The 56,172-nt window shown below is 58.2% G+C and carries 58 protein-coding genes and 1 other annotated feature (1 of these 59 only partly in view); of the genes, 33 read left to right on the top strand and 25 right to left on the bottom strand.

The window, feature by feature from the left end:
- Positions 1–23: the end of a DUF2325 domain-containing protein gene (locus tag KDN35_RS14920; RefSeq protein ID WP_171567340.1), read on the top strand. 259 nt of this gene lie to the left of the window's left edge; the window shows 23 of its 282 coding nt (coding positions 260–282); the start codon falls outside the window, past its left edge; the stop codon is at positions 21–23.
- A 63-nt stretch (positions 24–86) separates the two neighbouring features.
- A complete protein-coding gene (locus KDN35_RS14915) occupies positions 87–233 on the top strand; it encodes a hypothetical protein (protein ID WP_171567339.1) in 147 nt (48 codons plus the stop codon).
- Between the two features lie 72 nt (positions 234–305).
- Here KDN35_RS14915 and KDN35_RS20130 read toward each other — a convergent pair whose 3' ends face one another.
- The 4 genes from KDN35_RS20130 to KDN35_RS14895 all read right to left on the bottom strand — a co-directional run bounded on the left by KDN35_RS20130 (position 306) and on the right by KDN35_RS14895 (position 3,098).
- Complete coding sequence (locus tag KDN35_RS20130) at positions 306–659, bottom strand: S1C family serine protease (protein ID WP_304415196.1); 354 nt, start codon at positions 657–659, stop codon at positions 306–308.
- The gene (locus tag KDN35_RS14905) at positions 599–2,053 is read right to left on the bottom strand and encodes a recombinase family protein (protein ID WP_212133102.1); all 1,455 of its coding nucleotides are present in this window, start codon (positions 2,051–2,053) and stop codon (positions 599–601) included. Before KDN35_RS14905 ends, KDN35_RS20130 begins: the two co-directional genes overlap by 61 nt.
- 132 nt (positions 2,054–2,185) lie before the next feature.
- Positions 2,186–2,506, bottom strand: a complete 321-nt coding sequence (locus KDN35_RS14900; RefSeq protein WP_304415198.1) for a winged helix-turn-helix transcriptional regulator — start codon at positions 2,504–2,506, stop codon at positions 2,186–2,188.
- Positions 2,507–2,531: 25 nt separating this feature from the next.
- Positions 2,532–3,098, bottom strand: a complete 567-nt coding sequence (locus KDN35_RS14895; RefSeq protein ID WP_212133101.1) for a S1C family serine protease — start codon at positions 3,096–3,098, stop codon at positions 2,532–2,534.
- A gap of 224 nt (positions 3,099–3,322) precedes the next feature.
- On the opposite strand from KDN35_RS14895, the gene KDN35_RS14890 reads away from it, so the two are divergent.
- Positions 3,323–3,859, top strand: a complete 537-nt coding sequence (locus KDN35_RS14890) for a PadR family transcriptional regulator (RefSeq protein WP_171567336.1) — start codon at positions 3,323–3,325, stop codon at positions 3,857–3,859.
- 100 nt (positions 3,860–3,959) lie between these two features.
- Here the strand turns inward: KDN35_RS14890 and KDN35_RS14885 are convergent, their stop codons facing one another.
- Together KDN35_RS14885 and KDN35_RS14880 are read right to left on the bottom strand one after the other, a co-directional pair.
- Complete coding sequence (locus KDN35_RS14885; protein WP_171567335.1) at positions 3,960–5,072, bottom strand: aminopeptidase; 1,113 nt, start codon at positions 5,070–5,072, stop codon at positions 3,960–3,962.
- A 169-nt stretch (positions 5,073–5,241) separates the two neighbouring features.
- Positions 5,242–5,337: a YjcZ family sporulation protein gene (locus KDN35_RS14880; RefSeq protein WP_029098693.1), complete on the bottom strand. Its 96-nt coding sequence runs from the start codon at positions 5,335–5,337 to the stop codon at positions 5,242–5,244.
- Positions 5,338–5,510: 173 nt separating this feature from the next.
- Between KDN35_RS14880 and KDN35_RS14875 the strand changes: the two genes are divergently transcribed.
- The 3 genes from KDN35_RS14875 (at position 5,511) to ytxJ (ending at position 6,869) form a co-directional block, all read left to right on the top strand.
- A complete protein-coding gene (locus tag KDN35_RS14875) occupies positions 5,511–5,735 on the top strand; it encodes a hypothetical protein (RefSeq protein ID WP_171567334.1) in 225 nt (74 codons plus the stop codon).
- Between the two features lie 223 nt (positions 5,736–5,958).
- Positions 5,959–6,357: a hypothetical protein gene (locus tag KDN35_RS14870; RefSeq protein ID WP_171567333.1), complete on the top strand. Its 399-nt coding sequence runs from the start codon at positions 5,959–5,961 to the stop codon at positions 6,355–6,357.
- Positions 6,358–6,542: 185 nt separating this feature from the next.
- The gene (gene ytxJ, locus KDN35_RS14865) at positions 6,543–6,869 is read left to right on the top strand and encodes a bacillithiol system redox-active protein YtxJ (RefSeq protein WP_212133100.1); all 327 of its coding nucleotides are present in this window, start codon (positions 6,543–6,545) and stop codon (positions 6,867–6,869) included.
- A 155-nt stretch (positions 6,870–7,024) separates the two neighbouring features.
- On the opposite strand, the gene KDN35_RS14860 is transcribed toward ytxJ, so the two are convergent.
- Entirely contained in the window at positions 7,025–9,202 is a 2,178-nt protein-coding gene (locus tag KDN35_RS14860) for a cell division protein FtsA (protein WP_212133099.1), read from the bottom strand.
- A 254-nt stretch (positions 9,203–9,456) separates the two neighbouring features.
- Here KDN35_RS14860 and KDN35_RS14855 point away from each other — a divergent pair, with 254 nt between their 5' ends.
- The 4 genes from KDN35_RS14855 to KDN35_RS14840 all read left to right on the top strand — a co-directional run bounded on the left by KDN35_RS14855 (position 9,457) and on the right by KDN35_RS14840 (position 13,099).
- Positions 9,457–10,554, top strand: coding sequence for a bifunctional 3-deoxy-7-phosphoheptulonate synthase/chorismate mutase (locus tag KDN35_RS14855; RefSeq protein WP_171567330.1), 1,098 nt, complete (start codon positions 9,457–9,459; stop codon positions 10,552–10,554).
- 130 nt (positions 10,555–10,684) lie between these two features.
- Positions 10,685–10,993, top strand: a complete 309-nt coding sequence (locus KDN35_RS14850; protein ID WP_171567329.1) for a metal-sensitive transcriptional regulator — start codon at positions 10,685–10,687, stop codon at positions 10,991–10,993.
- Positions 10,994–11,107: 114 nt separating this feature from the next.
- Entirely contained in the window at positions 11,108–12,118 is a 1,011-nt protein-coding gene (ccpA, locus tag KDN35_RS14845) for a catabolite control protein A (RefSeq protein WP_171567328.1), read from the top strand.
- Between the two features lie 54 nt (positions 12,119–12,172).
- On the top strand, positions 12,173–13,099 hold the full coding sequence (locus KDN35_RS14840) for a 5'-methylthioadenosine/adenosylhomocysteine nucleosidase (protein WP_212133098.1): 927 nt from the start codon (positions 12,173–12,175) through the stop codon (positions 13,097–13,099).
- A gap of 97 nt (positions 13,100–13,196) precedes the next feature.
- On the opposite strand, the gene KDN35_RS14835 is transcribed toward KDN35_RS14840, so the two are convergent.
- The 4 genes from KDN35_RS14835 to KDN35_RS14820 all read right to left on the bottom strand — a co-directional run bounded on the left by KDN35_RS14835 (position 13,197) and on the right by KDN35_RS14820 (position 18,820).
- Entirely contained in the window at positions 13,197–14,354 is a 1,158-nt protein-coding gene (locus tag KDN35_RS14835; protein ID WP_212133097.1) for an acetoin utilization protein AcuC, read from the bottom strand.
- Positions 14,351–14,995 carry a CBS and ACT domain-containing protein gene (locus tag KDN35_RS14830; RefSeq protein ID WP_171567325.1) on the bottom strand — a complete coding sequence of 215 codons (645 nt, stop codon included), beginning with the start codon at positions 14,993–14,995 and terminating at the stop codon, positions 14,351–14,353. Before KDN35_RS14830 ends, KDN35_RS14835 begins: the two co-directional genes overlap by 4 nt.
- 39 nt (positions 14,996–15,034) lie before the next feature.
- Entirely contained in the window at positions 15,035–15,667 is a 633-nt protein-coding gene (locus KDN35_RS14825) for an N-acetyltransferase (RefSeq protein WP_171567324.1), read from the bottom strand.
- An 81-nt stretch (positions 15,668–15,748) separates the two neighbouring features.
- Positions 15,749–18,820 (bottom strand): transglycosylase domain-containing protein, encoded by a 3,072-nt coding sequence (locus KDN35_RS14820; RefSeq protein WP_212133096.1) that lies wholly within the window; start codon positions 18,818–18,820, stop codon positions 15,749–15,751.
- A 120-nt stretch (positions 18,821–18,940) separates the two neighbouring features.
- Positions 18,941–19,158: a binding site (T-box leader), on the top strand.
- 60 nt (positions 19,159–19,218) lie between these two features.
- Here KDN35_RS14820 and tyrS point away from each other — a divergent pair.
- Together tyrS and KDN35_RS14810 are read left to right on the top strand one after the other, a co-directional pair.
- A complete protein-coding gene (gene tyrS / locus KDN35_RS14815; RefSeq protein WP_212133095.1) occupies positions 19,219–20,490 on the top strand; it encodes a tyrosine--tRNA ligase in 1,272 nt (423 codons plus the stop codon).
- A 201-nt stretch (positions 20,491–20,691) separates the two neighbouring features.
- On the top strand, positions 20,692–21,150 hold the full coding sequence (locus KDN35_RS14810; protein ID WP_212133094.1) for a DinB family protein: 459 nt from the start codon (positions 20,692–20,694) through the stop codon (positions 21,148–21,150).
- Between the two features lie 93 nt (positions 21,151–21,243).
- Here KDN35_RS14810 and rpsD read toward each other — a convergent pair whose 3' ends face one another.
- Positions 21,244–21,840: a 30S ribosomal protein S4 gene (rpsD, locus tag KDN35_RS14805; protein WP_171567320.1), complete on the bottom strand. Its 597-nt coding sequence runs from the start codon at positions 21,838–21,840 to the stop codon at positions 21,244–21,246.
- Between the two features lie 317 nt (positions 21,841–22,157).
- A complete protein-coding gene (locus tag KDN35_RS14800; protein WP_212133093.1) occupies positions 22,158–24,428 on the bottom strand; it encodes an S-layer homology domain-containing protein in 2,271 nt (756 codons plus the stop codon).
- A gap of 208 nt (positions 24,429–24,636) precedes the next feature.
- On the opposite strand from KDN35_RS14800, the gene KDN35_RS14795 reads away from it, so the two are divergent.
- The 7 genes from KDN35_RS14795 (at position 24,637) to KDN35_RS14765 (ending at position 33,255) form a co-directional block, all read left to right on the top strand.
- Complete coding sequence (locus KDN35_RS14795) at positions 24,637–25,218, top strand: histidine phosphatase family protein (RefSeq protein WP_171567318.1); 582 nt, start codon at positions 24,637–24,639, stop codon at positions 25,216–25,218.
- Between the two features lie 26 nt (positions 25,219–25,244).
- Complete coding sequence (locus tag KDN35_RS14790) at positions 25,245–27,500, top strand: GGDEF domain-containing protein (protein WP_230077265.1); 2,256 nt, start codon at positions 25,245–25,247, stop codon at positions 27,498–27,500.
- 109 nt (positions 27,501–27,609) lie between these two features.
- Positions 27,610–28,605, top strand: coding sequence for an MBL fold metallo-hydrolase (locus KDN35_RS14785; protein WP_212133092.1), 996 nt, complete (start codon positions 27,610–27,612; stop codon positions 28,603–28,605).
- A 65-nt stretch (positions 28,606–28,670) separates the two neighbouring features.
- On the top strand, positions 28,671–29,546 hold the full coding sequence (locus KDN35_RS14780) for a hypothetical protein (RefSeq protein WP_171567316.1): 876 nt from the start codon (positions 28,671–28,673) through the stop codon (positions 29,544–29,546).
- Between the two features lie 266 nt (positions 29,547–29,812).
- The gene (gene refZ / locus KDN35_RS14775; RefSeq protein ID WP_171567315.1) at positions 29,813–30,421 is read left to right on the top strand and encodes a forespore capture DNA-binding protein RefZ; all 609 of its coding nucleotides are present in this window, start codon (positions 29,813–29,815) and stop codon (positions 30,419–30,421) included.
- 49 nt (positions 30,422–30,470) lie between these two features.
- Positions 30,471–33,050, top strand: a complete 2,580-nt coding sequence (locus tag KDN35_RS14770; protein ID WP_349290987.1) for a septation ring formation regulator EzrA — start codon at positions 30,471–30,473, stop codon at positions 33,048–33,050.
- 7 nt (positions 33,051–33,057) lie between these two features.
- Positions 33,058–33,255, top strand: coding sequence for a hypothetical protein (locus KDN35_RS14765; protein WP_171567313.1), 198 nt, complete (start codon positions 33,058–33,060; stop codon positions 33,253–33,255).
- Positions 33,256–33,501: 246 nt separating this feature from the next.
- On the opposite strand, the gene KDN35_RS14760 is transcribed toward KDN35_RS14765, so the two are convergent.
- Positions 33,502–34,782, bottom strand: a complete 1,281-nt coding sequence (locus tag KDN35_RS14760) for a BaiN/RdsA family NAD(P)/FAD-dependent oxidoreductase (protein ID WP_212133091.1) — start codon at positions 34,780–34,782, stop codon at positions 33,502–33,504.
- A 76-nt stretch (positions 34,783–34,858) separates the two neighbouring features.
- The gene (locus tag KDN35_RS14755; RefSeq protein ID WP_171567520.1) at positions 34,859–35,683 is read right to left on the bottom strand and encodes a GNAT family N-acetyltransferase; all 825 of its coding nucleotides are present in this window, start codon (positions 35,681–35,683) and stop codon (positions 34,859–34,861) included.
- Between the two features lie 149 nt (positions 35,684–35,832).
- On the opposite strand from KDN35_RS14755, the gene KDN35_RS14750 reads away from it, so the two are divergent.
- Positions 35,833–36,909 carry a M42 family metallopeptidase gene (locus KDN35_RS14750; protein WP_171567521.1) on the top strand — a complete coding sequence of 359 codons (1,077 nt, stop codon included), beginning with the start codon at positions 35,833–35,835 and terminating at the stop codon, positions 36,907–36,909.
- A gap of 12 nt (positions 36,910–36,921) precedes the next feature.
- Complete coding sequence (locus KDN35_RS14745) at positions 36,922–37,437, top strand: hypothetical protein (RefSeq protein WP_212133090.1); 516 nt, start codon at positions 36,922–36,924, stop codon at positions 37,435–37,437.
- Positions 37,438–37,484: 47 nt separating this feature from the next.
- Here KDN35_RS14745 and KDN35_RS14740 read toward each other — a convergent pair whose 3' ends face one another.
- The 3 genes from KDN35_RS14740 to KDN35_RS14730 all read right to left on the bottom strand — a co-directional run bounded on the left by KDN35_RS14740 (position 37,485) and on the right by KDN35_RS14730 (position 40,414).
- Positions 37,485–38,843, bottom strand: coding sequence for an HD domain-containing phosphohydrolase (locus KDN35_RS14740; RefSeq protein ID WP_212133089.1), 1,359 nt, complete (start codon positions 38,841–38,843; stop codon positions 37,485–37,487).
- 174 nt (positions 38,844–39,017) lie between these two features.
- Positions 39,018–39,155, bottom strand: coding sequence for a hypothetical protein (locus KDN35_RS14735; protein WP_171567524.1), 138 nt, complete (start codon positions 39,153–39,155; stop codon positions 39,018–39,020).
- Positions 39,152–40,414: an MFS transporter gene (locus KDN35_RS14730; protein ID WP_171567525.1), complete on the bottom strand. Its 1,263-nt coding sequence runs from the start codon at positions 40,412–40,414 to the stop codon at positions 39,152–39,154. The genes KDN35_RS14735 and KDN35_RS14730 overlap by 4 nt, the downstream gene beginning before the upstream one ends.
- A gap of 318 nt (positions 40,415–40,732) precedes the next feature.
- On the opposite strand from KDN35_RS14730, the gene KDN35_RS14725 reads away from it, so the two are divergent.
- From KDN35_RS14725 to codY, 5 genes are all read left to right on the top strand, one after another.
- Entirely contained in the window at positions 40,733–40,957 is a 225-nt protein-coding gene (locus KDN35_RS14725; RefSeq protein ID WP_171567526.1) for a hypothetical protein, read from the top strand.
- A 196-nt stretch (positions 40,958–41,153) separates the two neighbouring features.
- Complete coding sequence (locus KDN35_RS14720) at positions 41,154–41,468, top strand: YtrH family sporulation protein (protein WP_029098722.1); 315 nt, start codon at positions 41,154–41,156, stop codon at positions 41,466–41,468.
- Positions 41,465–41,950, top strand: a complete 486-nt coding sequence (locus KDN35_RS14715; protein ID WP_212133088.1) for a sporulation membrane protein YtrI — start codon at positions 41,465–41,467, stop codon at positions 41,948–41,950. The genes KDN35_RS14720 and KDN35_RS14715 overlap by 4 nt, the downstream gene beginning before the upstream one ends.
- 136 nt (positions 41,951–42,086) lie before the next feature.
- Positions 42,087–42,863 (top strand): sporulation protein, encoded by a 777-nt coding sequence (locus KDN35_RS14710; RefSeq protein ID WP_171567528.1) that lies wholly within the window; start codon positions 42,087–42,089, stop codon positions 42,861–42,863.
- 154 nt (positions 42,864–43,017) lie between these two features.
- Complete coding sequence (gene codY, locus KDN35_RS14705; protein WP_171567529.1) at positions 43,018–43,788, top strand: GTP-sensing pleiotropic transcriptional regulator CodY; 771 nt, start codon at positions 43,018–43,020, stop codon at positions 43,786–43,788.
- A gap of 84 nt (positions 43,789–43,872) precedes the next feature.
- On the opposite strand, the gene KDN35_RS14700 is transcribed toward codY, so the two are convergent.
- Both KDN35_RS14700 and KDN35_RS14695 read right to left on the bottom strand, forming a co-directional pair.
- Complete coding sequence (locus KDN35_RS14700) at positions 43,873–45,228, bottom strand: MFS transporter (protein ID WP_212133087.1); 1,356 nt, start codon at positions 45,226–45,228, stop codon at positions 43,873–43,875.
- On the bottom strand, positions 45,212–45,919 hold the full coding sequence (locus tag KDN35_RS14695; RefSeq protein ID WP_212133086.1) for an ArsR/SmtB family transcription factor: 708 nt from the start codon (positions 45,917–45,919) through the stop codon (positions 45,212–45,214). The genes KDN35_RS14700 and KDN35_RS14695 overlap by 17 nt, the downstream gene beginning before the upstream one ends.
- 209 nt (positions 45,920–46,128) lie before the next feature.
- On the opposite strand from KDN35_RS14695, the gene KDN35_RS14690 reads away from it, so the two are divergent.
- The gene (locus tag KDN35_RS14690; protein ID WP_171567532.1) at positions 46,129–47,484 is read left to right on the top strand and encodes an MFS transporter; all 1,356 of its coding nucleotides are present in this window, start codon (positions 46,129–46,131) and stop codon (positions 47,482–47,484) included.
- Here the strand turns inward: KDN35_RS14690 and KDN35_RS14685 are convergent.
- A complete protein-coding gene (locus tag KDN35_RS14685; RefSeq protein ID WP_171567533.1) occupies positions 47,416–48,195 on the bottom strand; it encodes an SDR family NAD(P)-dependent oxidoreductase in 780 nt (259 codons plus the stop codon). The genes KDN35_RS14690 and KDN35_RS14685 overlap by 69 nt on opposite strands.
- A 142-nt stretch (positions 48,196–48,337) precedes the next feature.
- Here KDN35_RS14685 and KDN35_RS14680 point away from each other — a divergent pair, with 142 nt between their 5' ends.
- Positions 48,338–48,562, top strand: a complete 225-nt coding sequence (locus KDN35_RS14680; protein ID WP_171567534.1) for a DUF1540 domain-containing protein — start codon at positions 48,338–48,340, stop codon at positions 48,560–48,562.
- Positions 48,563–48,683: 121 nt separating this feature from the next.
- Here the strand turns inward: KDN35_RS14680 and KDN35_RS14675 are convergent, their stop codons facing one another.
- Complete coding sequence (locus tag KDN35_RS14675) at positions 48,684–49,274, bottom strand: 5' nucleotidase, NT5C type (RefSeq protein ID WP_212133085.1); 591 nt, start codon at positions 49,272–49,274, stop codon at positions 48,684–48,686.
- Between the two features lie 93 nt (positions 49,275–49,367).
- Between KDN35_RS14675 and KDN35_RS14670 the strand changes: the two genes are divergently transcribed.
- Complete coding sequence (locus KDN35_RS14670) at positions 49,368–49,967, top strand: DUF456 domain-containing protein (protein ID WP_212133084.1); 600 nt, start codon at positions 49,368–49,370, stop codon at positions 49,965–49,967.
- Between the two features lie 78 nt (positions 49,968–50,045).
- Here the strand turns inward: KDN35_RS14670 and KDN35_RS14665 are convergent, their stop codons facing one another.
- Complete coding sequence (locus KDN35_RS14665) at positions 50,046–50,576, bottom strand: DUF84 family protein (protein WP_212133083.1); 531 nt, start codon at positions 50,574–50,576, stop codon at positions 50,046–50,048.
- A gap of 118 nt (positions 50,577–50,694) precedes the next feature.
- On the opposite strand from KDN35_RS14665, the gene dapF reads away from it, so the two are divergent.
- Positions 50,695–51,558 (top strand): diaminopimelate epimerase, encoded by an 864-nt coding sequence (gene dapF / locus KDN35_RS14660; protein ID WP_212133082.1) that lies wholly within the window; start codon positions 50,695–50,697, stop codon positions 51,556–51,558.
- Between the two features lie 316 nt (positions 51,559–51,874).
- Here the strand turns inward: dapF and KDN35_RS14655 are convergent, their stop codons facing one another.
- On the bottom strand, positions 51,875–52,021 hold the full coding sequence (locus KDN35_RS14655) for a hypothetical protein (protein ID WP_171567539.1): 147 nt from the start codon (positions 52,019–52,021) through the stop codon (positions 51,875–51,877).
- A gap of 274 nt (positions 52,022–52,295) precedes the next feature.
- Between KDN35_RS14655 and KDN35_RS14650 the strand changes: the two genes are divergently transcribed.
- The 3 genes from KDN35_RS14650 to KDN35_RS14640 are packed head-to-tail and all read left to right on the top strand — an operon-like array spanning position 52,296 to position 55,497.
- Positions 52,296–53,447, top strand: coding sequence for a cysteine desulfurase family protein (locus KDN35_RS14650; RefSeq protein WP_212133081.1), 1,152 nt, complete (start codon positions 52,296–52,298; stop codon positions 53,445–53,447).
- A gap of 18 nt (positions 53,448–53,465) precedes the next feature.
- On the top strand, positions 53,466–54,665 hold the full coding sequence (gene thiI, locus KDN35_RS14645) for a tRNA uracil 4-sulfurtransferase ThiI (RefSeq protein WP_212133080.1): 1,200 nt from the start codon (positions 53,466–53,468) through the stop codon (positions 54,663–54,665).
- Between the two features lie 58 nt (positions 54,666–54,723).
- A complete protein-coding gene (locus KDN35_RS14640; protein ID WP_212133079.1) occupies positions 54,724–55,497 on the top strand; it encodes a fumarylacetoacetate hydrolase family protein in 774 nt (257 codons plus the stop codon).
- 81 nt (positions 55,498–55,578) lie between these two features.
- On the opposite strand, the gene KDN35_RS14635 is transcribed toward KDN35_RS14640, so the two are convergent.
- On the bottom strand, positions 55,579–55,863 hold the full coding sequence (locus KDN35_RS14635; RefSeq protein WP_212133078.1) for a hypothetical protein: 285 nt from the start codon (positions 55,861–55,863) through the stop codon (positions 55,579–55,581).
- Between the last annotated feature and the right edge of the window lie 309 nt (positions 55,864–56,172).

The raw sequence follows: 56,172 nt of genomic DNA, 5'->3' as shown, positions 1-56,172 counted from the left end.
AGGCTCTTCTGCACGTGGCGTAAATACATAACCTCCTGAGTGGGCAGACTACATTTCGAGTCTGACAACAAACGGAGGAATGGCACGTGAAACAGAACCGGCTCGACGAACTGCCGATTGCCCGCTTGACAGAGGCCCAGCTTCAGCAGTTGAAGCAGGCGGAACAACAGATCAATGAACAGGGCAGCGGCGTGTATTTGATTGCCTTTGAAAAACAAGCCCCGTCACGGTAGACGGGGTTTTTTGTTGGGGGCGAGAGCCGGTGCGGCAAGTCAGCATCACCTGCGAGGCGGGAGGGGCTTAGCTTAGGTGAACACGAACTGTGCCAACCGCTCCTTCAGCGCGTCAATGCCGATGGCAAATCCGAGACATTGACTGGATTGAATAATGAACGCGTTTAGTCCGATCACTTCTCCGTTCAGATTGATCAGCGGACCGCCGCTGTTACCGGGGTTGATCGCCGCGTCTGTCTGAAAAATATCCTCGTACATCCGCCTGGCCACCTGCAGGCGCCGGTTTTTGGCACTGATGATGCCGGCCGTGACGGAGTTTTCCAGACCGAGCGGGGAACCGTCTGCTCCCGTAGGGGCAAACTGCCTCAGCGAAACGCGAGCAGCGTGAGGCGCACGGCCAGACCGGAGCCGGACGCTGACGGACACGTATCCGCTTCCAGACGGCGGAGCAGAATGTCGGCCAACTGCCGGCGCTCTTCCCGCGTGGCACTCTCCCAGATGGAGGACCAATCAGCCAGCATTTCCTGCCACTCGTCCGAAACGGCCGCAAGAGGGCGGCACTGCGCTGCGGCCAGCGCCTCCTGTTCCGCCTGTTTCAGCTCTCCCAGCTTGGCGCGGTACTCTCCCAGTGTGATGAGCCCTTCGGCATAGGCGTCTTCCCAGCGTTTCCGCCTTTGCCGGCATTTTTTCAGCAGCGCTTCCGCTGCCGCCATTTCCGTTTGAGCTGCCCCGGACGCGACAGCTTCGCGGCAGGCCGCACGCAGTTCCTCCCCGTAGCGGTGGAGGTGGCTGATCACTTCCCGGGCCAGCCGATCTTCGCGGATCGCGGCGGCCTGACACCCGCCCTTCTGCCTGTTTTTGCACAGGTAATAGTAGTGCGTGTAGCGTTTACCGTTGGGTTTTTTGGTCCGGGCCGTTTTGCCGCGCATCGGTGAGCCGCAGCGGGAGCAGTACAGGAGGCCGGAAAAGATGAACGGCGAAGAGAGGACCCGGGGATGAAGAGACCGCCGCTCCGCAAGCCGCTGTTGGACGGCTGCAAACGTAGAGGCATCGACGATGGCCGGATGTGCCCGTTCGACGAGCATCCACTTTTCCGGCCGGTTGAGCCGCTGGCCGCCTTCCGCGTAGTTCCACCGCAGGGCTCCGTAGTATACCGGATTTTTCAACAGGCGGGTCACCGCACCGGGGCTCCAGCGGGCACCGTGTTTTCCGCGAAAGCCCTCATGGTTGGCCCATTCGGCAATCTGCCGGGGTGTCCATCCGGCCAGAAAATGCCGGAACATGCCGCGCACTGCCTCTCCCTCTGTCGGATGCACCACCAGCCGGCCGTCCTGCCATTCATAACCGTAGGGCGGGGGGCCGCCCGGCCGTTTTCGCTCCCGCACCATCTGCTCCATCCCCAGCTTCACTCGCTCCGCCAGGTTTTCCCGCTCCCATTGGGCCAGAGCCGCCACCAGCGTGATGAACAGCCGGCCGATTGCCGTCGTCGTGTCGTAGACTTCCGTGCAGCTTTTGAAGCGGACGCCGTACCGTTCAAACTGGCTCAGCAGCCGGTACAGATCCAGGACGGAGCGGGTCAGGCGGTCCAGCCGGTACACCAGCACCACGTCGATCCGCCCCAGCCGCACGTCTGCCAGCATCCGCTGCAGCGCAGGCCGGCGCGTATCCTTGGCACTCTCGCCTTCGTCGGCGTAGATGTCCGCCAAGGTCCAGCCCTGGGAGCGAATGTAGGCGAGCAGCCGCTCCCGCTGGGCGGCCACGGAAAATCCCTCCTTGGCCTGTTCTTCCGTACTGACGCGAATGTAGACAGCCGTTCTCATCGAACCACCTTCCCTCATCGCGGATGGTAGAGTCTACAGCAGGGAAGCGGTGCATATGCCTGGACAGCCAAAAAAGCCCCGCCGACGTTCCTGGCGGGACTTTAGCGGGGCGCGGACAGCCGGTGCAGCCGACTATATCCACTTCTGGCCCCAAGCGTGAATCGATTCGATCACGGGGCGCAGATCTTTTCCTTTTTCCGTCAGATGGTATTCAATGCGGACGGGAGTTTCCGGAAACACCTTGCGTTCCAGAATGCCCAGTTCCTCCAGTTCTTTCAATCGTTCCGACAGCATTTTATCGCTCATGTGCGGCACCATTTCGCGGATGTCCTTGAAACGGACAGCCCCGAGCAGCAGCACATGGATGATCAGTCCGGTCCATCTCTTGCCGAGAATGTTCATGGCCCCTTCGTACTTCGGGCACATTTGCTCGCCAGCAAATTCTTGACCCACGTCGGTGTCACCTCTGCGAAACAGCTTATTGTGTTGTCCTTAATTGTAACATACATACTTGAGAAAGGTAAGTTGCATTCACTCCCAAGCGGCACTCGCCATTTAGTCCTCGGTTTGCCGCTATGGCGGCAGGCGGGGAACCAATGCTGATGACCCATTCGCCCACCTTCGTGTCGGCTGAACTGCCCAGCCGCAGCGGGGTCAGCTTGCAATCCGCGTCGATCTTGATAACAGCGTAGTCGCGAACGCGGTCGGTCAGCACCCGTTGTGCTTCAAACACCTTCCCGTTGTACAGTTTGACGTAGATGGTCCGCGATTTTCCTATCACGTGCTCACTGGTGAGAATGTATCCTTTGGGATGAAATATAAAACCGGAGCCGTAACTCCGCTCGGAGGGAAGTGGCGACTCGTCGGTGATCAGACTGCGGATCAGCGATTCCATTTTGTGCCCGTGGGGCGTATCCTCGGTCACAATGGAGACGACGCCTGCCTTGACGCGCTCCACAATCGGCACGAAAAAGTTGAGAGGATGTAAACTGCTGCTCACAGGGTACTTGACTTTGGTGTAATGGGACCATTTTTTACTTTTCACGGTATCTCCCCCCACAGCAGATAGGTATGTATCATCTTATGGCACAGCAGGGAGGAAGGGACGCCCAAATATTTACGAGATGGATATATCAATAATTTTAATTGATATAATAAAGAAATAGGATTGGTATAATCATAATAAAGGTCTTATAATACTTATATAGAATATTTCGAACATATAGCGCATTCGACAGTGCAGACAGCGTGTTGGAGGGATGTAGAGAGATGGATGTCAAAACAATTATTCTCGGGTTTTTGAGCTACACAGAGATGAGTGGGTACGATATCAAACAGGCGTTTTCCAACAGCATCGGCTTTTTCTATGACGCCAGCTTCGGTGCCATTTACCCGGCGCTCCGCAAGCTGGAGGACGAAGGATACGTAACCAAACGGGAAGTCATCCAGTCGGGCAAGCCGAACAAGATCCTCTACAGCATCACGGAGGCCGGTCGGGAGGCGTTTCGCAAGGAGATGCTGACCCCGATACTGCCGCCGGTGCTGCGGTCCGACATGCTGGTCAAAATCTTTTTCGGCAAGAGCCGCACGCCAGAGGAGCAAAGGGAACTGATGCAGGACTGTCTGGAGATGCAGCGGGACTTGCTCAAGCACACAAGACACTCGTACCAGGATCTGCAGCAGCACCTTGACGAGTACCAGCGATTCTGCTGGGAGTACACGATCCACCACCTGGAGACGACGATTGCGTTTTTGGAACAACACATGCCGGCTCTGCTGAAACAACAGACCGCCTGTCCCCTGTAGGGAACGGACGAGACTGTCCGGGCCGCAGCGAATTAAGAGAGCAGATAAAAAAGCGAAGGGATTTTGCGTCCCTTCGCTTTTTTGTGCGGCGATTGCATCGTTACTTCAGATTTTCCGGGTTGAGGCATTCCAACTCCGGAACGACAAAGCGGCCGTCTTTGCGAATCAAGCGGTCGTCAAACCAGATTTCGCCGCCGCCCCACTCCGGACGCTGGATGCAGACCAGGTCCCAGTGGATGGACGACCTGTTGCCGTTGAACGCTTCATCGTAGGCTTGACCGGGTGTGAAGTGGAAGCTGCCGTCGATTTTTTCGTCAAACAGGATGTCTTTCATCGGGTTCTGGATGTACGGGTTCACCCCGATGGCAAATTCGCCGATGTAGCGCGCACCTTCGTCCGTATCGAACACTTCGTTGATCCGTTTGGTATCGTTGGCGGTCGCGTCGATGATTTTGCCGTCCTTGAAGGTCAGCTTGATGTTGTCAAACGTGAAGCCCTGGTACGGCGACGGCGTGTTGTAGCTGATGACGCCATTGACGGAGTCGCGAACGGGAGCGGTGAACACTTCGCCATCCGGGATGTTGGACTGTCCGGAGCACTTGATCGCCGGAATGCCTTTGATGGAAAAGGTCAGATCGGTGCCCGGGCCGGTGATGCGCACTTTGTCCGTCTTTTCCATCAGCTCGACGAGGCTGTCCATTGCCTTGTCCATTTTGCCGTAATCCAGAGTGCAGACCTTGAAATAGAAGTCTTCGAAAGCATCGGTGCTCATGTTGGCCAACTGGGCCATGGACGCATTGGGGTAGCGCAGCACGACCCACTTGGTCTCCGGCACGCGCACGTCCAGTACGGGACGCAGCAGGAGCTTGTTGTAGAGCTGCATCTTGTCCCCCGGTACGTCGGACAGCTCGCTGATGTTGTCGCTGCCGCGAATGCCGATGTAGCAGTCCATTTGCTTCATGAAGGAAACTTCTGCATCGCGCATCACGCCCAACTGCGTCTCATTTGCGCCAAGCAGCAGTTCCCGTTGGATCGCTTGGTCGATCAACTGCACGTACGGGTTGCCGCCCGCCTCGTACACCTTGCGGATGACGGCGCGAACCAGTTCGCTTACCTCGCCGATCGCATAGATGAGAACGTTTTCATCGCGCTGGACGCGCGTCGAGTAGTTCACCAGCACATCGGCCAGTTTTTCGATACGGGGATCTTTCATTGCACAGACGTACCTCACTTTCCATTGCACTAGTATGTATTGTAAATATTGTACACAAATCGACGAGAAAAAAGCTACCCGTGGTCAGGGTAGCGTGCGTATAAAACGCGCTGTGCAGGATTCGGTGCTAATGTATATGCTATGATTGGCGCAGATGTGCGCTGCCGTTTTAATTGTCGCAGGAACAACCAACGATCACCAGCAGGATGAACAGGATCAACACCAGAGTGAAATCGTCCAGGTCGCCGTTAAAGATGCTGCTCATCAAACATCCTCCTTTTGTTTGTTAAGCCTCTTGTGCTTACACCCATAACATATGGGTTTTCACACAGAGCCGTAACGGGCAAATGCCCATTTTTGGGAAGTATATTATTCTGAAAACATGGAAAAGCTAGAGGATACGTAAAGACTACGCGATATGAAAGGATGGCAGTTGTCATGCGCAGAGCTTTGCTTCACGAGGCTCCGACGATTTTGATCAGCGTCGGCGAGGATTTTAAATCGATCGTATGGAAGGCACAGTACGATATGGACTTTAACACGGAATGCCTGTTTTGCTTCTCCGAGCGAATCACCGGCTATCGCGTCGAGGACGAGCTGGGCCGTTCCGGAAAAGTGGCTGTCTGCCCGCATTGCGAGAAAGTGAACGCCATATACGCTTGATCGTCGGCAGTGTTGCCGAAGCGATGCCGCTTGGTGGCTGCGCCCGGCGGTTGATCCCTGTCCGGTCTTGTTCTTTCGTCCGGCGGGAGGTCAGCCGCCGGGCGTTTTTTTCTGCTTGGGAATGTCAATCCATCCACCAAGTACCACCTCGTTTTGGGCAGGATTGCAGAAAGAAGGCTCGAATACGTAGGGGGAGTACACAGATGCGGATAGAGGTGAACCCATGTACAAGAAATGCAGCCGCTGCGGAAGTGGCATGGAGCTCGTGCTGCGCAACGTCGTGTACCGCGGCCGCGTGAAAATCATGAACGTGCCGGTACACGTCTGCGAAAACGATGCTTGCAGCCATTCCCAGGTGGTGGACGTCATCAAAGCTGATCTGAAGAAACTGATGGAGGAATGGGGCCAACATCCGCAGCGCCAATCGATTAATTTTGAAGACGTGTCAGAACTTTCCCATTTGATGGTGCTCATCGCCAAAGAGAAAGAGGATGCGACTGTGCGAGAGGCGTTGCAGGAGCGGGTGAACGAATTGTTGGACCTGTTTTTGCTGGCCCGATCGCTGGGGGACCAGAAATGGATGCACGAATTGCGACAGCGTTTGACGAAAATCATGGTCTAGGCGAACCGGGTTGTCCTCACGAAAGGACGGCTCTTTTTTCGCTGTGCCGTAAGAATTCTGCTGCATTTACGAGATATCGCCGCGCGCTGGCCTGCGGGCTGTATCGCACGGGAAACGTAGACTTCGCCGATGCGATTCCGTATACTGGTAGACGCATGCACCAGATGTGAGAGGAGCGATTCTTCGTGACGGAAGTACAACTGCACACGCTGGAGGAACTGGATCAATTCGTGTCGGGCGCGGGCAAACGGCTGCTGTTCAAGCACAGCACGATCTGCCCGATCAGCACGACCGCTTATGAAGAGTTTCAGGCGTTTCTCAGCGAACAGCAACTTCCCGCGGCGGTCATTCTCGTGCGCGAGGACCGTCCTGTCTCCAACGCGGTGGAGGAGCGCTTTGCCATCAAACACGAGTCCCCGCAGATTTTTCTGCTGGAGGACGGCCAGGTAAAATGGCACACCTCCCACTGGAAAATTACCAAGGACGCCATCCGCGAGGCTGTGCAAGGCTAGAGCGGATGCAGCGAACGGCGGGGGAGGGGCGAACGCAAGCGTCCGCCTCTCTTCGCTGTCGGCCTCGTCCCAGGGTGGCGCCGCGAATGTGAAACTGCACAAAAAAACGGGTGGGCTTGTAAGGGCCGCACCCGTTTTTTTGTGAGAGCAGACGGTTACTCCCAATACAGTTCCAGTTTGTCGCCGTTCTTTAACACCGTGTGGTACGAAGCCGGCTCCCCGTTGACGAGCGTCACCAGGCGAAAGTTGCCTTCGCCCGTCGGCTTTTCCAGCGGGACGTCGACATAGCGGAAAACGTCACTGAACAGGGGCGCGACGGGCTCGGCTGCCTTAACGGTAATCACCGCGCCGTCCCGGACGGGATCGTCCGCCTGTGCCGGTCGGCCGTCCACCGTGACGGATACGCCGCCCACAGGCAGCACGACAGGCTGACCGTTGAAGTGGACGGTGATCGTCTCCTGCCCCCACTCCTCGGGAGGAATGACGTCGCGGATGGCGGGAATCGACAGTTCTTCCACCCGGAATGCCAGCTCATCGCCCTGCCGCACGCGATCGTCCAGTGCGGCCGGTTTGCCGTTTACCTCCACCCGGAGGTTGCGGGTTGGCAGGGTGTACGAGCGGCCGTTGACGCTGAACCGGAGGGGAGGCGGCGCTGCTTCGTCTCCGTCCGGGAGCAGCCCCGCTTCCCGCAGCACCTCTTCCACCGTACCGGGCAGACGGATATCCAGCTTACTGCGGTCGGCGAGAGGGGCGTCCAGCGGTTGCCGCACGCCGTTGACCAGGGCGATGGGGCCGAGTGACAGCGGCTGGCCGTTGCAGGTGAGCTCCAGCGTGTCCAGGCGGTCCAGCAGATCCAGCACCCGCGCCTCCGCTTCGCGGCCGTCCTGACCGGGCACGACGACGATCACATCGCCGTCCGCCACGGGGGCGTCCAGCCCCGACGCTTCCCCGTTTTTCTCGATGACGGGCGGGGTGCCGTGGCCGCCCGGAATGATTTTGATTCGGCCGTTTACGGTCAGCGACATCGCCATGCCGGGGCGGCCGTAGAGACGGCGGATGTCCATGCCGGCCGCAATCAGCGCGTCGCCGACCGTCATTTTGCGCAGGTCGAAGATGCGGATCGGCACGTCGTTGACGGTGACGGTCACGTATTTGATCGGATGGCGGCGCGCCGCGACGGCGATGCCGACCGGTGTGACGAATTCCGGTCCGGTGATGTCTGGATGTTCGTCCACAAACTGCCGGATGGCATCTGCGCCCCGGACCGCGACGCGAGACGGCGGCAGCTTCAGCGCTTCCGCGACGCGTTCTGTCAGTCTAGGCGTCAGGCTGCCCCCGCCGATCAGCATCACGGCTTGCGGCGGCTTGCCGTTCAGTTCCAGGATTTTGTTTGCGATGTTGACAGCCAGGTGGCGGATGTCACTGTCGATGGCAGCTGCCACCTCGGCAGACGACAGGTTGTGCTCCATCCCGAGTATGTCGGTGAACGATACCGTTTCGCTGGAAGAGAGCGCCCGCTTCACTTCCTCTGCCATTGGGAAGTCGAGCAAAAAGGCGTTCATCAGGGCATCGGTAATCTCGTCCCCGGCTACCGGCACCATGCCGTAGGCGGTGATCGTCCCTTCCTCGGTCAGGGCCACGTCGGAAGTGCCGGCGCCAATGTCCACCAGCGCGATGTTCAGCCTGCGCATGGTGACAGGGATCAGCACGTTGATCGCCGCGATCGGCTCCAGGGTCAGCGCCTGCATTTCCAGGTCACAGTGCTTCAGCGCAGCCAGCAGCGAGTCCACGACCACGCGGGGCAAAAACGTGGCGATCACCTCGACGCTGGCTGTGTCCCCGCGTTGGTGGAGCAGGTTGCCGATCAGTTCGCCGTCCAGGTAGTAGTTGACGACGCTGTATCCAACGCAGTAGTAGCGGGTGACGTCCCGTTCGTTCAGTTCATGGGCCAGTTGGGCCTGGGCTTCCTGAACGGCGGAAAACTCCAGGGCCAGCACGTCGTCGCGGGAGATGGTTGCGTGCGGGGCAATCGGCATATCCATCCGCACCCGCCGCGTCCGCAGCGAACGGCCCGCCGCCGCCACAGCCACCCGTTTCAGTGAGCCGTGCGTTTCTTCCAACTGCTTCTTGACCTGCCGAATGACTTTGGCGACGGCGTCGACGTCGTGAATCTGTCCGTCCAGCATGGAACGTTCGTCATGTTCGCGAATGGCGCAGTCGATGATGCGGAACCGATCGCCCGAAGGCTCGACGATCAGCCCGATTACGCTGCGTGTCCCAATATCCAAAGCAAAGATCAGCTCATCCGAAGCTGTTTGCACAATGTCCGACAAAATCAGGTCACTCCTCATTCCATAGGAAAATCCGGGAAATCACTTCGGGAATGTTTTCGACTCGAAGTGCGGAGAATCCTGTCGAAACAGGCAATCTTCTCGACAAGAGGAAAAATTGCAAACGTTTTAAAACAAATTTGCAATTTACTTTCATGCTTTTTGGCGCTAAACTGCTGACAAGGGCAATTTGATTGATTATAATAACCCTAATTTATTGTGGTGAGAACAAAGAAGACGAGGAGAGTGGAGCGAAGATGGCACACGACCAAATCGAAACCATGCGCAAACAGATTGACGAGATCAACCTGCAGATTCTCGCATTGATCAACAAGCGGGCCGAACTCGTTCAGGAGCTGGGCAAAGAGAAAGTAAAGCAGGGCGTCAACCCCTTTGATCCGGAACGGGAGCGCCAAATGCTCACCCAGCTGGTGGAGAACAACAACGGTCCGTTCAGCGACAATACGATCCGCCATCTGTTCAAGCAAATTTTCCAGGCGTCGCTCGATCTGATGAAAGACGACAATAAAAAGGTTCTTTTGGTCAGCCGCAAAAAACAGCCGGAAGACACTGTGATCACGATCAAGGGCGTGGAGTTTGGCGGAGGCCGTCCGATCATGATCGCCGGCCCGTGCTCCGTGGAGAGCTACGAGCAGGTGCGCGCCGTGGCGGAGAATCACGTCAAGCGCGGTCTTCGCGTGCTGCGCGGAGGAGCGTACAAGCCGCGTACCTCGCCGTACGACTTCCAGGGCCTGGGCGTGGAAGGCCTGGAGATTCTCAAGCGGATCGGGGACGAATTCAACCTGGTGACGATCAGCGAAATCGTCAATCCCGCTGACCTGGAACTGGCCACCCGCTACATCGACGTCATTCAAATCGGGGCCCGCAACATGCAAAACTTTGAGCTGCTGAAAGCGGCCGGCCGGATCAACCACCCGATCCTGCTGAAGCGCGGGTTGTCGGCGACGATCGAAGAGTTCATCTACGCTGCGGAGTACATCCTGTCCGAGGGCAACAAGCAGGTGATGCTCTGCGAGCGCGGCATCCGCACCTACGAAAAAGCGACCCGCAACACGCTGGACATCTCTGCCGTGCCGCTGTTGAAACAGGAGACCCACCTGCCGGTATTCGTCGACGTAACCCACTCCACCGGCCGCCGCGATCTGCTCCTGCCTACGGCCAAGGCCGGTCTTGCTGTCGGCGCGGACGGCATCATGATCGAGGTGCACCCGGATCCGGACGTCGCTCTGTCCGACGCCAAGCAGCAGGTCAACATCCCGCAGTTCAACCACATCCTCGACGAACTGCTCGCATCCGGTCTGTACAAGGAAGCAACGCCAACGGTGCAGCGCTGATTCGTCCGTCTTGCATAAAAAAAGTGTCCAGGGCTCTTCCGATCGGCGGGAGGGCCCTCTTCATTTGACGAAACACGTCCCAACCAGTAAGCTAAGCACAAGAGGACATGGCTGAAGGGAGCGAAGGCGGATGAGTGAACAGGAGCACTGCTGTGCGCCGGAGCGGTCCACGCCGCGGCCGGACAAGATCAAGAGCAATCTCATCTCCCGGCTGAACCGGGTGGAAGGACAAATTCGCGGCATCCGCGGCATGGTGGAAAAGGACGTGTACTGCGACGACATCCTGAATCAGATCGCGGCGGCCCAGTCGGCGCTGAATGCGGTGGGCAGAATGCTGCTGGAAGGGCACATGAAAAGCTGTGTCATCGACCGCATTCAACAGGGAGACAGCGAGGTTATTGACGAACTTTTGAAAACGATGAACAAACTGATGAGATGAGGGGCCGCTCGCCTGATAAACGATTGCAACCGGGCACGGCTTGTCGTATCATAAGTGCATACATTTATGAAAATGATCATGAAAACCATATTATGGGGAAAGTGAGGGTATGTGATGCCGGTTACTATCTATGATGTGGCACGAGAAGCGGGAGTTTCGATGGCGACGGTTTCCCGGGTTGTCAACGGAAACCCGAATGTCAAACCATTGACGCGAAAAAAAGTATTGGCTGCGATCGAACGTCTCGGATATCGGCCCAACGCAGTCGCGCGCGGATTAGCCAGCAAGAAAACAACGACGGTCGGTGTCATCATCCCGGACATCTCCAGTCTGTTTTTTTCCGAATTGGCACGCGGCATTGAAGATATCGCCACCATGTACAAGTACAACATCATCCTGTGCAACTCGGACCAGCGCATGGAAAAGGAATTGCAGTTGATCAACACACTGTTGGAAAAACAAGTGGACGGCCTTTTGTTCATGGGAGCGGAAATCAAGGAAGACCACTTGCAGGCGTTCACCAGCGCACAGGTGCCGATCGTTCTGGCGGCCACGCGTGATGCGGACAACACATTGCCGTCCGTCACCATCGACCATTTCCAGGCGGCTTACGACGCCACCAAGGCGCTGATCGAACACGGGCACAAGCGGATCGCGATGATCACCGGTCCGATCAATGACCCGCTGGGCGGTCTGATGCGCTACGAGGGCTACAAAAAGGCGCTGGCCGACGCCGGGATTTCGCATGACGAAAAACTGGTGGCCCACGGCAACTACTTCTACGAATCAGGGCTGCGTACGGCTGGGGAGTTTCTCAAGCTGTCCGACCCGCCGACCGCCATTTTTGCTGCCAGTGACGAAATGGCGATCGGGGCGATTCACGCCGTCCAGGATGCCGGCTTGAACGTACCGGGCGACATCGAAGTGATCGGGCACGACAACATCCGCCTGGTGGAAATGGTGCGGCCGCGGCTCACGTCGGTCGTCCAGCCGATGTACGACATCGGAGCAGTGGCGATGCGCCTGTTGACCAAGTACATGAACAACGAGCACGTGGAGGAGCACGTTGTGCTGCTGCCCCACCGTATTGAATACCGCGAAAGCACCCGGCCGCGAGAAATCTAAAGCGCCGAGAGGAACAAGTGTTTGACAGCAAGAGGAGCAGGAGGGAACGAAGCGATGCGCATTGGAATTATCGGCGCGATGGACGAGGAAATTGCGCTGTATCTGGAAGCGATGACCGGCACGGTCAGCACGGAGAAGGCGGGCGTTGTCTACCACGAGGGAGAGATGGAGGGAACATCCGTCGTTCTCTGTAAATCGGGGGTGGGCAAGGTAAACGCCGCTGTCACCACGCAAATGCTGATCGATCAGTTCAAGGTGGACCGGATCATTTTCACCGGGGTGGCGGGAGCGGTGCACCCCGATCTGAACATCGGCGATATTGTCGTCTCCACGGACTGCGTGCAGCACGACATTGACGTGACGGCACTGGGATTTGCCCCCGGCCAGATTCCGTATACCGAGCAATGGGTGTGGCAGGCCGACCCGGCGCTGCGGGAGCTGGCGATTGCGGCGGGCAAGGATCTGGAAGACGACGTGCAGGTCGCGAGCGGGCGAATTCTCTCCGGCGACCAGTTCGTCGCCAACAGGGAAAAGGTCAAATGGCTCCGTGAGCAGTTTGACGCTCACTGCACAGAGATGGAAGGGGCAGCCGTCGGGCAGGTATGCGCCATGAACGGCGTGCCGTTTGTGATTGTTCGCTCCATGTCGGACAAGGCCGACGGTTCTGCACACGTCAACTTCGCGGAGTTTACCCGGTTGGCGTCGCAGCGTTCGTACGCGATCGTCAGCCGGATGCTGCGCGCGATGACGCCTGGCGTGATCGTGTACTCCACCAAAAACTGCATCGACTGCGACATGGTGAAACAGTGGCTGACCGCCAAAGGCGTCGCATTTGAAGTGCGGGACGTGATGACCAGCCGCGCCTACCAGGAAGAAGTGGAGCGCTTCGGATTCATGGGCGTGCCGGTGACGGTGGTCGGCGACAAAGCAGTCAAAGGCTTTCAGCCAGACGAGCTGGAAAAGCTGCTGAGCCGTTCATAGTGAAACACGCATGAAAAAACCGGTTTCTCGCGGGAGAGACCGGTTTTTCATATGGTGCGCCCTGCATGCCCTGCATACCGGCACGCCGGTTGTCCGCTCAGCTATCCGTTTCGATCGGCGCGTACATCAGCGCCCGTTCCAGCGTGATGCGGTTTTTCTCCGTGATCTCCGCCCGGCGGGGGATGGGCGGAAACGGATCGTCAAACAACCGGGTCGGCAGCTCCAGTTCGCTCAGCGGCTGCCAGCGGGAGCGCCACGCTTCCGGCAGCGGGCCGTCCGCGAGCGGCTGATCGGTCATCTCGCTCCAGAGCAATGTCCAGGCGCGGGGCACCACCCGCCAAATGTCATAGCCTCCGCCGCCCACGGCAATCCAGCGGCCTTGGCACCACTCGTGCGCCAGCCGATGAGCCAGCCGGGGAATTTCCTGATAGATGCGCATCGAACAGGAGAGGTGGGTAAGCGGATCGTAGGTGTGGGCGTCGCAGCCGTTTTGCGTCACGATCACATCCGGCTTGAAGCCGCGCGCCAATTTGGGAATCAACTCGTGGTAAATGTCCAAAAACGACTGATCTTCTGTAAACGCTTCCAGCGGGATGTTGACCGAATAGCCGTAGCCGCTGCCTTCTCCCCGTTCCGTCAGGCTGCCGGTGCCGGGAAAGAGGTATTTGCCGGTCTCGTGCAGGGAGACGGTGAGGACGTTGGGATCGTCATAAAAGGCCCACTGCACACCGTCCCCGTGATGGGCGTCGGTGTCGATATAGAGAATCCTGGCGTCCCAGTGCTGGCGCAAATAGGCAATGGCGACGGAGCAGTCGTTGTAGATGCAAAAACCGGATGCCCTCCCGCGAAAGGCGTGGTGCAGTCCGCCCGCTGGGTTGAAGGCATGCTCCGCCTGTCCGTTCATCACCGCGTCCACCGCCTGCAAGGTGCCGCCGACGATCAGCGCGGCGGCCTCGTGCATCTGCGGGAAGAAGGGGACGTCTTCGGTGCCAATCCCGTACCCGGCCGCCAGCGGCAGCTCGGTGTCACTTTCCCCCTGCTGCCGGACAAACTGGATGTAGCGCGGATCGTGGATCAGCGCCAGTTCCTCGTCGGTCGCCAGCCGCGGCGGCAGGATGTCGGCGTCGTTTATCAAACCGTAGGCGCTCATCAGATCGTAGGTCAGCAGCAACCGGCGCTGGTTGAACGGATGTTCGTCGTGAAAGTAGTAGCGGGTGTAATCGGCAGAGTAGATCAGACGAGCGTTCCGGCTCAACGCCCCTCCCCCCCTTCCCCGGGAGCGACGACCGCAAAGCCCTTGCTGCGCAGCAGTTCCATGACGGGGCGCGGGTCGATCGTCTGGACGCGGAAGACCAGATTCTTCCTGCCCGGCTGGTCCCCGGGGAAGACGACCACGCTGCAGACATTCACCTGGGCTTCGCGCATCACCTGGCTGACTTCCGCCAGCATGCCCACGCGGTCGTCTACCTCCACCTCAATGTGGGAGCTGGGTTTGTTCACGCCAAACAGTTCGATCAGGCTGTTGAACAGGTCTGATTCGGTGATGATGCCGACCAGCCGGTTTCCTTCTACGACCGGGAGCGATCCTACCTTGTGTTCGTAAATTTGCACTGCTGCGTCTTCGATAAAATCGAGCGGATGGGCGGTGATCACCTGGCGCTGCATGATGTCCGCCACCGGTTTTTGCAGGACAGTGTGATCGTCGTCGTGCGCAAGCAGCGTGGACGGGAGGGCATCGCGCAGGTCGCGGTCGGAGATGATTCCCACGAGACGCTCCTGGTCCACGACGGGCAGATGTCGAATGCGGTTGCCCCGCAGCAGTTTCAGTGCATCGCCGATACTGGTGGTGGGATGGACAGTGACGACCCGTCGGCGCATGATCTTCTCGATTCGCATGGGCAAAACTCCCCCTTTTTCCTGGCGCTCCAAATACTCCTAATAGAAATAGCGGTGTTGAAAGCGCATGGCGTCAAAAGCAGCAATGCTCTCCGGCGGGACCCGACTGCCGATTCGGGCCATCAGGCAGTTGGCCGGATGGGAGCAGATTTCCGGATCGTCCGTCGCCATCCAGACCATGCCGACGCTGCCCATTACCTTTTCCATCACTTTTCGGTACTGCCACACATCCAGCCCTGTTCCTTTCAGGTCCCAATGCCAGTAATATTCCGTCGTGATGACAATATAGTCTTCCATCGCGTCGTCCATAAAGGCCACCTGCAGCATCGTCTTGGCGACACTGCCGCCCCGGACGGCCTGGCTTACTTCGATTGCCCCCAGCTCGAGCAGGTCGGGGAGTTGGGCCTGCGACCAGCGCTCAAGCGGGTCGGGATAGAGAAACGTGACGTAGCCCAGCACCAGGTCCGCTTCCCGGGCCACGATGATCCGTCCCTCCGGCAGGGCGGCAATTTCCACGAGGGCCTTGTGCTGCTCTTCGGGGATGCGAAACGCCTTGAGCCCTTCGTCCAAGCGGAGGGAGGCGAGACGTTCCGGTTCGACGGGCCCCTCCACCAGCAGCCGCTTTCCGCCGGCGACGAGCTGCTGTGAATGATAGCGCTTGACGTGCTTCATTGACGCACCTCCTGGTTTAGAAAACAAGAGATGGCAGCAAAACCATCTCTTGTTCACCTCTCTATCCCTATCATACGTCGTTTAGTGGGCGGCAACGCTGTTCGATTGCGGCGATTCTCCGAAACTGTTGACGGCAGTGATGTAATACGTGCCGCTGTTGTCTTCGCTCATGTGCACATAGCTGGTGCCGGTCACCGACTCCAGGAGCAGGTATCCGGTTGCCGGGTCCGGGCTGAAGTAGACGTTGTACGCGATGACCTGTTCGTTTGTGCTGTTGCGCTTCCACTGCAGTTTCCAGCCGCCCTGAACTTTTGTCAGCGTCAAAGACTTGGGCGCGCTGGGCGGCATGGCGATTGGGTCTCCGCCGTTTCCGATGCCGGGGTCGTTTGGCTCCGGGAGCGGCGATTCCGTTTGGCCGGGGGCGGTTGGGACCTCCCACGTGCCTGTGGAATTTCCGGCAGAGACTGCCGCTGACGGCGCCGACTCCTGGCCTGTGATGTCCACGGCAGTGACGTAGTATCGTCCGCCATTTGCCGACGCATCCGTATAGCTGAGCACGGCCGGGTCTTTCACCGTGGCGACGCGGACGAAGCCGTTTGACCCGTTGGCGCGGTAAATCCGGTAGCCGATCAGGTCCGCTTCGCCGCCCGACTTCCACGAAAGTGTCACTTGCTTGCCGGACTGGACGGCGGTGACGTTGGTCGGAGCGGCGGGAGCGCCGGCCACCTCGGTCCTGGGATCTTCCTTTTCGGGGAGGCGCTGCTCCCAATCAAGCGGCTTGACGTTGGCCTTTTTGTCTTTGGCGAGCTGCTCGCTGTCGGGCAGCGGGTCCGGTGAGCGGAAGAAGATGCCCTCTGACACAAAGTCGTCCGGCGTTCCTTCCTTGGCCAGGTAGCGCTCGCCGTTGTAGAGGATGACGCGTGCTTTCTGATGCGAGTCATCCGTTTTCGTCGGCAGGTACTTCTGGTTGAACAGATCCGTGATCAAATGGCCCGCTTGTTTGGACAGTTCGCTCGGCAAAAGTCCGGACTTGCTGTCTACGGTGGCGGTGACGATGCCGGCCGGTTTGGCAAAGGTCTTGTCGGGCGGCGACAAGTCGGGGTGTTTGTCGATAATCTGCTTCATGATCTTGCCCCACACGGCCATCGGCACGTTCTTGTCCCGGTCAGGAATGGGATGTGGCTCATCGAACCCAATCCAGACGCCCATGGAAAGTTCGGGAGTGTAACCGACGAACCACAAGTCGTTGTTGTTGTTGGTCGTCCCCGTCTTGCCGGCGATGTCCACCTTGCGCGGAACGTACTGACGGATGTGGGTCCCGGTGCCGGCGTTGACCACCGATCGGAGCACGTCGGTGATCAGGTAGGCGGTCTGCTCGCTGTACACCTGTACCGGCTTTGCTTCGTGCCGATAGATGACCCTGCCCTGGCTGTCCTCGATCCGCTCGATCAGGTAGGCGTCCACAAATGACCCGCGATTGGCAAAGGTGGCGTAGGCGTTGGTGATTTCCTCCACCGTCAATCCGTACGCCAGCCCGCCGATCACCCCTGTGGCGGCGTAATTGTCGCTGTCGACCAAGGTGGTGACGCCCATTTTTTTCACGTAATCCAGCGCTTTCGGGATGCCCACCTTCAGGTACGTCTTGATCGCCGGGATGTTCCAGGACATCCGCAGCGCTTCGCGGGCGCTCATGATACCGTGAAACTTGTTGTTCCAGTTCATCGGCAGGTGGGAGCCGGTTTTCCCGTCTGCCAGCAGCACGGGCGAATCGTCGATCGGCGAACCGGGCTGCAGCAGTCCCAGTTCAAACGCGGGCGCATAGGCAGCCAGCGGCTTCATGGCCGAACCCGGCTGACGGGGAACGGTGGCGTGGTTGGTCTGTTCCACGTTGAAATCCCGTCCGCCGATCATGCCGAGGATGGCGCCGGTTTTGTTGTGAATCAGCATGGCCCCGACTTCTTCCAGGGCGTTCTCGATTTTTTCCGTCTTGCCGTTGGCGCGGCGAATCGTGTACGTCGCGTTTTTTCCGAAGTTTTTCGGGTCCTGGGCCACGGCCTGCATGATCGTGTTGACGTCCTTGTTGATCGTGGTGTACACCTTGTAGCCGTTGCGCAGGATGTCGCGGCGCTTCTCTTCGATCAGTTGGCGGTACTCGTTGCGCTCGACGCTGGACTTGTCCCGCCCTTTTTCCTTTAATTCGGCGTCGACGAGCGCGCGGGCGGCCCGCTCCTCGATTTCCATCATCAGGAACGGCACTTCCCGGTACGCCTGCTTCGCCGGTTTGGCCAGCCGCGACTTCAGATCGGACGCCAGTGCTTCATCGTACTGAGCCTGGGTGATGTACCCGTTTTCCATCATCCGGTCCAGCACCATCTTCTGGCGATCCTTTCCGCGTTTGTATCCTTCGTTGTTAAACGGCGAGTACGCCCCAGGGTTTTGAATCATCCCCGCCAGATAGGAGGCCTCCGCCAGGTCGAGGTCTTTCACGTCCTTGTTGAAAATGCCCTTGGCCGCTGCTTGGACGCCGTAGACATTGGAGCCGTTGGCATTTTTCCCGAGGTAGATCTCGTTCATGTAGGCTTCGAGAATCTGGTCCTTGGAAAACATCCGCTCGATACGCATCGCGTTGAAGATTTCCCGCGCCTTGCGCATGTGGCTCACTTCATGCGAGAGGATGGTATTTTTCACCAGTTGCTGGGTCAGCGTGCTGCCGCCGGTGACGACAGGCTGGTTGGTCAAGTCCTGCAAGGCGCCGCGCAGCGTCGACTGGATCACGATACCCTTGTGCTGAAAGAAGTATTTGTCTTCGGTGGCGATGATGGCGTTGATCAGATACGGAGAGACTTCCGATTTTCTCACCAGGCGCCGGTCCCCTTCAGACGCGCGGAGCTGTCCGATTAGCGAACCGTCGTTGTAATAGGCGAAGCCGGTGAGGTAATTGGTGAAGATTTTCTGCTGCAGTTCTTCCCGGCTGCGCACAGGCTCGTCCTTGACGAGCGCAGCAACGTAGCCTAACACAACACCTCCGGCCAGAATGACGCCCAACAGCCCCATCAATAGCAGACCCTTGACCAGCAGCAGGATCGTCCGCCTGCGGCCGCGGCGGCGCTTGCGCTTGGCTGGTTCAGAGGAAGAAGAGTGCTTGTTCGACATAGTTCTACGACCCCCTAGTGTTATCCTGATTATACCATAGGCGGGATCGGGAGGATAGAAGCGCGCCGTTGACATGAAATAGCCGCTGTGCAACAATAGCAGTATACGTGTTTACAGAAGACCGTGGCGTCGAACGGTGACAGTAGCGAGTGACAAGCGGAGTTGTCAGAGAGCTGGTGGTCGGTGCAAACCAGCCCCTTCCACATCGCGAAGTACACACCGGGAGCCTTCCGGACAATCCGGACGGAGCAGACCGTTATCCTGTGCGATGAGCGGAAAGGATGCCGTGCGCATCTTTTCAACTAGGGTGGTACCGCGGGTGCAGACTCGTCCCTAAATTGGGGCGGGTTTTTTTTATTTTATGCAAGTATGGATCAAAGAAAAGGAGCTGTACTGGGATGAGTGTCGAACAGACAAATGAGACATACGCGCTGACAGAAGCGCAGAAGCAGGAAGTGGAACGCCAGCTGTCGGTGATTCGCCGAGGTGCTGTGGAGATTATTCCCGAGGAGGAGCTGCGCCGCAAGCTGGAGCGTTTCGTCGCGACCGGCCGTCCGCTGAAAGTGAAGCTGGGACTGGACCCGTCCGCTCCCGACATTCACGTCGGCCATACGGTCGTGCTGCAAAAGCTGCGTCAGTTCCAGGAACTGGGCCACACCGTGCAGTTGGTCATCGGCGACTTCACCGGCCGCATCGGCGACCCGACGGGCAAGTCGGAGACGCGCAAGCAGTTGACCGAGGAACAGGTGAAGGAGAATGCGAAAAGCTACGTGGAGCAGTTTGGCAAGGTGCTGGACGCCAGCCGCGTGGAAGTGCACTACAACTCCAGTTGGCTGGCGCCGCTGACGTTTGCCGACGTGGTGCAGCTGGCGGCCCGGACCACGGTGGCCCGGATGATGGAACGGGACGATTTCGAGAAGCGCTTCAACAGCGGCCAGGCCATCTCGCTGCATGAATTCTTCTACCCGTTGATGCAGGGCTACGATTCGGTGGCGCTGCAAAGCGACGTGGAACTGGGCGGCACCGATCAGAAGTTCAATCTGCTGATGGGGCGCCACCTGCAGAGAGAGTACGGCCAGGAGCAGCAGGTGATCCTCACCATGCCGCTCTTGGAAGGGCTGGACGGCGTGCAGAAGATGTCCAAGAGTCTGGGCAACTACATCGGGGTCAACGAAGAGCCGAACGAAATATACGGCAAGGCGATGTCCGTGCCGGACGAGCTGATGCTCCGCTACTACGAACTGGCGACCGACATTTCCAGCGAGGAACTGGAAGCGTTGAAGAACGGCCTTGCCGACGGCAGCGTGCACCCGCGTGATGCCAAGATGCGGCTGGCGAAAACCTTTGTGCGCATGTTCCACGGCGAGGAGGCGGCTGAAGAGGCGGAGACCTACTTCAAAACCGTCTTCCAGCAGCGCGCCCTGCCGACCGATCTGCCGGAAGTGGAGCTGAATCTGGCAGCGTACGAAAACGGCGAGGCCAACATTGTCAACCTCGTGTTTGACCTGAAGCTGGTCGACTCCAAGGGGGAGGGCCGCCGCATGGTGCAGCAGGGAGCGGTCAAGGTAAACGAGGAGAAAGTGGCCGACATTAATCAAAGCGTGCCGCTTGCGGACGGCATGGTCGTCCAGGTGGGCAAGCGGAAGTTTGCAAAGGTGAAACTGGTGTAGACAAGGCAAAAAGCGGTCCGTGCGGAATTTTTCCGAGCGGACTGCTTTTTATTATGGGAGGCAAGGCATCTTGTCCTGTTGACGGGGATCGTGCTGTTGGCGTCTGCGTCGGCTGCAGGCAAGAGGATCGGGTTTGTTTTGTAAATATTTCGTCCTTTCTTTACAATGAGTGTAACGCTTGTTCATGGAGGGAGTGGAAGGATGAAAGAACTGATACACGAATACGCACAGGGATACGAACTGCTGCGGGCGTCCATCGACGGCTTGAGCGAGGAGCAGATGCGCTTTCGGCCGGCACCGGGCAAATGGAGCATCCACGAAATCATCGTGCATGTGACTGACTCAGAGATTGTCGGGCTTCATCGGTTTAAAAAGGTTCTGGCTGAGGATCGGCCGCTGCTGACCGCCTTTGACCAGGACAAATGGGCTGCCCAATTACGCTACCATGAACTGGACGCCGGGCAATACCTGCTGCTGTTCAAGTTTCTGCGGGAAAGCTTTTTGCCTGTCCTGTCCAGACTGACGGAAGACGACTGGCAGCGGGTGGGCATTCACTCGGAAGCCGGCCCCATGACATTTGCCCAGCTGCTGCAAAAGTACGTCGACCACATCCGCGATCACCTCAGGCAGATCGAGCGGGTCAAAGCGGCGATGAGCTGACGGACCCGATGAGCAAGCCGGATGGGAGCAGGTACTTGCTTTTGGCAAAAAAAAGAAGTCGGGATAACCCGACTTCTTTTTCTCTATCAAAGATTAACGGCTGTAGAACTCGACGATCAGTTTTTCGTTGATTTCCGCCGGCATTTCTTCGCGGTCCGGCAGACGGTTGAACGTACCTTCCATTGCGTTGTCGTTGAACGTGATGTAGTTCGGCAGGAAGTTGCGCGCTTCCAGCGAATCTTTAATGATTTGCAGGTTGCGGGACTTCTCGCGAACGCTGATCACGTCGCCCGGTTGTACGCGGTAGGAAGGAATGTTCACTTTTTTGCCGTTTACCAGGAAGTGACCGTGGTTAACCAGTTGGCGCGCAGCCGGACGAGTCGGCGCGAAGCCCATGCGGTATACCACGTTGTCCAGACGGGACTCCAGCAGTTTCATGAAGTTTTCGCCAACAACGCCGTGCATTTTGGTAGCTTGCTCGAACGTGCGGCGGAATTGCTTTTCGCTCACGCCGAACATGTGGCGCAGTTTTTGTTTTTCTTGCAGCTGGATGCCGTACTCGCTCAGTTTGCGGCGGCTGTGGCCGTGTTGGCCAGGCGGGTAATTCCGTTTGATGTCTTTGCCAGTGCCATCCAGGGAGATGCCCAGACGACGAGCCAGTTTGTGACGTGGACCAGTGTAACGTGCCATGTTTTCATTCTCCTTTAAAATGGGATTCACAGGTGTTTACTTCCGGAAGGCTAGTTCCATCTTTACCTACACGAACTTCGGACGGTAGCGTTTCCGCATCGTGCTCCTCACAGGTAGTTCAGCCGCAGCCTGTAAAGGGATGAAACTAAGAGAGGGTGACACTTCCGTTTTTACCTGCAATCAATGCTACCCTGTACACATACATCCAATATTATAGTCTTGGAGCGCGCAAAGTCAAGGAAAATGTAACGGGGCGGCCTCATGGGGTCCGCCCCGGCTGCGTTTTTGGCTGCTGGTGCAGCTGCCAGTTAAGCCGGTTAAAACGTGCGGTTCTCTTCCAGCTCGCTGCGTTTTTCCAGGAAACGGGCAAACGCGACGGCAGCATCAGCCCGGGAGACGCTGCCCTTCGGCTGGAACTCCCCTTTGGCGGGCGTCATAATGCCCAGCGTCGACACGATCACGATGGCGCCGCGGTGGGTGGATTGGTCGATGTCGGTCAGCTTCGTCGCGAACATCTCAGCGTGTTCCGACAGTTTGCGGTATCCCAGGGCGCGGACGATCATGTCCGCCAGTTCTTCCCGTGTGATCGTCTCATCCGGCTTCAGCGACGGGGAGTTTTTGTCCAGCAGGCCGCGATCGACTGCGGCTTCGACAGCGGCGAAGTATTTGGACGTGCTGGCGACGTCGCTGAAACTCGCTTTTCGTCCGGCGGCCACGGGCAGTACCCGTCCTTGATTGAGGCTGAGCATCAGCATCTGGATCATTTCCCCGCGGGTAATGCTGCGCTCCGGCATGATGTTGCCGTCGATCAGGGAGAGCGCCTCGTACTCGTACATCAGCATCAGCGCTTTCTCGGCTGGGTGCCCCTTCAGGTCGGCAGGGGCGGGACGATGCAGCTGGATCGGCTTGCCCGTCGACAGGCTGCGCCAGTCGCCGCTGACAGCGTCATAGACGTACGGCTGATCCAGCGGCGTCACTGCGGCCCGATACACCAGCTTTGCCTTGCGTTCCGGCAGCGTAACGGCTTTTTCAGCGCGGAAAGCGACCGCGTCATCCGGCAAGGGCTCGAGCATGTAGACCGCTTCCACTTCCGTTTCCTTCTGCCAGGCTGCCAATGCTTCCGCGGCGGAGCGGTGCTTCGGCACCTGGGACGGATAGGTCTCGGACCCAAAATGCGTGTTGTAGGTGAGCACTTCGCCGGTGGCAGCATCAAATGAGACGCTGGCTGAGCCGGTGGCAGCGGGAATGCCGTTGACCAGCCGCTGGAACCGCACCTCGTACCGCTCGGCGTCCGGTTTCAGTTCTGTTGTTTCCGTCACATAGAGCCGGTCGGCCCAGGTCGGCGTCCAGGAGCGGATCACTTCCGCCGCTTTTTTCTTCAAGCTGTTTGCGTCTGCTTTTTTGGCCGCGTCCTTTTTAGGCTCCGGCAGCTGGTTGTTCTTGCTGAAGTGGTACACGTCTCCGTTGAGCGCGTCCATGGCGATATAGACATAGCTTTGGCCGTTGGCGTTCTTTGTTTGGTATTCCAGGTTCCAGACCGGCCGGCTGCCGTTGGAGTCCTTTTCGTTGTAGGAGGCAGCACGCAGTTTGTATCCGGAGAGATCAAACGTCCGTTCTGCCAACTGCACGGCAGCTTCCTGGGTGAGCGCACTGCCCGTATGGCGCGGGGACAGGCGCTTGCTGCTTGTGGGTGATGTCTCCGCCTCAGGTTTGAGCGGCTCGAGCGAGTCCGTCAAAGGCGTACCGTTTTTTGCGTCCAGGTAAAAGGTGAACGGGTTCTCATATGCCAGAATCGGCTTGTTTCGCTCCTCCCCCCGCGCATCCCAGGGAAGCACGTAGGAGAGCTTTGCCTTGGCATGCTGCTTGAACAGCGCGGCAGCTTCTTCGGGCGACAGCATCCGTTGCGGCTTTTCAAAGCGGACGCCGTCACTCCAACTCAGCGTGTAACCGGTGACTGTACCGGCAGCGTTGACGGTGATCTCCACGCTGTTGTCGGGGAACGGCACGTCATCCACCAGGCGGACAAACCGGAATGTGTAGGAGGTATTGGAATCAAGCGGCGTTTTGGGCACTGGCAGATCCCGCGTATACAGACGGGTCGCTTTCGCTTTAGCCGGGTTGTGACGGGCGAGGAACTGCTCCGCCGCCTCCTGTGCCTCGGCATACGACACGCGGTCTGCATAGGCGGGTTTGGACGGATGTTGCTGGTAGTGGGAATAGCCGGTCAGCTCCCCGCTGTCGGCGTGAATGCTGACAGTATAGGAGTACGCAATCTCGTTCTGGTCTTTTTTCACCCAGATAAACGTCCATTCCGGAAACGTACGCCAGATGTCGGCAGAACGGAACGACACGTTTTCCAGCTCCAGTCCCTGCGGAACCAGTTTTTTGGCGATATTCAGCGCTGCCTCCTTGGAGAGTTTGGCTTTGCTGGCGGCATCGGTCAGCTGATTGCCTGCCGGGGCGCTGATCGGTGTGGCCTGGACGGGAGCTTCGGCCGGCAGCAGCTGCGCGGCGTAAGCCTGGGCGGCAGGCGCCAACAGGACAGCGCTCAGCACGACGGATCCCGATCGGATGATCCATGGTTTCATGTACAATTCCTCCTCGGTGTCAAAATCACGCGTACACCTTCTCTGACGAGAGAATTGGCGCGCTCGTTTCACGCGGGGGGAGAAAATGGAGGCGGGAGGAAAAATGGGAATTTTGTCCCAAATGTGTCGTAATCTATATGGAATTGCAAACATTCATCTTATATAATGAAAAAAGACCAGCACCAGAATCACGGGAGGAGTAATCAACTTGGATACAATCGTCTACTTGATTCGCCACGGTGAAACGGATTGGAACCTTGCGCGCCGCATTCAGGGCCACAGTGACGTGGCGCTGAACGAAGCAGGATTGCGCCAGGCTCGGCAGGTGGCTGCCCGGTTTCGCGGCAAGACCATCCGTGCCGTCTACTCCAGCGATCTCAGCCGGGCGATGCAGACAGCCCGCCAGATTGCGGAGAACGCCGGTGTTTCCGTTTCCGCCTTGGATGCGCTCAGGGAGCGGTGCTACGGTCAGTGGGAAGGATTGACGTACGAAGAAATCAGGGAACGATTTGCCCACCAAGATGAAGCGGCATGCGGAATTGAGACCTTCGAGGGAATGCAACAGCGAGCTGTGACGACGTTGACCGGATTGGCGGCAGACCATCCGGGCGAAGAGATTGTTGTCGTATCCCACGGAGGCTTTATTAATTGCTTTTTGCACTACGTGACCAATGGCGAGCAGGGGACGGGTGTAACGCGGATCGACAATACGGCAGTCAACGTGTTCCGCTACACCGGACAGAGTTGGGAAGTGCTGCAGGTCAATGATACTGACCATTTGGAAAAATGAGAATACGCTGAGAGAGGGAATATCTCGTGTCAAGCAAAAAGTTGGGGAAGTTGGAGACGGTCTTTTCCTACATGGCCCACTTTATTCTGCAATCCTGGCCGGAAAAGCGTCCAGGCATTCTTTACTTGACAGATTCCGTCGGCTGTTTGCTCAAAGTTATCAGGATGCAAGGCGGCCAAACCTGGAATCCCAACGGACTTGACCTGCGAAAGGGCAGCTCGCTTTGCGGTGATGCCCGTTCTCCCGTATCCCGCGCCCTGCGTACGGGAGAGATCACGGTATGTGTGGCGGACAGCGGTCCCCTGGTCTGGGGCGCGTTTCCGCTGTGCGAACGCGACGGGCGTGCCCGTGCCGTTATCGGCATGCTGGCCCCCCACAACGAGGTAGACTTCGATTTTTGTTCCTTCATGCGTGGGCTGGAACCGTTGCTCCGGATGGGATACGATGCCTACATTCAGCACGCCACCAGCGAAATCGTGATGAACCTGGCCAGACATGACAATACACAGGACCTGCTGGCCAGCTTGGTGCGGCAGATCGCGGACATCGTGGAGAAAGGGTACTGCTCTGCCGTCAAGCTGACGGAAGCCGGAACGCTGAACAGCCGGGAGCTGGCCACCAGCGAGCCGGCGGGCGAGGGGGACTGCCACATCAGACAGGTGGCGGCCCGACTGGGCGATCGGGTTATCACGCCGTCCGTGTGGGACGAGCAGCGCACCGTCGTCTTTCCCATCTCCTGCGAAAACAGGCCGCTGTACGCGCTGTTTCTGCACCTTGCGCCTGATGAGCCGGATTGCGTGTACGATGAGCGGGATGTCGCCTTCCTGCAGGAAGTGGGGGAAAAGGCGAGCTACGCCTTGTGGCGGACCATGGTCGCCGATGCGCTGCGCCGTGAGGCCACGCAAAAGGATCTCTTGTATCAGTTGATGACCAGGATTCAGGCGTCGATCGACGTGGAAGACGTGCTGAACGAGATCGTGACCAGCATCCGAAAGCTCTTTCCGACGGCCTTTGTCGAACTGTTCTTGACCGTGGAAACCAACGCCACCACACCCGTCAAACCCCTCTCCTTTCAGGACGATGACGCGTCCACCAGCACGCAGGCGTACCTGGAGGGAAGGCTGGTCGTCGATTACGAAGAGCACGACGGCATCCCGATGGCCGTGATCGCCGCCCCGCTGTTGGGCAAACAGGGCATTTACGGGGTGCTGCAGCTGACGGCCGAACGGCAGGCAGCGCCGGGACGGCAGGAGACGGAGTACATCTCCATCCTGGCGGAGACAGCGGGGAAAGCCTTTGAAAACGCCCAGCTCTACCAGCAGTCGCGCAACTTGATCCGCGAGCTGCGTCTGATCAACGAAATGGCCCGGCAGCTGAACCGCAGCCTGAATCTGAAGGAAATCCTCGACTTTGTGACAAAGAAGCTCCTGGAGACCTTCTCGGCTGAATTTGTCGCCATCCTGCGCAAACGGCCGGACGACGACCGCTTTGAAGTCATCTCGTCATCGCTGCCCGCGTGTCACGGACAGCTGGTGTCGGCCTCGGAAAAACCGTTGGCGGATGCCGTGGCCGGCAAACAGGTGCTCATGCTCGCACAGCCCGGTGCCAAACCGCTGCCCTTTTCCCTGATGCCCTGCGCATCGCTGATGGGAGTGCCGCTGGTGGTGGAAGGAGAGCTGGGAGGCGTGCTGCTCGTTGCGGATTCCCGCCATCATTTTTTTGGTTTTGACGATTATAAACTGCTGGAGATCTTCGGGCAGCACGTGAGCCTGGCCATGACCAACGCCATGCTGCACAACGAAGTGGAGCGGATGGTGATCACCGACAACTTGACCGGACTTTACACCCGGCGCCACCTGAACGACTGCGTGCGGACTTCATTGGAGAAAGACAGCCACGGTTCGCTCCTCTTGATAGATATCGATTATTTTAAAACGGTAAACGACACGTACGGGCATCAGGTGGGCGATGAAGTCCTGCTGCAGGTGTCCGACCTGATTCGACGAAACATTCGTGAATCGGATATTGCGGCCCGCTGGGGTGGCGAGGAACTGGCGATCTACCTGCCGCGTGTGGACAAGGCGACCGCCCATGGCATCGCCGAGCGCATCCGCTCCCTTGTGCAGGCGGAAACGATTCCGCAGGTCACCATCTCCTGCGGTCTGGCCGCATGGTGCCGGGATCAGCAGCCGCAGTACAGCGTGGAAGAGCTGTTCCACCAGGCAGACGTCGCCTTGTACGAGGCGAAACACAAAGGCAGAAACCAGGTGATTCTCGCGTAGGAGCCAAACGAGGCTCTTTGCTTTTTCTGCCGATAAAATTGGCTTCGCCGATAGGAACGCACCAGCTTTTCCAGGATTCACAAACACAGACAGGACGGGGGAATGGCGAATGAGCACTGACAAGCACAAGCGAATGGCTGAACAAGTAGCGAATGGGGTGTACCGGATTATGATTCCCACTCCCTTTTCCGTCGGCGCGGTCAACGTCTATCTGGTGGAGGGCGAACGGCTGACGCTGGTGGATGCCGGACCGCTGACCGAAGAGGCCTGGCAGGCGCTGACGGACGGGCTGGATGAGCTCGGTTACCCGGTGGATGCGATCGAACAGGTGATTTTGACCCACCATCACGTCGACCACTGCGGGTTGTTGGAACGTGTCCGTGAGTCGTCGGGAGCGCGCATCTACGCCCATCCGCTCGCCGTCCCGTACGTGGAGTGGCACGAACCGTTTCTCGATTTTCACGATCGGTTTTTCCACGAGCTCTATCGGGAGAGCGGCGTGCCCGAGGAGAAACTCTCCCTCATCCGCAAGTTTCACCAGCTGATGATGACATTTTCCCAAAAAAGCCGCATCGACGGCTTGCTAAAGCACGAACAGACGGCGCCCCATCTGTCCGGGTGGCAGGTTCTCTACACCCCGGGCCACTCGCAGAGCCATCTTTCCCTGTACCGGGCGGCTGATCGCGTCATGATCGCCGGGGATCACATCATCAAACACATCTCTTCCAATGCCTTTGTCGAGCCGCCCCGCGATCAGTCGCGGGCCAGACCGCTGACTCTGGTGCAGTACCGGACGGCGCTTCAGATGTGCGCCGACATGGAGATCGACCTGGTGCTGCCCGGGCACGGCGAGCCGGTCACCAATCACCGCGAGCTGATTCTGGCGCGATTGCAGAAAAACTGGGAGCGGACGGACATGCTCCGCCGGTTCCTGGCTGACGGTGAAAAGACGGCCTACGAGCTGAATGCGCTCTTGTTTCCAACGCTGTATGAAAAAGAACTGCCGCTCACACTCTCGGAAACACTGGGCCACATCGACCTGTTGGCGATTCTGCACCAGGTGGAGATCAGGGAGAAAGACGGCGTGCTCTACTATTCCCTTTGACCCGCCAGCAGAATAAGCCTTTTCTTCCTCGGATACCCTAATGGCGACGAGGAGGAGGGACGAACATGCGCAAAGCGTTGCACTTCGTTTTCTTGCCCCTGCTGTGCGCTGTGCTGGCAGGCTGCAATACGATGGGAGACAGGCCAAACGCGCAAGCCGCCTATGACCAGGTTCGCGACCGTTTTGCCGAGCAGGAGTCATTTGCGTTTTACGGACAGACCAAGCTGTTGACCGGGGACACCGCCAACGCAAACGTCGTCAGTTTCTCCGGACGGAAGCATAAGGAAGGCATCTTGATGAACGTAAAGCTGTCACAGCCCGAACAAAAGCGGGTCCAAACCCTGTCGCTTTTGTCCAGGCAAGAGCGGCTGTTCGTCAAGCAGGAGAGCGACCGGGAATGGAAGAGCGCGGGACTCGACGGGTCGTTTCGCCAGGAGCTGAACAACTGGGACCCGGTCTTTGCCTTTCGCCAGATGGACGAGATGAAAAAGAGCGTGCTGCCGTTGACCGACCGCAATACGGCAGATGACATCGAAGCGGTGCGGGTGCTGCTGGACTCGACGAAGCTGAAAAATTGGCTGGCAGAACAAATGAAGCAGCAGGCCGGCCTGCATGTCCAGTCTGCCCATCAGCCGCGGCTCAAGCTGGCGATGACGCTGTCCGACGGTGCGTGGCGAGCACTCCGGCAGGGAGTGTCCATCCAGGCGGCGGAGACAAACGTCGACGAGATGATTGACCAGATGGAGCTGGAGGCGGAGTACACCGTGTATTACAACAAGACCACCATGCTGCCCACCAGCCTGGTGATGTCCATTCGCTCCGAGTACGACGCCAACAACCAACGGGTACTGGAACACACCCGGGTGGAGACATTTCTGCAGAACTACGGACAAGTGCAGCCGCTGCCGAACCCGACGAGCGCGGAGAAAACATCAAAGTAAAAATGAAAGCAGGCGTTCGCGTGCCGCAGGTGCGGTGTGTGAGCGCCTTTTTGCGCGGGGCGTCACAGCAGCCGCCGACCTTGCGCTGTCGAGACGTTTTCGCGTAATTGCCCAGAATTGGCAGGAGGAACTCTGGAAAACTTTGTCGAACTATCTACAGGACTGTCTATTTGTTGGCGAATGGTCTGCACAAAAGGCATGTGCCTGAGCAGCCTTGCTGCCCGGTTCGGATTTTCAATGGCCGGAACTGGAGAGGGGAATGGCGAATGGATCAGACCAAGCTGCGCATTCTGTCGGCAGCGGCCAAGCTGTTTGACATACACGGCTACCACGGCACGTCCGTGCGTCAGATCGCGGAAGAAGCGCGGGTGAACGTCGCGCTCATTTCCTACCACTTCCGGGGAAAGCAGGGCGTGCTGGAGACGCTGATCGCCTCGTATTTTGAAACGCTGTTTCGCCAGCTGGATATACGGGAAAAAGAAGACAGCGGACTTCCTGCCATGGAACGGCTGGAGCGGGTGATTCGCCTCTACCTGTCGTTTCAGCGGGAGCACGCGCCGATCACTCGGCTGATTCAGCGTGAATTGAGCGTGGAGTCGATGCTGGCGCGGGAAGTGATGACGCTGTACCTGAGCCGCTGGAAGCACGGCATCGCCAACGTGATCGAAGAAGGAATTGCTGCGGGAGAGTTTCGCGTCGTGCCGGTGGATCGCATCGCACTGGCCACGGCCAGCCAGCTCATTTACCCGTTTTTGCAGCCGCAATCGGTGCGGGAAGTCTACTATCTGGAGCCGGCTTCGGAGGAGTTTGCGGATTGGCTGCTCGTCTCCGTCATGCGCTATCTGGAAGCGTGGCTGCTACCGGCCCGCGGATAAGCCGGCTCGTGATTCTTGAGAATTTTTACATTAAGGGGTTGTCATGACCGTGAAAAGAAATTGGGTCCTGCTCTGTCTGGCAGGCATGCTCTTATATGCGAATCCGGCAATGGCTGTGCCGTTTCCGGACAAAACGGACGAAGTGATTCAAGACGCCGACGGTTATCTGAAAAAGAACGAACGGGAGAGCGCTGCCGAAGCAATCAAGCAGCTCGGCGGCAATTACAAGGTGGTGGTGGTCGAAAGCACCCAACCGGAAGCGCAAACGCCCGACGAATACGCGAAAAAGCTGTACGACAACTACAACCTGCCCGAGGACACCCTGATGGTCGTGCTTGACATCAACACCCAGGAGCTTGGGGTACATGCAGGACCGGCCCTGGCGGCAAAAGGGGCCACTCCTGAGCTGCTGCACGAAAAAGCGGAGGCCTACTATGAACCGTTCCGCGTGGACAAACAATACCTGCAGGGAATCCAGGCGTTTTTGTCGGAAGTCAAGGGAGAATTGGAAGGGTTGAAGAACAAGCCGGGCGCGGCCGCAGGTTCTCCAGACACTGCCCAGCAGCAGAAACAATCGGACTCGGGTCTGCCTTGGTGGCTGTACGGGATTGGCGCAGTCTTTGCCGCTCTCTCCGCTGCGCTGGTGTACGCGATGATCCGCCGCCGCGCCATTTTTGCCCAGGTGGATGCGGTGGAGGAGTGGAAGGACCAACTGGTGGAAAAAATCAACGTCATTGAGGTGGACAAGCAGATGCGCCGTTCCCGCGGCAAGACGGAGGAGCGGTTCATGCACCTGGCCGACCGGAAGGAAAACCTGCTGCGCATCCGCATCCCCGATGTGGAGATGATGATTCTGGACGCGGAGGAGGCGTGCGACCGCTTCCGCTTCCAAATGGCGCTCGGCCTGCTGGAGGAAGCGCGGGAGATGCTCGGTTCCATCGAGCAGGAATTGGACGCATTGAAGACGGACACCACCCAGGTGATCGCCACGAAAAAGGAAAGCAAGCTGGCCATTCCGGAAATCGGCAAGCAGATGGAGCAGGTGGAACGGCGACTGTCCGACCTGCGTCTGGAGTACGGGCTGTCCTTTCACGAATTGAAGACGGCGCTGGATGACGTGGAAATGATGCGCGCCAAGATCAAGGAAGCGCGCACGGACGGCGACGACGTGCTGGCCTATGACATCACGCTGAAGGCGCAACAGCTGCTGGGCAAGCTGACCAGCGACCTGGAGCGGATACCGGCGTTGGTCGGACGCGTGTTGAAGGAGATGCCGGAAGAGTTCAGGCAGTTGGAGGAAGGCATCATCCAGGCGACGGGTGACGGGTACGATCTGAACCGCGACCCGCTGGAAGGCTCCCTGATGCAGGCCAAGCAGCTGATCAACGCGGCGAAGTCGGCATTGGAAGAGGGAAGCCTGGACATGGTGGAGACCCATGTCAAAGCGTTTGACGTGCTGATTGACACCACGTACCAGAACATCGAGAACATGGTCCTGAGCCAAAGGGAGGCAGCAGCGGCCCTCTCCGCAGCGGAACCCAGGGCAGGGGAGCAGGCTGGCGGAGAGTCAAATGGAATCATCGGAGAAAACGCTGCTGACGAGATGCCGATCAAGCCGGCGGCGGCAGATCGAGCGGCTGCACCTGCAGCTGCGCTTGCCGATGCGGCAGCGGGAGCTGTTGCTGCGGCGGCTGTTTCCGCATCAGGGGCCGCTGAAACTGCATCAGAAACCGGTAAAACCGCACCAGCAGCCGCTGCAACCCCACCAGCAGCAGCGGTCTTGTCGGGAGCAGCCACAGCGGAAGCCGCCGCACAGGGTGCTGCCGGCCATGTCTTGACAGGAGAAAATGAGGAACGGACTGCTGCAGCGTCGGAGCGTTTGGAAACCGGACCGGAAGACGGCGCTGTCGCCCCCGCGGCGGCGTCACAAGAGGCGCTGACCCAGGCGGAGCGGGAATGGCTGTTTGACTCGCCGGCTGCCCGTCCCGGTAAAAAACCGCCGGTCCACGCCGAAGAACGCATGGCTGTCAGCCACGTGGAAGAGGTGCCGGACCAGGAGGACGCAGAATATGAACTGGTGATCCCCAAAGGCCACGAAGCGCAGGCAGAGGCGAAACAGGAGCAACATCCGGAACCGGAGCGGCTGGTCATCGAGACGGAGGACGACGCCCTCGACGAGTTGGAGCGAATCTCCAGCACGCTGGTGCGGCTTCGTCAGGAGATCAAGCGGAGCTACCTGCCGGGCATTCCGTCCCGGTTGAAATTCCTGTTTGAAGACGTGGTGCAGATCCTCACGCGGATCAAGGCAATGATGGAGCAGTACCGCTACGACCTGGACGAAGTGTCCATTTTGATCAATGAAGCCAACGAACTGCTGCTGGAGACGGAGCATCTGGCGGAGCTGACGATCGCCACCTGCCAAAAGGCAGAAGGAGCGATCCAGTACGCCAACCGCTACCGCCGTCAAAACCGGCAGGTGGATGACATGCTGACCAAAGCGGAACAAGCGTTTCGCCATCTGGCGTTTGACGAGGCGTACCAACTTGCAGAGGCGGCCCGCCTGATCGTGGAAGGGGCATCCGAGGAGCCGGAAAAAGGCTGGCTCTTGCGGCGCAAGAAAAAGGGGTGAAGCGCAGATGATGCTGCCCCTGTTTCTCTTCGCTGTCGGCCTGCTGCTGATGTGGCAGCCCCGCACCAAACGCTGGCGTGCCCGCCTGCTCGCCCACTTCAACGGCGACGAGCAGCGTGTCAGGCAGCGGGCCAATACCTTTTTTCTCCTGGGATTCGCCTTCATCTTGACAGCGCTGGCCTACCTGTACCGGCTGACCATGTAGGGAGTGCCGTTGGCAGACAATGGCGGACGCGGGGATATAAGACTGGAAGGCAAAAAAAGGGAGCGCCGCCTGTTTCATCGACGCCCCGTGTAGGAAGATAAAGGGAGTAGAGGTGTGAGAACCCCGAAACTAGGGGGAGTAGGGGTTCAGCTGACTCTTTTCCAACGAAAAGAGTACCTGTTTCATAGTGTTCCCATTTTTTCTCAAACCAAACCTCTTCGTACAAATACGAAGAGGTTTTTTTCGTTATGTCAGTCCCAACGCCATCCGTGCGCTGTGGGTGCCGGCCACGAAGCCGGAGGAGAAGGCGATGGTGATGTTGTATCCGCCGGTGTGGGCGTGCACGTCCATCACTTCGCCGGCAAAAAACAGTCCGGCCATTCGCTTTGACTGCATGGTACGGGGATCAATTTCCTTGACGCTGACGCCGCCTCCCGTAATGAACGCCTCTTCGAGCGACAGGGTGCCGGTCACGGTCAGAGGCACCCCCTTGATCAGCCGGGCCAAGTCCAGCGACTGCTGTTTGCTCACATGGTGTCCGGTGCGATCCTCCGGGATGGAGGCCATTGCCAGCAGCAGGGGAATCATCCGTTCAGGCAAATAGCCCTTCAGCACGTTTTTTACCGCTTTTTTCGGCTGGTTCTCCAGGAAACGCCAGATGTCCGCAGCTACCTCGTCAAGGTGCTTCGCCGGCATCAGGTCGATGGTGAGCAGCAGCGGCGTGTCGCCCTGCTTCCGTTTCGTCACCGAGACGTAGTGGCCCATGCGCAGGGCAGCCGGCCCCGATATGCCAAAGTGGGTGAAAATCATGTCGCCCACCTGGGTCGTTACCTTTTTGCCTTTGGCGTCGTAAAGGGTCAATGCCACATCGCGCAGCGACAGCCCCTGAAGCGATTTGTCCCGGATGTACGGATCACTGGCCACCAGCGGCACTTCCGTTGGGTACAGTTCGGTGACCGTATGCCCCGCTTCCCGCGCCCAGGCATATCCGTCTCCAGTGGAACCGGTTTGCGGAACAGAGCATCCCCCGACGGCGATCACCACACAAGGGGCGTGCAGCCGCTCACCGCTTCGGAGCTGTACCCCTATCGTGCGACCGTCCGCGTACAGGACCCGCTCCACCGGACTGTTCAGGCGAATCTGCACCCCCTGCCGCTTCATTCGCTCGATCAGCGCATGCGCCACGGTAATCGCCTTGTCCGTGACGGGAAACATCCGGCCATGGTCTTCTTCCTTCAGGGCGACGCCCATCTCTTCAAAGAAGCGGATGATCTCCCGATTGCCAAACTGGGCAAACGCGCTGTACATGAATCGGCCATTGCCCGGCATCTGCTTGATCAGCTCGTCCATGTCCTTGGCGTTGGTCACGTTGCAGCGTCCGCCGCCGGAGATGATCAGCTTGCGTCCCAGCTTTTCGCCTTTTTCCACCAGGCAGACCCGCGCTCCTTCGCCGGAAGCGGCGATCGCAGCCATCAGCCCGGCCGGTCCGCCGCCGATGACGATCACATCGTATTCGCTTGCCTTCATGTCTTCTCGTCCTTTTTCGTTGTAATACATGCATCCCCCATTGTACCACAGCAAGAGGACGAGCGCTTTCGTCCGTTCAGCTCCGCAGAATGTCCTCCACCGGCCGCTTCTCCAGGACGTAGCGGACGATCGACTGATCCCGCAGAAGATCGGTCACCACATAGCCCTGCTCAAAGTAATGGGTAAACAGTGCGCGGGTCGCTTCCCGCCAGGCTGCAGCCGCGCCCATGTCTGCCTGTTTGACCGCCTGAAAATGAGCGGGGACTGACAGCAGCAGCCGCTCGTCGGAACGGTTCAGCCGGATGTCCCGCGGGCGGGGCAGCTCGCTGCTCAGGTCGCAGCACAGCACCTCCGGAACGGCGGCCGTGTCGGAGCGTTCAGGCTTACCTGTGCGGTGACGCTCCACCCGATCGCTGGCGATAAACCACTCAACCAAAAAGCGGTCAGTCGGCAGTCCCCGGTTCAGGTCGTCGTTCAGTTCGCCGTAACAGTTGGGGAGATAACGGCGGACGATGCCGCCCAGCTTGGCGATGTTCAGATAGCCGTTCACCGTCTCCAGCGGGTCGTACGTCCAGGTGATCTTGGGGTATCCGGCCTGAAGGGCTTCTTCCCGCTGCATCCATTTCATCCGGACGCCCAACCCCTGCTGGCGGTACTCGGGCAAAAATCCCAGCATGTGCGAGCACAGGTGCAATTCACCGTCCGTATAACCGGGAAAGCTGTACAAAAAGCCGATCATCCGGTCACCGTCGTAGGCGCCGAGAAAGAGGCCGCCAAACTTGGCGACGGTCAGCGTCATGTGCAGCGGAATCACGGATGAACCGCTCCAGATGGTGCCTTCCAACGCTTCCAGTGCATGCAGCTCCTCTTTGTCCGTCAATTTGCGAATCGTTATTGTCATGGCGTATATCCTCCATCCGTGTGTTTGTAAATCCATTCGGGGCGGATGCTCGTATTCCTGCCCGGAGCGGCGGTTGCATCCCGCTCCCCCCTTGGCTGATAATAATAGGGACGCGGTTTTGCCGCGTACAGGAGGAGGTTTTGGCCGGAATGAATCAGTTTCAGCTTGAGCTGTGGAAGAGATTGACCGAAGCGCCGGGAGTTTCCGGTTTTGAAGCGCCCGTGCGAACCGTTATGCGGGAGTACATATCGAGGTATACGCAGGAAATCGTCTGCGATAATCTGGGGAGCTTGTTCGGCGTGATGCGCGGGGATGAAAACGGGCCCCGCATCATGGCGGCGGGTCACTTGGACGAAGTGGGCTTTATGGTGACGCGGATATCGGACAAGGGATTCCTCTCGTTTCAAACCGTTGGCGGCTGGTGGGGACAGGTCCTGCTGGCCCAGCGGGTGCAGGTCCTGACTCCTGCCGGTGCGATCGACGGGGTGATCAGCTCCATCCCGCCGCACGTGCTGAGCGATGATCAGCGCAATCGGCCGATGGACGTTCGCAACATGTACATCGACATCGGCGTGGATTCACGCCAGGAGGCGGAGCAGCTGGGCGTCCGGCCGGGGCAGCCGGTGGTGCCGGTCTGTCCGTTTACCGTAATGGCAAATCCGAAGCGGCTGATGGCCAAAGCGTGGGACAACCGCTACGGCTGCAGCCTTGCGGTAGAGCTGGCCAAGGAGCTGCACGACTGCCCCAGCCACCCCAACGTGGTCTACGTGGGGGCCACGGTACAGGAAGAATTGGCGGGCGCCCGCGGAGCCAAGACGGCGGCGGCCGTAATCGAACCGGATCTGTTCCTGGCATTGGATGCGAGTCCGGCCGGCGACATCCCCGGCGTCAGGGAAGAGGGCGGAAAATTGGGCGGCGGCGTGCTGATGCGGCTGTACGACCCGGTCTTTATCCTGCAGCCGGGGCTGCGCGACTTTTTGATTGCGATTTGCGAAGAGGAGAACATCCCCTACCAGTTCTATGTCGCCAAAGGGGGCACGGACGCCGGACCGGTTCAGTACCACGGCCAGGGCGTGCCTTCCGCTGTGATCGGCATCCCGGCCCGCTATATTCACAGCCATGCGGCCATCATCGACCGGGACGACTACGAAGCGGCCAAGCGCCTGCTGTTTGCTGCCGTGCGCAAGCTGGACCGGGCGGCGCTGGACGCAATCAAGCCGCGCTAGGGGGAATGTGGCGTGAACGCTGTGACGTTTTACACCCGGCGTCAGGGCGAAGAGACGTCGTTTGAGTACAACTTCTACGACAACGGCTTTTCGCCGAGCAATCTGGCCGTCCGCAAAGTGCTGATGGCGATGCTGGAGAGCGTCGACCATCGCTTGACCCACCTGGAAGTGGAGTACAACGACGGCATGCTGGCCGACAAGGTGGGAGCGCGCCGGGCGGGTGAACTGCTCCGGTTTTTGGGGGCGTCCAAAACGAACATGAAAGAAACCTACAGCGGGAATGTGGTGGTCAGCCGCGTGTTTCGCGCCCCGCTGACGCCTGAGCGCTATGACTACTTTCACACCCTCCAGGATGTATCCCAGTTGTCCCACTACCGGCTGCAGGAGCAGGAGAAGGATCGGATTGTCTTTTACTTCACCCGTTATCTGCAGTTGATCGCGCCGCAACAGGAAGCGGAACGCTTTGCCGAGCGTCTGGATGCGTACGGCCTGCCGTACAGATGGGTGCCCATCGACAGGGGAGAGTGAAAAACAAACAGCCATGTTGCTCCAAGTGGAAAAGCAGCATGGCTGTTTTATAGCGGAATGCCCGATTTCCGATGGTAAGACGGCTGGGCCAGGGCGATTTCACGGTCGTCAAATCGGTCGAGCAAAAGCTGGTTGGCCCGTGAGATGTGATGGGCGTGATAGAACGTCTCTTCCGTCACGCTTTGAAAAAAGGCGTCCACCACTTGGGGACAAAACTGCGTGCCCGTGTTGCGGATGATTTCGTCGCACGCTTTGGAAAAGGAGAGCCCTTTCCGATAGGCGCGAGACGAGGTCATCGCGTCGAACGCGTCGGCGACAGCGGAGATCCGGGCGACGAGCGGAATGTCATGTCCCTTCAATCCATCGGGGTACCCTTTCCCGTCAAAGCGCTCGTGATGGTGACGGGTGATGACGAGAATCGTCTCGATCTGCTCTGAATCCTGCGTCCCGGCCTGGACAAACAGTTTGCGCAGCAGCGCTTCCCCGCGCACCGGATGGGCTTTGATGATCTCGTATTCTTCGTCCGTGAGCCGCCCCGGTTTCAGCAGTATGCTGTCCTCGATACCGATTTTGCCGATGTCGTGCAGCAGTCCGCCGGTGTACACCGTATCCAGCATCGCTTCGTCCATGCCCATCTGCTTGCCGATGACGCGCATGTAATAGGCGACCCGCTGGGAGTGGCCCGAGGTGTAGGCATCCCGCTCCTCCAGGGCGACTGCCAGCGACTTCAGGATGCTCTGGTTGGCTTCGGCCAGCTGTTCGCCGCGCCGCTTGGAGTTCAGCAGCAGCTTTTCCTGCCGCTGGGTCAGGTAGATCAGGATTGCCGTGATCAGGTAGTTGCCGGCCACCAGCATAATCAGCATCGCTTTGAAGATGGAAAATTGCTGATAAAATCGCTCTTCCGACGTCACAATGCCGACGTACCAGTCCCACTGCGGAAAGTAGCGGACGACGGAAATTCTGCTCTCGGGAGAAGCGCCGTCCGGGGGCTGCCACTGAAACGAGAGGTGGTGCTTACCTTCGTTCAGCACTTCCCGGATGAGATGATGCCCTTCCGGAGTGGGAAGGGTGTTCAGGTTTTGCCCTTCCCAATCGGCATGAATCGTCAGAATTCCTTGGGAGTTGAATGCAAACAGGCTTACTCCCTCACCCATCGTCAAGCGGGCAGCGCTGCTGTCGCGCGTGCCGTCAGGACGTTTGGGGCCGGCGAAGAATTCCTTCATTCGCTCTTCAGCTTCCGTGATGGTAAGGGAGCCTTCCTCGACCCGAGCGTTCACCAAGGAAAGGATCTGGAAAACAGTATCCAACTGCCTGTCCATCGCTTGCACTCCGTTTGTGTAGTACTGCAGTCGTGCTTGTGAGTACCCGAGGTACACGACGCAGGTAAACAGAATGGGCAGGAGCATGAGGAACCAGGGGTGAAGGCGCGTTTGGGTTGCAAATTTTAGAGGCAAGGCGCGACGTCCTTTCCGCATTTTGGTATTCTTCTCCCTCATAATAGGGCAAATCGACATAACCTTCAATAAATTCCCCGAATGTTGTCGAAAAATAGTGAAGGAGTGGTCGAACCACTCCTTCCGCTATGTCGAGGGGCGATTAGGCCCTTCCAGCTTCTTGTCCCCGTAGCCGGGGTTGTCGTTTTGCGTGGATGCAGGTTGGACGTTGCGCTCGGACCGTACGTCCTGATTGTTGGAAACGCGTTTTTCCGGCAGCTTCACGTCTTGCTTCCCTCCTTTCTGCCCGTTATGTGCAGCTCTCCCTGTGCGTCTGGCACTCTGCCCCGCTTGTGGCGCGGCATGGCGTACAGGGCAAACAGGCCGAGAATGGCCGCCAGCAGCACCGTTGTCAGCGCGTAGGCGATCCAGGGGTACGGACTGGCTACTCCGCCCAGCCGTTCCACCAGGGTGCCGCCGATGCTGGTGCCGAGTGCCGTCCCGATCCCGGAGACGAAGTTGGCCACACCGAAATAGGCGTTCAGCCAGTTCTCCTTGGCAAAATAACCGACCAGGCTGTCCAGGACGGGCAAAAACATCATTTCCCCAAGAATAAACAGCACGGCAGACGCGCTGAGTGTGGCGAATTGCCGGGCAAAGCCGATCCCGAACAACCCGGCGCCCAACAGCGCAATCCCCGCCACGAGCGCCAGATATGGATTGATCCGCGCCAGCACGAAGCGGGAGATAACACCTTGCAGCAGCACGACGCTGACGGAGTTGATGGTCCAGATCAGGCCAATCAGGGTCGAAGTGGAAAGCACGTGTTCGCCGCGCAGAGGGAGCACCAGGGCAAACTGGGCATAAAACGCCCAGATGAGCAGCGAGATGCCGGAGAACATCAGGAAACTGCGATGGCGCAGGATCTGCAGATATTCCGGCAGCGGCGTCCGGCGGCAGTCCGGACCGACGCATCGGTCGTTGGGCAGCGTCAGCCGCGTGATGACGGCCAGTGTGGCAAACACCAGCGAGGAGAGCAAAAAGGGCGTTCGTCCAAGGGCGGTCAACCAGGTGATGGTCAGCCCGGCGACAATAATCCCCAGATGGGCAAAAATGCCCCGCCAGGAAAAGGCGACAGTCCGCTCCTCCTCTGACACGGCGTCAGCAATCGTGGCCTTGATCGCCGGAGCGAGCAGCCCGACGCCCAGACCGTTTACGCCCGAAAACACGAGAAACTGCCAAAACGCCTGGCCAACGTGATAGCCGAGCATCGCCAGCCCCTGCAGCAGCGCGCCCGCTATCATGATGGAACGTCTGCCAAAGCGATCGGACAGAGGTCCCCCGAGAAGACTGGCCGCCTGATAGGCAATGCTTCCCGCCCCGAGAACCAGTCCGACCTGTGTAAGGGACAAGGTTCGCACGTTTTGCAGGAAGACGGGAAACACGGGGATGATCAGATAGGCGGCCACGTGCATGAAAAAAACCAGCGCCAAGAGCAGCGTGTAGGTTTTGTTTCGCCGGAGCGATTCCGTTCCCAAAATCATGGCGCCGCCTCCTTGTGACACAGTCTCTCCGATAGTATGGATGAACGCTGGCAAGAACTATGCACCTCTTTCAGCCGTTGGGCGAAAGCGGAAAATCGCAGTCAACAGGCGGCCGTCCAATCCATCCGGCTTTTTGCGACATATACCTAATACTGTATACGGCCATGGGCCGAACGTACGGCACACGGGTACAGGCTGGAGCAACGAGGAGGGACAGAATGAGAACATTATTCAAACACGAAGGATTTGAAGTCATCATCTGGATCCTGGTGATTATCTTTCTTCTCTCCATTTTCTTTGACGAAGGGATAGAGTAGGATGAGCGCATATCGCCCAATCAGCCGATTAAACCGTTACTACAAAACCAACAAGGGCTTCAGGGCTTGGGTACAGGCCAATGAACGGTGGTTCAAGGAAAATCCGGAAGTGTTCCAGCAGCTTCTGCACAATCCGAACATGGTTCACCTGTTCATGAACCTGATGGTCATGCAGGCGCCGCGCATCCAACGCAGGCTGGGCCGGATGAGACGAAAAAAAAGATGAAACGCACGGCATGTCAGCGACGGCATGCCGTGTGTTTTTGGGCAGGGACGAGCCGTGCCTGTGCGTTTGTCCCGGGAAATGGCGAGCCCTCCGGCAGTTTGGCATGTCCCCGTACTAGCCCCGGTGTTTTCTTCATATTTGCCTGACAAGCGGCGTAGGGATAAGCATACGCTGCCTTGTCGGGAGGAATGAAGGCATGTCTCAGGTGATACTTACCTTTTTTATCGCGTACGGGATCGTCGTTGGCGGGTCCCTTTCCGGCGGATTGGGCTATTTTCTGGCGGCAGAAAAACCGCCGCTCTGGTCGATGAAGGAACTGGCGGACCAGTTGAAGATCTGGGGGCTGGTGGGCGCTCTGGGCGGCACGTTTGACTCCTTTTTACAGATTGAAAAAATCCTCGTGGGCCACTTTCACCCCGTGGTAAAACAGTTGGTGATGATCGTGGTGGCGTTTCTCGGCGCCCATATGGGCACGATCACCGTCCAATGGCTGTGGCAGGTGCGTTCATGAGTGCAAGTCTGTGGAAGCGGTACGTCGCCCTGCTGGTGTTGGGCGCCATGTTGGGGGGGACGGGGGTGCTGCTGGTATACGGTCGGGAAATGGAGCAGATGCTGGTCCTGAACCAGAGTTTGCAAATGTTGACGGAAAAATTGCGGGAAGAGAACGAGGCGCTGAGGCAGACCCAGCGGGTGTCCCGCAAAAAGCAGGACGTGGTGATCGAGGAGATCCGCGTGGTCGTGCTGGAGCCGAAGCCGCACCCGACGATCGAGGTACAGGTGGCGCGCCATGTGGAAAAAGACCTCGCCTCCCTGAAGGGCAAAAAAGTAGAGCAGGTGGCCGGCGTGCACGAGGTGCTGCATGAAATGCTCAGGAGAAGGGAGTACGTGGTGGACGACGAGGGCACGATAGCCGAGGTGCGGGTGAAAACGGTGGCAATCAGCCGCGATCTGTTTCTGTTTGTCACAGTGGAAACGAAGCGGGAGGGGACCTGACGGCAAACAGACGAAATTGTAAAAAAAGAAAGTCTCCGCATGAAACTTTCTGCTGCACGACCCGTATAACCAAACTGAAACTCCGGCGGACGCGAACCGCAGCGGAGCAAACGGAACCAAAGGAGAGAATGAAGCGATGTCGATGTTCAAAAAGCTGCTGGCCAGCGTTGGGATCGGCTCCGCGCAGGTTGACGCCCGGCTGGAGCAGGATTCCCTCATGCCTGGCGACATGGTGAGAGGGGAAATCCACATAGCGGGCGGTGACGTGGCCCAGGAGATCGACGACATCTACATGTACGTCGTCACCCACTACGAACGGGAAGTAAACGACAGCAAGGTAAAAGAGGAGTGCATCCTGGTCAAGCACAGACTGTCCGAGCGCTTTACACTGCTGCCCAAAGAGCGAAGAGTGCTGCCGTTTGCCTTCCAACTGCCGTATGAGACGCCGCTGACGATTGGACGGCAGCCGGTCTATCTGCGGACCGGGCTGGACATCAAGAACGCCATTGACCCGGCTGATTCCGACTTCATCGAGGTTCGTCCGCATCCCTTGATGGCAAAGGTGTTGGACGCCATTCAACGGATCGGGTTCCAACTGTACAAAGTGGACTGCGAGTACAATCGCTACCTGGGTCGCCGCTATCCGTTCGTGCAGGAATTTGAATTCCGTCCGATCGGCCCGTACCGCAGCCGTCTGGAAGAATTGGAAGCCGTCTTTCACCTTCGCGATGGAGAGCTGGAAGTGCTGCTGGAACTGGATAAACGGGCGCGCGGTCTGCTGGGCGCTCTTGAGGAAGCGTTCAACCTGGATGAGCGCTATGCCCGCTTCCGCCTGACTGAGGCCGATCTGAACCGGCCGACTGATATGATCGCCGATCAGATAGAGGAAATCATTCGCCGCAACATACGCTAAGCACGGAAAAAACTGTCTGGCAAATTCTGCTCAGGCAGTATTTTTTTTGCCCTGCGCCTGTTCTTTTATTGTCTATTTTTTGATTTGCACGTATGAGCCGGGATTTTTCAGACAATACTGAGACCACAGAGAACCGCAAGGAGGAAAAAAAGGAATGAATTTACTGGAGAAAACGAGAAAGATTAATGTGATGCTGCAAAAAACGATGGGAGGCAGCGGTGTCGGCTACCACGACCTGGCCCGACTTTTGTCCGACGTCATCGACGCCAACGTCTACATCATCACTGCCGACGGCTCCATCATCGGCAGCGGACTGCAGCAGGATTTTGCCGTCGGTGAGCAGACGAAAGACTTGCTTCCTGCCGGCTATCATCAGCGGCTGCTGGAGGTAAGCCAATCACTGGCCAACGAACCGGTGCAAAGCCCCTACAGCATGGTGACGCCCGACTTGGTGTCGCTTTTCCCGCAGATGATGACCACCATCGTGCCGATCAACGCCGGAGGCAGCCGCCTCGGCACACTCGTCCTGCTGCGGGCGTACGGCCAATTTGAGACGGAGGATCTGATCCTGGCGGAAATCGGCGCCACCGTCATCGGCATGAAAATTGTCCGCCAGCGCACGGAGCAGATCGAAAGCGAGGTGCGCGACAAAACCTTTGCCAAAATTGCGCTCTCGTCCCTGTCGTACAGCGAGCAGATCGCTATCGAGAAAATCATGGAACAGCTCGATGCCAAGGAAGGGCTGCTCGTCGCCAGCCAACTGGCTGATCAGGCCGGCCTGACCCGCTCCGTCATCGTCAACGCGCTCAGAAAACTGGCCAGCGCGGGCGTGCTGGAGTCCCGCTCGCTCGGCATGAAAGGCACCTATATTAAAGTGTTGAACGACAAGTTTCCGGACGAACTGGCGAAATGGAAGACGTCGTAACACGCGGCGGCGCCTGCTTTCCGCAGGGAAGGGCGCGCATGACTGACTGCTTCGCCTTCAAAAAGGAAAACACACCCGCAGGCGTTACAGCGCTGCGGGTGTTTGTTCGTTGCGGCTGCCGTCGCCAGGTTGGTGCGGCTGCGGCGAGTCGGTCGTTTCCGCCGCCGTCCGGCCGGACCAGAGCGGATGCTCCTCCATTTGGCGAAACGACCGGAACAAAAGCAGGCTGAGGCCGACCGTCCCGAGTGACAGACCGCCGATCAAAAGCAGTGTGTCCGGAGCGGCCCACCTGCGCTCCAGGAGAACAGAGCAAAGCGCGTAGCTGACCGGGCCCAGACCGACCGACATCAGTGTAAGCAGCGACATCACCCTGCCCAACTTGGCGTCGGGAACGATCGTCTGTATGTAGGTGATCAGCGGAATGTTGGTCATGCTCATCGCCATGCCGACGGCGAACAGCATCGCCAGCCCAAACGCCAATTGATGCATGAACGAGACGGCGGCGATGCCTGCCCCCATCAGACCGACTATCAGGGGCAGGAACTTGTAGCGCCCGCGGAATCCGCCGCACAAGGCAGTGATGATACCGCCGGCGATGGTGCCTACGCCGAGAGCCGAACTGAGCGAGCTGTAGGCGCTGCCGTCCCAGCCGAGCTGCTTGACCAAAAGGGGCAGGCCCATGTTGACCGGACCGGAAAACATCATGTTGAGCACCAGGGACGTCCCGAAGATGATCGTCAGGATCGGGATGGAAAAGGTGAAGCGGATGCCTTCCCAGACGTCGCGGAAGTAGGAAGGCCGAGATGCACGCTGGTGATCCGATTCTGCCGAAGGCGCCGTTTGGGCGGGCTGGAGCCGGAGCGTGAAGAGAATCAGCGTACCGGCGAAAAAGGCGGCAGCCATGATCAAAAACATCGGCGGGTACGGTACGGTGTGCAGCAGCATGGCGGCGACCAGCGGACCGCACACCATGCTGAGCTGCTGCGAGATTTCCATCAGACTGTTTGCTCCGGCCAACTGGTCGCGGCCGACCACAAACGGCAGAATGGAACTGCGCGCGGGCCAGAAAAAAGCGTCCACCGTACCGAACAGGGCGGCCATCGCGTAGGCGGAGTAGGGAAGCAGTTGGTCATCGTCGTACATGAGCAGCAGGCCGAAGCCGGAGAGCACCATCCCCCGGGCCAAAATGGAGCCGACCATGATCCGTTTGCGGCTGATCCTGTCGGCAGCCACTCCGCCCGCCAGCATAAACACAAGGCGGGGAATGGACATGCAGATCAAGGTGGTGCCGAGCACGGTCTCCGATCCGGTCACGTCCACGATAAACCAGGAGAGGGCGACGAAGAACGCACCGTCGGCCAGCGCGGAAATCAGGTTGCCGAACCAGAGCCGGACAAACTGGCTGTTTTTCCACAGTGCGCGTTTAGTTGCCTGGGTCATATTCCGTTTTCCTCCTGCCCATTTTCCTTACCGTTACATCGTCTGCATGCACGAATCCCTCGGGCAGCGATTCATCGTCGGCCACGTAGATCTGCTCGTGGGTCATGAAGCCGACGCCGACGAAGTAAAACACTTCTCCCGTATCTTCCGCCTCCCCGGCCCTGATCCGCTGCAGGTGGCGTTCCTCCATCTCGTTCAATTCCGCAAGCAAGGCGTGATACTTTTTGATCCATGCCTTGATCTCGTCCCGCGGCGCCTTAACTTCCCCGTTGAAGGCGTAGAGCGGCGGTCGTTTTTCCTCTTCGGCAAAGAGCAGAAACGATTCGTCCGGCGCGTTGTACAGCCGCGTGATGCTGGTACGCAGGTGGTTGAGCATTACTTCTTGCTGTAAAAGGGTGTCCTCGCGCAGGGACGGCAGCAGGTCTTCGCTCACCTTGAAATCGAAGGCGACGGAACGGTAGAACTTCTGCACAATTCCGTTTTTCTCCTCGGTGCGGACCACGCGGACAAAGCCTTGTTGCTCCAACTCCTTCAGATGGTAATGAACCTTGGAAGGAGAGAGAGAAAGCATCCCGGCCAACTGTTTTCCCGTGTACGCATCTTTGGTCAGCAGCGTGATCATTTCCAGGCGCAGCGCGTCACTAATGGCGCGGAGTTGTTCCAGACTTTCGATGACCATATAACGTTTCAAGAAATAATCACCCTCTTAAAATCATTTGAACATTACGGTATTATCGAAACGTTCAAATTTGTTTGAACGAATTTTATCAAATAAACCTGCAAGTTTTCAAGCATGTATTTCGAATAGTGATGGAGTTCCTATTAATAAATATAATAATTGAAAAAGTTTAGAAAAATGGCTACAATAATGCTCAAATCGGAAAGAAAAGGAAGATTGGCGTGAAGGAACTGTGGAGGCAATCGTCGTTTCGCTGGTACTGGGTGGGACTGTTTTTGTCCGGCCTGGGCAATCAGTTTGGATGGATGGCCTTGACCTGGTTTGTGATGAACAAGACCGGTTCGTCTGCCGCCATGGGGGGTGTCGTCCTGGCATACAACATCCCCGCAGTGCTTGCCGGGCTGGTCGCCGGGGTTCTGCTGGATCGCTTTGACCGGCGGCAGCTGATCATGCTGGACAACGTGCTGCGCGGCCTGATCTTTTTCACGCTGGTGCTGCTGCTGCAGATGGAGGGGACGCCGCTGTGGCTGGTATACGTACTGATCGTCATCGCCGGGATGCTCTCACCCCTCAGCAGCGCGGGTGCCCAGACCCTGCTGCCCCGGCTGGTGACGGACAAATCCCTGCTGGTCAAGGCGAACGGTCTGATGGAAAGCCAGTGGCAGATTAACTATCTGTTCGGGCCCGCTGCGGCCGGGGTATTGATCGCCTGGATCGGGGCGGCCAACGTGCTGATTGTGGACGCCATCGGCTTTTTCCTCTGTGCCTTTTGTTTTTCCCGCCTGAAGCCGGCCGCGGGAGTGGACAGTTTCTCTGTCGAGCGGATGGACGAAAAAGAGGCAGAGGAGATCCAAGGGAAGGCGGCGGAAAGCAGCGGGAGTGTGGTCGCATTCGGTCCGTTCCCGCGTTCGCTGATCGCCGACATCCGCACCGGTTACTGTTACCTGCTGGGGCGCCGCCGCCTGTTGTGGCTTGTGCTGTTCACCTTTTTCTTCAACATGGCGTACGGCCCGGTGGAGGTGGGGCTGCCGCTGTACGCCAATAACGATCTGGAAGGCGGAGCAGTCTCGCTCGGACTGCTTTGGTCCGCCTTGGCGGCGGGGGCGCTGCTCGGGTCGATCCTGTTTTCCGCTGTTACCTGGAAACTCCCGACCGGCGTGACGCTGGCGGCCATCATCGGCGTGTGGGGGATCACGACGCTGCCGCTTGCCCTGTTTACCCGCGTCGAGGTGGCGATGCTGGCGATGGCGCTGGCCGGACTCAGTTTTTCACCCTACAACATCTTGTACCGCAGTCATCTGCAAAAACACGTGCCCGAAGAACTGCTGGGGCGGGTGCTGACCAGCGTCCGCACGATTACGGGGACGGGCATGCCTGCCGGGGCGGCTGCTGCCGGCTGGCTCATCCCCGTATGCGGAGTGCAGGGAATGTTCGGCGCTGCCTCCGTCGTCTGCGTGGTGACCGGTCTGCTCGCGTATGTGGCGCTGCGGCGGCTGGATGAGCCGGAGCTACTTCCGGTTCAGCAGGGGGGCGAGGAGGCGCTTCACGCCATGGGGCAGCATCGTGTAGAGCAGTGACAGGAGATGCAGCCGGAGGGGCATGGCCACTTCCGGCTGCTTTGCTTCCACAGCCCGGATGATTCGAGCCGCTGTCTGCTCCGGCGTCAGGAGATAGCGGCGGACTTTTTCCCGGTACGCGCCTGTCTGGTCTGCCCGCTGCAAAAACGGCGTGTCGATCGGTCCGGGCATGGCGCAGGTGACGTGGATGCCGCTGTCTGCCAACTCATGGCGCAGTCCCTCGCTCAGCCGGATCACGGCTGCTTTGCTGGCGGCGTACACGGCCGCTTTTGCCGTCGCCACCTGGCCGGCGAGCGACGCGATGTTTACGATGTGGCCGGAGCGGGCCGCAAGCATCATCGGCAAAAACGCGCGGATCACATACAGCGGACCGGCGATGTTGGTAGCCAGAATGGTTTCCAGCTGGTCTTGGCCCATCTCGGCCAGCGGAACGAATACGGCGGTGCCTGCGTTGTTGTAGAGAAGGTCGCAGCGGCCAAAGCGAAGCTGTACCCAGTCGGCAAAATGCTGCACGGCTTCGTTGGCGGTGACGTCGAGCTGATGGAGAAACAGGCGGTCGGACGCACCCAGACGTTCGTGCATCGCTGCCAGACTGTCCATGGATCGGCCGGTCGCGACCACGGTATCTCCTTTTGTCAGGTGAAGTCTCGTCAGTTCCTGCCCGAGACCGCCTGCTGCGCCGGTAATGACGACGATGCGCGGGTTGCTCATGAAACAGGTCTCCTTTCGCGAAACATGCCAGGAAGGCGGCAGTCATGGTTTTGCCGAACGGCGTGATGTCAAGGAAGCCTTAATTTGCGGGGGTATAAGCTGTATGTGCGTGGTAAAGGATAGCCTCTAGGAGGTGAGACACATGCCCATCGTAAAATGCAGCGTTTCCAACTGCGAATACTGGAGCGAAGGCAACAACTGTTCCGCCGAGATGATCATGGTGGAAATTGACAGTCACGCCCACGCAAATTTTAAGGAAGAGTTTGCCGGTGAGTACGGACACGACAGCCAGCACAAGGATCAGGTGAACGACTCCTCCCAAACCTGTTGTCACACGTTCAAACCGAAGAAAGACGAGAAAAAGTAAGGAAAAAAGACGTATCCCGTGCCGGGGATGCGTCTTTTTTCCATGTGCTGCAGGCTGCACTCTGTCCCATCGCCGCCGTCTCAGCGGGAACGGCACTCTCACCGTTGAGCGGGTGGCCGCTTTACGCGTTGGCCTTTTCCAGCGCCAGCTGCTCCACCAGGGTGTCCACCTGCTCCCAGGAGGTGACCCGTTGCACCAGACTGGGGAGCGTGCCCTGGTTGTACGGAGTGTCGAACAAAAAGACCGGGATGGAGAGGGCCTCAGCCAGCTGCAGCGCGTTTTCCAACCGGTCTTCCAAAAACAGGTCCACCTGCCACTTTCGGGCGGCGGCCAGCTTGTCGTGCGAACCGATCAAATCCATATGGTGGTACGGAATCTGATAGCGGGAGAACCACTTTGTGGTGACCTCCAGATGACGGGCTTCGCGGGCGCTGATGTACACCAGTTTGTGCCGCTTGTACCACTGGCGCAGCACCCGGTCGGCCGCGCCGTGGACAGGGGCGACGTCGTACAGGCGCTCGCCGTGCTTGTCCAGCCAGTCTGCAAAGATTTCGTCGCTGATCCCGTAGACCGTGGCCAGATTGTAATCAATACAGTCTTCGTATCGCAATTGTTTGCCAAAGCTTTCATTCATCAGAGGGACAATGCTGCTCGGCTCCGTGACAGTGCCGTCAATGTCGATGCCAATCGTTAGGGGGTTCTCTGGTTTCATCCTCTCGCCTCCAGTTTAAATTGTACACCCTCGGCAGAGAATAAGGCTACTTCCTTCATCACAATCCTTTTGAAAAAAGGGGCTGAGCATGGCATGGCGTACGATCGAGACGAGCGTGTGAATGCCGAGCAGAAGGAAGGAGAAAACGGCCTGACGGAGATGTTCGATCAGCGGGATACCGAGTTCGCCGACTCCTGGATGGGGGCTGTGTTGGATGAAAATGCCGCCCGTTCCCGAGGGAACATCCAGTATGATCCCTACTCCCAGACGGAACGTTACCTGGGAGAACAAAACGTGGACACGGCAGGAGCCGATCTGACACAGCAGGCAGACCGGGAAGGGGAGAAACGGGGGGACAACCGCCAGGATGACTCCACCCTGAACGGGAACGACGTGGAAACGGCCGCGGAAATTGCCGAACCCGTCCGGAACACGCGCACCACTGACACGCGCACCACTGACGACGTCGACACGCAGGCTGACGGCGGAGCCAGCGGGATTGGTTGGACAGGATTGGGCTTGTCCATTCTGTCGCTGTTTCTGCTCCCGTATATCGTCGCTCCGATTGGCGTGGTGCTGGGATACCTGGCGTACCGGCGAAACGCTCGTACACTCGGGGTCTGGGCGATGATCGTAGGGGCGATTGCCATTATTGGCGCGCTGATCATCTACCCGTATTACATCGCCCGATGACGGTGGCGCCTCGTCGAAAAAACCTCTCCGGTGACGGAGAGGTTTTTTCCTGTCTGATCGGTTCGGTCGTCCGGGGACTTATCGGTACAAAGCGGAGACGAACGGGGTGACGGCGGCGGTGACGGCGTCGCGAAACACCTCGGAGCGCCGGATTCGTCCTTCCGTCAACAATCCGTAAGCGCCGCCGCGCTGATTGGTTCCCGTGGTGCCGCTCCACTCGTCGATGATCGTCCGAAGCTCGATGCCTTCCTGTTTGATCCGTTCCACCGCCGAGTTTGGGATGGGAAAAAACAGTCCCTTGCCCAGGCAAAGCCGCCTGCCGTCCCAAGCGGCGCAGACGGAGAGCAGATACCATTGATTCGTGTACCGATCGTCAAACGTCAAGCCCCCTTCCAGCCCCAAGCCGATGTCGGCGTTCGGGACCCGGTCCAACACCGCTTTGGCCCGGTTGATCGCCCCTGTGATCGTCTCTTCCTCGGAAAGCGGCTGGGCGGAGATGCCGGACGGCACCGCCAGACAGATCGGTTCCGTTCCTGTCGCCAACACGACTGCTGTCCGTTTCGCCTGATTGACTGTGCCCAGTGCGAAGCGCAGCGCGGACATATCCATGCCGCACACCTCCTGCTGCAGATTGGCTAGGGGTAGTATACCACTTTCCCACGTCCAGGGCTTCTGTGGTAAGATAAAGCGAGAAATACAATTTCGGAGCAAAAATGAGGGGCGAACCATGAAATTTACCAAAATGCACGGACTGGGCAACGACTACGTATACGTGGACTGTTTTTCCGAACCGCTGACGGGCGTGGATCTGCCGGAACTGGCACGGCGGGTCAGCGACCGCAACTTTGGCATCGGCAGTGACGGTTTGATTCTGATCATGCCCTCGGAGCAGGCTGACTTTCGCATGCGGGTCTTCAACAACGACGGCAGCGAAGCGAAAAACTGCGGCAACGGCCTGCGCTGCGTGAGCAAATACGTGTACGACCACGGATTGACGGACAAGACGTCGTTTTCCGTAGAAACGCTGGGCGGCATCGTCACTCCGTCCGTAACGGTGGGCGTCGACGGCAAGGTGGAGCTGGTGACCATTGACATGGGGGAACCGCAATTTGTCCGGTCGGCCATTCCCATGACCGGAGAGCCGGGGGAACGAGTGATCGGCCAGCCGCTCACCATCGACGGCCGCACGTTTACGATGACTGCCGTCTCGATGGGCAATCCTCACGCCGTGCTGATTGTCGATGAGCTGAACGAAGCGGACGTGGTGAAGTACGGACCGGTCATCGAGCGGCACGAGTGGTTCCCCGAGCGCACCAATGTGGAGTTCATTCAGGTGCTGAACCGGCAGGAAGTGCTGTTCCGCGTCTGGGAACGCGGTTCGGGAGTGACGCTCGCCTGCGGCACGGGAGCGTGTGCAGCGGCGGTGGCTGCCAGCCTCAGCGGCTTGACCGACCGGACTGTAACTGTACATCTGGCGGGCGGGGATTTGGTGGTCGAATGGCGGGAGAGCGACAACCGCGTGTACATGACCGGCCCTGCAACAGAGGTATATTCCGGCGTCTATCACGGTTCGCTTCCGTATACAGGCTGACTTAAAAAGCATAAATCGTTGGCCGAGGCCGTCCCTTTATTACATAGGGGACGGCTTTTTTGGCAAAGGAACAGCCGCACATGCGCATACTACGGAATAAAAGCTAAAGCGAGGTACTCTGATGGCGGCAAAGTTTGCATATGTAATCGCGACGATCGTCGGGTTGCTGATACTGATCGGGTACGCATACTGGCGGAGCGTGAGGCGGTAAGGGGAAATCATTGACCGGGGCGAAGGCGTAAAAAAGCGTGGAAGTCGGCACAAACAGTCGTGCTTCTTCCACGCTGGCAGGTAAGGCTAAGGCAAAGGCAAAGGTTCACCCGTTGTACACCTCGTTCAGGTAGACCGTCACCGTTTCATCAGACTGCTTGCTGCCCAGCTTCGCCAATTCGGCACGCAGCCTTCTCAGTTCTGCCTCCATTTTGCGGATTTTCTCTTCCATCTCCATTGTCCGTGTTGTCATGGTGCTTCTCTCCTTCGCTTCTCGTTCTCTAAATTTATTGACTATTCTAACGAATGGACATTGCTGTGTAAAGAGCCCGCCTGCCAATGTAAGCGCTTGTGTTTGTGAACAATTTGTGAAGGTTTTTGCCGCTTTTTTCTCCCCGGCGTTGTTCCCCGCCGAAAAGTGGGAGAAAATAAGGGGAAGTATGCTCCCGGCTATATGTTGATCGGAACTGTCGTGTTATGATGAAAAGTAGACTTTGGGCGAACAGCCCTCAGGAAGGTGTGGACTGGTGATTTATTTGGACAACAGCGCCACGACTCGTCCTCATCCGCAGGTGGTTGAGGTGGTCAAACGGGCGATGGAGACCTACTATGGGAATCCGTCCTCGCTGCATCAAAAAGGGCTCGAAGCAGAGAACATCCTGAAGCAGGCACGCGCGGTAGCCGCCCGTTTCCTCGGGTGCAAACCGTCGGAAATCATCTTTACGTCCGGCGGCACCGAGAGCAACAACGCTGCGATCAAAGGTGTGGCCATGCAGTTTCAGAGCCGGGGAAGACATATCATTACGACGAGCGTGGAGCACCCTGCCGTCTATGATGTATGCAAGCAGTTGGAAGAGTTCGGTTTTTCCGTTACGTATTTGCCGGTTGACAGCGCGGGTCGTGTCTCTGTGGAAGACCTGAAACGGGCGATCCGGTCGGATACCATTCTCGTTTCCGTCATGCACGTAAACAACGAGTTGGGGACGGTGCAGCCCATCGCCGAGATCGGCGCCCTGCTGAAGCAGCACCCGAAAATTCTGTTCCACGTCGACGCCGTGCAAAGCGTCGGCAAACTGCCGATTCGCCTGAAGGAGTGGGGCATCGACCTGCTCAGCGTATCGGCCCATAAATTTTACGGACCGCGTGGCGTCGGCATCCTGTACAAACGGGAGGGATTGATTCTCCAGCCGCTGTTGATGGGCGGGGGGCAGGAGGGTGGTTTCCGCTCCGGAACGGAGAATCTGCCAGCCATCGCCGGCATGGCCAAAGCAATCCGATTGCTGGAAGAGATGGGGCCGGAAGAACCCGCCCGGCTGGCGTCCATCACCCAGGTGCTGCGGCAGGGATTGGCCGAGATTCCCGGATGCGTCGTCAACACGCCAAGCGAGGGAGCGGCCCCTCACATCGTCAACGTCTCGTTTCCCGGGATGAAGGCGGAAGTGCTGCTGCACGCGTTGGAGGAACGAGGCTACCTCGTTTCCACCAAATCAGCCTGCTCCTCCAAGGCAAACGAGCCCAGCCGGGTATTGATGGCTGCTCTGCAGGACAGGGAGCGGGCACTGTCGGCCATTCGCATCAGCGTGGGACGGGAGAACACCATTGAGGAGGCGCGGGCATTTGTTGCTGCCGCTTCTGAGTGTGTCGCCAGCATCCGTCCTCATATGAAAGCAAAAGCGTAACATGTAAAGGAGCAAACCATGAAGTACGATGTCATTTTGATTCGTTACGGCGAACTGGCGTTGAAAGGCCGGAATCGCGATTTGTTTGAAGCAGCCTTGGTGCAGAGCGTCAAAAGCGTGCTGCGCCCGTTTGCCAACATCAAGGTGCGCCGCAACTACGGCCGCATGTACGTGGAACTGCACGGAGAGGACGCCCATGCGGTGGTGGAGCGGCTGCGCCGTGTATTCGGCATCTCCTCCATCAGCCCCACCGTTCAGGTGGAGCCGGATGAACAGGCGATCAAGGCGAAGGCGTTGGAGCTGATCCGCCATCTGCAGCCGCAGCCGAAAACGTTTCGGGTGGAGACCCGCCGCGCGGACAAGCGTTTCCCGAAACAGTCGATGGAAGTAAGCCGCATGGTGGGAACGCATATTTTGCGCAATATCCCGGAAATCAAGGTGGATGTTCACCAACCGGAAGCAGTCGTGAACATTGAGATTCGCGCCGAGGGCACGTATATCAGTTGTGAGACGATTCCCGGTCCCGGCGGTCTGCCGGTCGGCTCCGGCGGCAAGGTGCTGCTCTTGCTCTCCGGCGGGATTGACAGCCCGGTTGCCGGCTGGAAGATGATGAAGCGGGGTGTCACCCTGGAAGCGATTCACTTCCACAGCTATCCGTTTACCAGCGAACGGGCCCTGCAAAAAGTCCGCGATCTGGCCCAAAAGCTGGCCCTCTGGGGCGGGAACGTGCGGCTGCACGTCGTTCCGTTTACGGAGATTCAGACGGCCATTCGCGAGAAGTGTCCGGAAGACTACCTGATCACCATCATGCGCCGATTCATGATGCGGATTGCCGAGCAGGTTGCCGCCAGAACCGGTGCCTTGGCGCTGGCGACCGGTGAAAGCCTGGGCCAGGTAGCGTCCCAGACGCTGGAGAGCATGAACACGATCAACAAGGTCGTCTCGATTCCGATTTTGCGTCCGCTGATCGGGATGGACAAGACAGAGATCACCGACATTGCCCGGCGGATTGATACGTACGAGCTGTCCATTTTGCCGTACGAAGACTGCTGCACCATTTTTACGCCGAAAAATCCGGTGACCCGGCCCAAACCGCATGTAGCAGAGCGGTTCGAGGAAAAACTGGACGTGGCGGCGTTGGTGGAGGACGCCGTAAACCGCACCGTAATCGAGGAAATTACGGCGGAGCCGCGGGAAGCGGCAACCGACCTGTTCTAAAGCTAAAGCGGCAAAAGACAGATATGAGCGACGGAATCAATCCAGGGAGGGGAAGCCCATGATCATCCGCTATGAACGAAACGGCAAGGTCAAGCATGGCTGGATGGTGGAATCGGAAAACAAGGTGCGGGTGATTGAAGGAGACATCTACAAAGTGAAAGCGGCCAAGCCCATCATGACGGGTCTGGAACTGCCGCTTGACGAGATCGTGCTGAAAACGCCCTGCACCCCGAGCAAAGTGGTCAGCATCGGTCTCAACTACCGGGACCGCGCGGAAGAGATGGGGATTCAACCTGCGGCGGAACCGGCGATTGCTGTGAAGCCTTCCGTTCAGCTGGCTGGACCGGACGAGTCGCTTGTGTTCCCAGGACGGCCTTACTCCCTTCAATTTGGAGGGGGACTGGCTGTCGTTATCAAAAAAGAGGCGCGTCACATCACTGCGGAAGAAGCCGACGAGTACATTCTCGGGTTTACCTGTGCGATTGACGTTGCCGGTGTGCAGCAGCACGGCGGGCAGCAGACGAAACCAGGGGAAACGGACTCGATTTGTGCATTGGGACCGGCGATCGCCGCCAAGCTGGATTACGCCGATTTGCGCATCGTGACCCGCGTCAATGGGGAGGTGCGGCAGGATTCCAGCACCAAGCAGATGATCTTCTCCATCCCTCGGTTGCTGGAGGCGGTATCCTCCGTCGTGACGCTGCTTCCGGGTGATGTAATGTTGACCGGTACGCCTGCGGGAGCGAGTGAACTGCACCCGGGAGACGAGATTTCCGTGACAGTGGAAGGTATCGGCACGCTGACGACACGCGTGTCAGTCGGCATGGATTAGGATTTGTATCAACACACCAAACAAGACCCCTTCACAGAGTGGGAGGGGTCTTCTTTTGCAGTGCCGGACGATTATGAGTGATTACAGCGGCTCCTCGTTCATTCCCGGTTCGTCGTGAACGGGATGGGCGCTCTCGTCTTGACGCGGGAGGTTTTGATGGAAATTGCGATATTCGTAATTGAAGTTGGAGATCGCATGCTGGCCGGGTTCCCATCCGGTCGCTTTGCCCAATTTGTCATTTGTGGCAGCGCCATACGGACCTTCGGGAAACTCTTCGGGGATGATTTCATTGCGCTGCGATTCCACCACGGAGAGTTCACTGTAACGCTGATTGTCGTATTCCTCATACGTTGGTTTGGGGGCCATGCCGCCACCCTCCTTTCTTGCGGAAACGTCCTACGGCTAGTGTGAAATAAAAAAGGAACCGATATTCGTTTTTTCTCTTGACCTGCGGTGGTAATTCATATATATTTAAAAACTGTTGTGAGCAATCAAGTCCACTTAAAAAGCTCACGTAAAAATTTAAAAAAACCCTTGACTCAGTGAATGGGTTTTTGTTATATTAAATCTTGTCGCCGCTGAGCGAGAAGGAAAATAAAAAAACTTCTTGCAATAGCGAAGATGAGTATGATATAATAAAAAAGTCGCGCTTGAGCGACTGGGATTAATGGATGT

It is taken from the genome of Brevibacillus sp. NL20B1, assembly GCF_018195675.1.
Classification (GTDB): domain Bacteria; phylum Bacillota; class Bacilli; order Brevibacillales; family Brevibacillaceae; genus Brevibacillus; species Brevibacillus aydinogluensis.
The sequence above is the reverse complement of the archived record's forward strand: the minus strand, read 5'-3'. Positions and strand labels throughout refer to the sequence as shown.

Coding starts and splice junctions, on each gene's coding strand:
- thiI (WP_212133080.1), top strand. CDS start 53,466: ATGAAGTACGATGTCATTTTGATTCGTTACGGCGAACTGGCGTTGAAA.
- KDN35_RS14870 (WP_171567333.1), top strand. CDS start 5,959: ATGTACAAGAAATGCAGCCGCTGCGGAAGTGGCATGGAGCTCGTGCTG.
- KDN35_RS14785 (WP_212133092.1), top strand. CDS start 27,610: ATGAGCACTGACAAGCACAAGCGAATGGCTGAACAAGTAGCGAATGGG.
- KDN35_RS14880 (WP_029098693.1), bottom strand. CDS start 5,337: ATGAGCAGCATCTTTAACGGCGACCTGGACGATTTCACTCTGGTGTTG.
- KDN35_RS14680 (WP_171567534.1), top strand. CDS start 48,338: ATGCCCATCGTAAAATGCAGCGTTTCCAACTGCGAATACTGGAGCGAA.
- KDN35_RS14800 (WP_212133093.1), bottom strand. CDS start 24,428: ATGAAACCATGGATCATCCGATCGGGATCCGTCGTGCTGAGCGCTGTC.
- KDN35_RS14665 (WP_212133083.1), bottom strand. CDS start 50,576: ATGGATATGTCCGCGCTGCGCTTCGCACTGGGCACAGTCAATCAGGCG.
- KDN35_RS14825 (WP_171567324.1), bottom strand. CDS start 15,667: ATGAAGCACGTCAAGCGCTATCATTCACAGCAGCTCGTCGCCGGCGGA.
- KDN35_RS14655 (WP_171567539.1), bottom strand. CDS start 52,021: ATGACAACACGGACAATGGAGATGGAAGAGAAAATCCGCAAAATGGAG.
- KDN35_RS14810 (WP_212133094.1), top strand. CDS start 20,692: ATGAAAGAACTGATACACGAATACGCACAGGGATACGAACTGCTGCGG.
- KDN35_RS14905 (WP_212133102.1), bottom strand. CDS start 2,053: ATGAGAACGGCTGTCTACATTCGCGTCAGTACGGAAGAACAGGCCAAG.
- KDN35_RS14820 (WP_212133096.1), bottom strand. CDS start 18,820: ATGTCGAACAAGCACTCTTCTTCCTCTGAACCAGCCAAGCGCAAGCGC.
- KDN35_RS14890 (WP_171567336.1), top strand. CDS start 3,323: ATGGATGTCAAAACAATTATTCTCGGGTTTTTGAGCTACACAGAGATG.
- refZ (WP_171567315.1), top strand. CDS start 29,813: ATGGATCAGACCAAGCTGCGCATTCTGTCGGCAGCGGCCAAGCTGTTT.
- KDN35_RS14840 (WP_212133098.1), top strand. CDS start 12,173: ATGCGCATTGGAATTATCGGCGCGATGGACGAGGAAATTGCGCTGTAT.
- KDN35_RS14765 (WP_171567313.1), top strand. CDS start 33,058: ATGATGCTGCCCCTGTTTCTCTTCGCTGTCGGCCTGCTGCTGATGTGG.
- KDN35_RS14780 (WP_171567316.1), top strand. CDS start 28,671: ATGCGCAAAGCGTTGCACTTCGTTTTCTTGCCCCTGCTGTGCGCTGTG.
- KDN35_RS14830 (WP_171567325.1), bottom strand. CDS start 14,995: ATGCGAATCGAGAAGATCATGCGCCGACGGGTCGTCACTGTCCATCCC.
- KDN35_RS14710 (WP_171567528.1), top strand. CDS start 42,087: ATGTCGATGTTCAAAAAGCTGCTGGCCAGCGTTGGGATCGGCTCCGCG.
- KDN35_RS14740 (WP_212133089.1), bottom strand. CDS start 38,843: ATGCTCCTGCCCATTCTGTTTACCTGCGTCGTGTACCTCGGGTACTCA.
- KDN35_RS14640 (WP_212133079.1), top strand. CDS start 54,724: ATGATCATCCGCTATGAACGAAACGGCAAGGTCAAGCATGGCTGGATG.
- KDN35_RS14730 (WP_171567525.1), bottom strand. CDS start 40,414: ATGATTTTGGGAACGGAATCGCTCCGGCGAAACAAAACCTACACGCTG.
- KDN35_RS14850 (WP_171567329.1), top strand. CDS start 10,685: ATGAGTGAACAGGAGCACTGCTGTGCGCCGGAGCGGTCCACGCCGCGG.
- KDN35_RS14720 (WP_029098722.1), top strand. CDS start 41,154: ATGTCTCAGGTGATACTTACCTTTTTTATCGCGTACGGGATCGTCGTT.
- KDN35_RS14715 (WP_212133088.1), top strand. CDS start 41,465: ATGAGTGCAAGTCTGTGGAAGCGGTACGTCGCCCTGCTGGTGTTGGGC.
- KDN35_RS14855 (WP_171567330.1), top strand. CDS start 9,457: ATGGCACACGACCAAATCGAAACCATGCGCAAACAGATTGACGAGATC.
- KDN35_RS14635 (WP_212133078.1), bottom strand. CDS start 55,863: ATGGCCCCCAAACCAACGTATGAGGAATACGACAATCAGCGTTACAGT.
- KDN35_RS14750 (WP_171567521.1), top strand. CDS start 35,833: ATGAATCAGTTTCAGCTTGAGCTGTGGAAGAGATTGACCGAAGCGCCG.
- KDN35_RS14670 (WP_212133084.1), top strand. CDS start 49,368: ATGGCGTACGATCGAGACGAGCGTGTGAATGCCGAGCAGAAGGAAGGA.
- dapF (WP_212133082.1), top strand. CDS start 50,695: ATGAAATTTACCAAAATGCACGGACTGGGCAACGACTACGTATACGTG.
- KDN35_RS14685 (WP_171567533.1), bottom strand. CDS start 48,195: ATGAGCAACCCGCGCATCGTCGTCATTACCGGCGCAGCAGGCGGTCTC.
- KDN35_RS14885 (WP_171567335.1), bottom strand. CDS start 5,072: ATGAAAGATCCCCGTATCGAAAAACTGGCCGATGTGCTGGTGAACTAC.
- KDN35_RS14675 (WP_212133085.1), bottom strand. CDS start 49,274: ATGAAACCAGAGAACCCCCTAACGATTGGCATCGACATTGACGGCACT.
- KDN35_RS14700 (WP_212133087.1), bottom strand. CDS start 45,228: ATGACCCAGGCAACTAAACGCGCACTGTGGAAAAACAGCCAGTTTGTC.
- KDN35_RS14875 (WP_171567334.1), top strand. CDS start 5,511: ATGCGCAGAGCTTTGCTTCACGAGGCTCCGACGATTTTGATCAGCGTC.
- rpsD (WP_171567320.1), bottom strand. CDS start 21,840: ATGGCACGTTACACTGGTCCACGTCACAAACTGGCTCGTCGTCTGGGC.
- tyrS (WP_212133095.1), top strand. CDS start 19,219: ATGAGTGTCGAACAGACAAATGAGACATACGCGCTGACAGAAGCGCAG.
- codY (WP_171567529.1), top strand. CDS start 43,018: ATGAATTTACTGGAGAAAACGAGAAAGATTAATGTGATGCTGCAAAAA.
- KDN35_RS14755 (WP_171567520.1), bottom strand. CDS start 35,683: ATGACAATAACGATTCGCAAATTGACGGACAAAGAGGAGCTGCATGCA.
- ccpA (WP_171567328.1), top strand. CDS start 11,108: ATGCCGGTTACTATCTATGATGTGGCACGAGAAGCGGGAGTTTCGATG.
- KDN35_RS14725 (WP_171567526.1), top strand. CDS start 40,733: ATGAGCGCATATCGCCCAATCAGCCGATTAAACCGTTACTACAAAACC.
- KDN35_RS14760 (WP_212133091.1), bottom strand. CDS start 34,782: ATGAAGGCAAGCGAATACGATGTGATCGTCATCGGCGGCGGACCGGCC.